A 41,403-nucleotide genomic window follows, 5' to 3' on the forward strand; every position below is an offset into this window, starting at 1 on the left:
CGCCGCGACCATCGCCAGGGCTGGAGAGGCCCTGGCGCGTCACTCTTTCGCTTTCGGCCACTTGGGTGAGCGCATCGTTTCGGCTATAACCCCAGCGCTGCGACCGGCAGTCGCTCCGGGGTTCCTGCACCGCCTGCTCGGCAGGCTGGGACGCTGATGCGCTGCCCGAGGTCCGGCTTTCGACTCAACTGGCAGAAAGGGTAGAACGTGCAGTTTTCCGCCGACAGCGACATCTCCGTGGTCGTCACCAGTTGCGGGCGCTTCGACCTGCTGCGGCAGACGCTGGCGACCTTCGACGAATTCAACACCGCGCCCATCCGCCGCGTCTTCATCACCGAAGATTCCGGTGACGAGGCGGTACGCGACTGCATCCCCGCCCATTGGCGCGAACACACCGAGTTCATCGTCAACAATCCCAAGCTTGGCCAGATGCGCAGTGTCGACGCCGCCTATGCCCGGGTCGAGACCAGCTGGATCTTCCACTGCGAAGACGACTGGGCCTTCTATCGCCCGGGCTTCATCGAGGACTCCCAGGCGCTGCTGGAGGCCGATCCCCAGGCGCTGCAGGTCTGGCTGCGCAGCCATGCCCATGACCTGGCGATCCACAGCCCCTACGTCTATCTCAAGTCGCGGCAGGTGCATGCCGGTATTGCCTTTTACGAAGTCGGCTCGCACAAGCCCGAATGGCAGGGCTTTTCCTTCAATCCCGGTCTGCGCCGGCGCGCCGACTACCTGCTGCACGCCCCCTATGGCGACCTGAGCGGCGAGAAGGAACTGTCCCGGCGCTATGCCGACGCCCAGCGCCACGCGCTGATCCTGGAAAACGATGCCGTGCTGCATACCGGCTTCGGCCAGCACGTGGTCAGCGACAAGGACCGCAACGACAAGCAGAAGCGCCGGCGGATGGAACGCATCAAACTGGCACTGGCCTTCCTGGTCGGCGCACTCCTGGGAGCCCTGTTGTGGTGACACCCTTGCTCGATCGCCTGCAGCAGAGTCGTTATTTCACCCTGGCGGTGCTGGTGTTCATGGCCGCCTACCTGTGCATCCCCACGGCCAAGTGGATCAACAGCTACTTCTATGCGGCGATCGCCCTGCCGGCGCTGATCCTCTTCGTGCTGCGGCCGCGGCTGATCGACTGGCGCTCGCCGCTGCTGCTGCTCTGGCTGGTGTTTCTCGCCTGGTTCATCGTGCCGGGGGCACGGGCCGAAGAGGGGCAGTTCTTCAAGCACATCCTCTATGTGCTGCTGTTCGTGCTGACCGTGGCCTGCCTGGTGGATGGCGACTTCTTTCGTCGCCCCGGCCTCGTACGCCTGGCCTTCTGGGTGGTCTGCGCCTATGCCGTGGGCTCCAGCCTGGTGTTCTGGCTGACCGGCCACTATGCCGTCGGCCAGCGGGTCATCCACCTGCCGGGACGCATCTCCAATCCCATCTATGTGAGCATCTGGATGGTCTGCCTGGGCGGCCTGGCCGCGCCCAGCTGGATCCGCGAGCGGCGCTGGATCGAGTTGCTGGCGGCGGTGGTGGTCAGCATCGTCGGCATCTCCTTCGCCCTGCAGACCCGTACCGGCCTGGTGGGCATCGGCTTCCTGGCCGCCCTCGGCGTGCTCTTCGCCTTTCCGCGCTTTCCGCTGCGCACCCTGGCGCTGGTCGTGCTGGTCAGTGCCCTGATCGCCGGAGTGGTCCAGGTGGTGCATACCGAAGCCTGGTTCGTCGCCTTCTGGGGCCGGGCGGATTCCGGACGCATCGAGCTGTTCCACTTCATGATCAAGGACTGGGAGTCCTGCGGCTGGTGGCTGGGCTGCGGCCTGGGTTACCAGAGTCACGACCTGCTGCATGGCACCGAGGCCATCCAGCACCCGCACAACATCTTCGTCTCCTTCGGCATCTACACCGGCCTGGTGTCGCTGCTGATCTTCGGCGTGCTGATGCTGGCCAGCCTGGGCGCGGCTCTGCGCCAGCGCGATCCCTGGGGACTTTATCTGGCCGTGGCCCTGCTGATGCTCAATTTCGACGGCGCCAAGCTGATCGGCAATCCGGACGAGTTGTGGCCGCTGGTGCTGTTGCCCGCGGCGATGATCGTCGGCGCCGAGGTGCAACGCCGGCGCAAGCTGGCGCTGGGACAGGCGGTGCCGGTCCAGTCCTGATCTAGTCCTGCAGCTGCCGGTCGAGTTCGCGCCAGTCCAGGGGCTGGCGGCAGGCTTCGGCATAGGCCCTGAGGAAGGGTTCGCGACCGGGTTCGAACAGCCAGTCGCGGTCTTCGCCGTAGCGCAGCAGGTGATGGAAGTTGCGCACCCGCAGGCGCAGCGGCAGACGCCGCGCATGACAGCGCAGATCGGCAATGTCGATCAGGCCCAGTTCGCCTTCTGGCGTCTGCACCACGTTGCCCAGGTGCAGCGAGCGGAAGTAGACGCCACTGTCGTGCAATTCGGCGATGAAGCGACCCAGGGCGGGGCGCAGCGCCGCGGCCTCGTCCGAGGTGCGCAGCTGGCGCAGGGTGGCGCCCGGCAGCGGGCTGTAGTGCACCAGATCGCGCTGCAGCGAGGCGGCGCGATAGACCTCCAGCACCTGCGGACAGGGAATGCCGCGCTCGGCCAGTTGGCGGGCGTTGTCGGCAAAGCGCTGGGCATAGGGAAACAGCGCCGCCGAGGTCAGCAGCCGCTTGCGGCGAAAGAGCTTGAGATAGCTGCCATCGGTGAGGCGCAGGACCTTGTCGCCATGGTGATCGGCTTCCACTACCTGGGCGGCGTCGCGCAGTTCGAGATAGCGCGAATGTTCGAGAGGCTTCATGCAGGACCCGTCAACGTCAGGGCGTGCATGTTACCCGAAGGTGGCAGGCTGTGAAGTGACCCCTGCGACCTATCCGGCCGCTTGTTGCTAGAATCAGATTTTTGCCGGCAGCTTTACATGCGCCCCACACGCCAACTCCTGTATTTCGTCTACGGCGGTGCCCAGGCCTATCGGCAGGAGCTGAAGTTCAGCCTGCTCAGCGCCCTGCACTGGCGGCAGGGCCAGGACATCGCCCTCCGTATCCTGACCGATCGGCCGCAGGACTATCGCGGCTGGCCGGCGGAAGTAGTGGCCATCGAGGCCGCGACGCTCAGGGAGTGGCAGGGGCAGCACGGCTATCTGCACCGCAGCAAGGCCTGCGCCATCGCCTGGGCCCTGCCGCGGGCCGACAGGACGCTGTTCCTGGACAGCGACACCGTGGTCCAGGCGCCGCTGGCGTCGTTGTTTGACGGCATCGACAGCGGACGCGGGCTGCTGGACATCGAGGAGTGGTCCTGGCGCAAGGCCCGTACCCGCCCGGAATTCGCCCGCTTCGCAGCAGCCCTGGCCGCGCGTGGCCAGGAGCCGGCGGAAGAGACCCGGCTCTACAACAGCGGCGTCTGTGGTCTGGCGCGGGTCCATCTGCCGCGGGTCGAGCAGGCCATCGCCCTGATCGACGACTGGCACGGCCACGACGAGGAGGTCCATACCCTGGAGCAGATCGCCCTGTCGTTCAGCCTGGCGGATCTGGCCATCGGCGAGGCGCGTGGCCCCGTGCGCCACTACTACGCGGAAAAGCGCTTTCTGCACTTCATGCTGGCGCACTTCTTCGAGCGCTATGGCGAGGACTTTTCGCCGGCGCTGCAGCAGCACTGGCAGGAGGTGCCCCTGACCAAGCCGCTGCCCGATGTCTGGACCCGGTTGCGGGTGAAATGGCAACTGGCCGGCCTGGACAAGCAGCGGGCGAGCCTGGGACGCAAGCTGCTCTATGGCTGCCTGGCGCCCCAGGACAGCTATGCCCGTGCCTGTCGGCATGTCTGGTGGGAGCGGGCGCTGAGCGAGCGTCTCGGCGGCGGCGATCGCCAGGCCTTCGCCGAAGGCATCTGGCCCAACGACCTGCCGCGTCCGCACCTGGCCGACGAAGCCGGCGCGGCCCTCGACTATCTGCGCAAGCGGGTGCGCGGCTAGGCCGCGATCCCCAGGGAAGTCCATGCGAACGCTCTTTCTCGTCGTCCTCTATGGCTTGCGTCCCGCGGAGTCGGCCACCCTCGACAGCCTGCTGGCCCAGCCCCCTGCCAGCCTGCCGGCCGACAGCGCCCTGCTGGTCTGGAACAACGGCCCCCGGACGCTGGAGGACGCAGAGCGCCAGGCGCTGCTGGCGGCCCCGGGTTGGACGACGGTCCTGATCGAGGAAGACCTCGGCAATCCGCCCCTGAGTCGGGTCTACAACCAGGCACTGCGGCTGGGCGCCGAGCGCCTGGTGATCTTCGACCAGGACACCGTGGTGGACGGGCGCTTTCTGCAGGCGCTTGGCCAGGACGCCGAGTTGCTGGTACCCCTGGTGCTGGGGGCGGGCACCATCCGCTATCCCCACCAGTACAAGGCGGTGGTGACCGCAGAGGGACTCCTGGATCCCCAGGCCACCGTGACCATCAGTTCGGGCCTGTGCCTGACGCAGGGCCTGGCCGCGCGTATTGCGGCCCGCCACGGCGATGTCTTCGACGAGCGCTTCGCCCTCTATGGCGTCGACGTGTCCTTTTTCCTGCGGGTGCAGGCGCTGGCGCGGGACGAGCCGGTGGCGCTGCGCTGCGCGGGCATCCTCGACCATTCGCTGTCCGAACTGGAAGCGGAAACCCCGGCCCAGCGGCGCTTTCGCGACATCGAGAAGTTCTATGTCGCCCTGCTGCTGCGCCTGCACTACAAGGGCGCCTCGCGCGGCAAGGTGCTGCGCTACCTGGGGCGGCAGCTGTTGGGCAATCGGCCGTATTTGTACAGCGTGCTGCCGCAGATGCTGCGGACCATCCTCAGCGGGCGCCATCCCCGGGCGTAGCGCCCGGCAGCGGACGGATCACCGCCTCGTGGCGACTGTAGTAGAGGCTGTCGGCGGGGATGTCGCGCATCACCAGGGCGCCGGCGCCAACCACCACGTTGTCGCCGATGGTCAGGTGGTCGCCGACGATGCAGACGTGGGCGCCAAGGCTGACATTGTCGCCAATGAAGATGCCGACCAGTTGCGCCGGATCGTCGCTCTTGATGCCGATGGTGGTGTGCTGGCGGATCATCACGTTGCGGCCGATCACCGCCAGATTCGACACGCAGATACCCATGCGATGGGGCAGGCGCAGCCCGGGGCCGATACGGGCGCCCAGCAGGATCTCGATATTGTGCCGACGGATCAGCCGGCGATTGATCCGCTCCGCCAGCTTGCGGTAGTTGAGCAGGCCGCGCGGGCGGCAGTAGAGGAATTGCGCCAGGCGATACCAGAACAGGAAGCTCGGACTCTCTCCCGCGGTGACGCGCCGGAGCAGACGCTTGAGTCGCAAGGGCTTGCCGGGTGCGTCCAGCACCTCCAGGCGCCAGTAATCCTTGAGTTCGGCGAAGGTGGCGATCAGCGGCGGCATGATAGGTGTTCCGGGGCGGGGGAGGGCAAGCCTGGGCTCTGTACGAAAAGAGTCTGCGCTCGGTGATGCTTCGTTGAAAAAGACATGCGGAATGCTCATTTACCGCTCATAGACTCCGCTTCCTCGGCCTTTTTCGCCTCGCCTGACCTTCGCTCGACGACTTTTCGTGCAGAGCCTAGCGGAAAATCCCGCCGCTGGGTCGGCGGCGGGTGCGTGTTAACATGGCGCTTTTGCGTCACGACGAGACCATGAGCCAAGACTCCCCTGCGCAGACCTCCAGTCTGAAGATCTATTTCCGCCTGCTCGGCTACGTGCGGCCCTACATCGGCATGTTCGCCCTGAGTATCGTCGGCTTTCTGATCTTCGCCTCCACCCAGCCGATGCTGGCGGGCATCCTCAAGTACTTCGTCGATGGCCTGAACAACCCCAACGCCTCCATGTTCCCGGGCTGGCCCATCGTCGGTGGCCTGCACCTGGTGCAGGCGGTGCCGCTGATGATCATCCTGATCGCCGCCTGGCAGGGGGTCGGTTCCTTTCTCGGCAACTACTTCCTGGCGCGGGTCTCCCTCGGCCTGGTGCACGACCTGCGGGTGGCGCTGTTCAACCACATGCTGCGCCTGCCCAATCGCTACTTCGATGCCAACAACTCGGGTCACCTGATCTCGCGCATCACCTTCAACGTCACCATGGTGACCGGCGCCGCCACCGAGGCGATCAAGGTGGTGATCCGCGAAGGCATGACCGTGGTCTTCCTGTTCGCCTCGCTGCTGTGGATGAACTGGAAGCTGACCCTGGTGATGGTGGCCATCCTGCCGCTGATCGCCCTGATGGTGACCAGCGCCAGTCGCAAGTTCCGCAAGCAGAGCAGCAAGATCCAGTCGGCCATGGGCGACGTCACCCACATCACCTCCGAGGCCATCCAGGGCTATCGGGTGGTGCGCAGCTTCGGCGGCGAGACCTACGAGCAACGGCGCTTCCTCGATTCCAGTCTGGCCAACACCGACAAGCAGCTGACCATGACCAAGACCGGCGCGGTCTATACGCCCATGCTGCAGCTGGTCATCTATTCCGCCATGGCGGTGCTGATGTTCCTGGTGCTCTGGCTGCGCGGCGAAGCCTCCGCCGGCGACCTGGTGGCCTACATCACCATGGCCGGCCTGCTGCCCAAGCCGATCCGCCAGCTCTCCGAGGTCAGCTCCACCATCCAGCGCGGCGTGGCCGGTGCGGAAAGCATCTTCGAGCAGCTCGACGAGCCCGCCGAACGCGATGAAGGCCGTGAAGAACGCGAGCGCGTCCAGGGTCGGCTGGAGGTGCGCAATCTGACCTTCCGCTACCCGGGCACCGACAAGCCGGTGCTGGAAGGCATCGACTTCGTCGCCGAGCCCGGCCAGATGGTGGCCCTGGTGGGCCGTTCCGGCAGCGGCAAGTCGACCCTGGCCAACCTCATCCCCCGTTTCTACCAGCACGAGCAGGGCGAGATCCTCCTCGACGGCCTGGAGATCCAGGACTATCGGCTGACCAACCTGCGCCGGCACATCGCCCTGGTGACCCAGCACGTCACCCTGTTCAACGACAGCGTCACCAACAACATCGCCTATGGCGATCTGGCCGGGGCGCCGATGGAGCAGGTCAGGGCGGCGGCCGAGGCGGCCTATGCCGACGAATTCATCCAGCGCCTGCCGCAACTGTACGACACCCAGGTCGGCGAGAACGGCGTGCTGCTCTCCGGCGGCCAGCGCCAGCGCCTGGCCATCGCCCGGGCATTGCTGAAGAACGCGCCGCTGCTGATCCTCGACGAAGCCACCTCGGCGCTGGACACCGAATCCGAGCGCCACATCCAGGCGGCGCTGGACCGGGTCATGCAGGGCCGGACCACCCTGGTGATCGCCCACCGCCTCTCCACCATCGAGAAGGCCGACCTGATTCTGGTGATGGACCATGGCCGCATCGTCGAGCGCGGCAGCCACAGTGAGCTGCTGGCGCTGAACGGCTACTATGCGCGCCTGCACGCCAAGCAATTCGAGGAGGTCGTGCCGCCGGCGCCGACGATCGAATGCTGAATAGATTCCGTTTCTGGCGTGAGCGCGGCTGGACGACCATTTCCGCCGCCGACTACGCCGCCGCCTGGCAACGCCATGGCGGCAGCGTCGCCAGCCACCCCGAGGTGGTCGACCGGCTGGCCGGACTGGCCGGCATCCCGGTGCGCTACCTGGGCTGGCCTGGTGCGGATGGCCTGCAGGCCGCGGTGCCCTGCTGGGGGCGCGAGCTGGCGCTGTCGCGTACGGTGCTGAAGAAGCGCCGCCAGCGTGCCCTGTTCGACCTGGGCAACGCCGAGATCATCCTGCCCGCCGCCTCGGGTAGCGCGGCGCCCCTGCGGCAGCGCGCCCGCTATCTGTCGCCCCTGTGCGACGAGCGTTTCGCCGGTCTGCGCCGGCAGAGCGAAGAACTGGCCATGCTCCGCGAGCCGGAAGCCTGGTCGAAGAAATTCCGCTACAACCAGCGTCGCGAGCAGCGCCTGTTCGAAGACGCCGGTGGGCGCGTGGTCCCCATGGCCGAGCTGGACAGCACCGAGCAGGCACGGATCTATGCCGAGCTGTTCGAGGCGCGCTGGGGCTTCGAGGTGCCGGGCAAGGCCCGGCTGGCCGAGGTGTTCGGCCTGCTGCGGGACTTCATGACCGGCTCGCTGCTCATGCTCGGCGAACGTCCGGTGGCGATCCAGGTGCTCTATCGGGTGGAGGCGCCCGAATGGATCAGCGTCGAATACGTCAACGGCGGTGTCGATCCGGCTGCCAGCGACCTGAGTCCCGGCAGCGTCCTCACCTATCTGAACACCCAGGCCGCCTGGCAGGATGCCCGCGCCCTCGGCAAGGCGTTGCGCTATTCCTTCGGCCGTGCCGATCGCGACTACAAGGACCGCTGGTGCCACCGCGTCACCGTCTTCGAGAGCTGAGATGACCGCCCGCAAACAAACCCTGCTCAAGCGTCACCGCCGTCACAAGCGGCTGGTCCTGGCGGTCATCGCCGTCGTGCTGCTCGGTTGCCTGGCGCTCGGGCCCTGGTGGAGCGCGCCGCTGCTGGCGCTGCTGGTCTGGCTCGGCCACGAGGCCTGGTTCGCCGATCACCTGTTCTATTCGCCGCGCGACAACTACAGCTACCAGTTCCCCGCCGACACCTTGGTGCTGGGCCTGCATCTGGAGCACGGTCGACTGGCCGCGGTGGAATTGCCGCCGGGCGAGCTGACGCTGTTCCTGGAAGGTCGGCTGCGGGCCGGCTGGCTTGGTCGCCTGCTGGATCCCCGGGTGCACCTGCGCGCCGGTGACGAAGGCGATCGCCAGGACTTCGAGCGCGGCGTGGCCGGGCGGCGCTATGTCAATCTCAGTGGCTACGCCGAAGCCCTGCGGCGTGGCGAGTTGCACCTCTGGACGCGCTTCTGCCGGTTGCAGGGCGAGTTGCGTCTGCACGTCTTCGCCCAGCCGGATTTCCGCAGCAAGAGCGTCATGGTCATCGCGCCCCACGCCGACGACGCCGAACTGGCGGCGTTCGGCCTCTACAGCCAGGCGCGGGAAGCCAGCATCGTCACCCTGACCCAGGGCGAGATCGAGGCCGGGCACTATCAGCGCCTGGGCCTCGATCGCCAGGCCGCGGCCCGGCTCAAGGGGCGGCTGCGCACCTGGGACAGCCTGGTCACGCCGCTGTGGGGTGGGGTACCGCCGGAGCGCTGCGTGCAGTTGGGTTACTACTGCCTGCAATTGCCGGCCATGCGCCAGGCGCCGGAAGACACCTTCGGCTCTCGCGAGTCCGGCGACAGCGATGTGCATAGCGCCCGGCGCCACAATCCCCTGCAACTGCCCGGCGATGTCGACGGCGCCCCCACCTGGCGCAATCTGGTGGCCGATCTGGTGGCCCTGCTGGAGCACTTCCGTCCCGAGGTGGTGGTGCTGCCGCATCCGCAGATCGATCCCCATGCCGATCACGTGGCCAGTACCCAGGCCCTGCGCGAAGCCCTGACGTTGAGCCAGTGGCAGCCCGAACTCGAACTGCTCTACGCCAACCACCTGCACGACAACGACCGCTGGCCCATGGGCCCGGCCGAAGGCGGCATCGCCCTGCCGCCGGCCATCGAGACGCCCGCGCCCCTGGTGCCCTGGAGTCCGCTGCTGACCCCCGAGCGACGGCTGGACAAGGCCATGGCCCTGGGTATGCAGCACGACCTGCTGGTGCCGCTGCCGGCGAAGAAACGCCTGCGTCGGGCCATCCAGTGGCTGCTGGCCGGACGCCGCTGGCCGCGCACCGGCGAAGACGAGTTCTTTCGCAAGGCCGTACGCCGTCACGAGCTGTTCTGGATAAGCCGCCGCGACGAGCTCTGAACCCGGCGTCTCCCGCCGGCAGGCGCTTTCGGGGCGCCTTGGCCCCTATGCTATGATCGCCGCCATTTTCGCGCTTTGGAGCCTGTCCCTATGAAGCTGACCATGCCTCGCTTCGATCTCGCGCCGGTCCTGGTGGTCGGCGACGTGATGCTCGACCGCTACTGGCACGGCACCACCTCGCGGATTTCCCCCGAGGCGCCGGTACCCGTGGTGCGCGTCGACCAGCACGAGGATCGTCCCGGTGGCGCGGCCAACGTCGCCCTCAACATCGCCGCCCTGGGCGCGCCGGCCTATCTGGTCGGCGTCACCGGCCAGGACGAAGCGGCCGATGCCCTCACCGACAGCCTGAGAGCGGCCCATGTGCAGGTGCGCTTCCAGCGCATCGCCCAGCAGCCGACCATCGTCAAGTTGCGCATCATGAGTCGCCATCAGCAACTGATCCGGGTCGACTTCGAAGAGCCCTTCGACACCGATGCCCAGGCGCTGGCCTCGGACACCGCCGCCATGCTGGCCGGGGTCAAGGTGCTGGTGCTGTCCGACTACGGCAAGGGCGCCCTGAAGAATCACCAGGCCCTCATCCAGCTGGCGCGGGCGCGCAACATCCCGGTGCTGGCCGATCCCAAGGGCAAGGACTTTTCCATCTATCGCGGCGCCAGCCTGATCACGCCGAATCTCTCTGAATTCGAAGCCATCGTCGGCGTCTGCGCCGACGACGCCGAGCTGGTCGCCAAGGGCAGCGAACTGATGGCGCGCCTGGATCTGGGGGCGCTGCTGGTGACCCGCGGCGAGCACGGCATGACCCTGCTGCGTCCCGCTCAGCCGGCCGTGCATCTGCCCGCGCGTGCGCGCGAAGTGTTCGATGTCACCGGCGCGGGCGACACCGTGATCTCCACCCTGGCCGCTGCCCTGGCCGCCGGTGAAGACCTGCCCCAGGCCGTGGGGCTGGCCAACCTGGCTGCCGGGATCGTCGTCGGCAAGCTGGGTACCGCCGCCATCAGCGCCCCCGAGCTGCGGCGCGCGGTGCAGCGTTCGGAAGGCTCCGAGCGCGGCGTCCTGACCCTGGAACAGCTGCAGCTGGCCATCGAGGACGCCCGCGCCCACGGCGAGAAGATCGTCTTCACCAACGGCTGCTTCGACATCCTCCACGCCGGTCACGTGACCTACCTGGAACAGGCGCGGGCCCAGGGCGATCGCCTGATCGTGGCGGTCAACGACGACGCCTCCGTGACCCGCCTCAAGGGCCCGGGCCGGCCGATCAACAGCGTCGACCGGCGCATGGCGGTACTCGCCGGCCTCGGCGCGGTGGACTGGGTCATCCCCTTCAGCGAGAACACCCCGGAGCGCCTGCTGGAGCAGGTGCGTCCGGATGTGCTGGTCAAGGGTGGTGACTACAAGAGCGTCGAAGAGGTGGTCGGCGCCCAGATCGTGCAGGCCTATGGTGGCGAGGTACGCATCCTCGGCCTGGTGGAAAACAGCTCCACCACCGCCATCGTCGAGCGGATCCGCAACCGTACCTGAGCGCGGACTCCCGGGTTAAGCTGGGCGCAGAATCGCTACGGAGCTGCGCCATGTCCTCGACGCCCCTGCTGATCCTTGGTACTGCCGTTTCTGCCGACCCGAACACCGCCCCGCACGCGGGCCAACCGCTCGGTCATCCGCTCAAGCTGGCCAATCGGCACGGTCTGATCGCCGGCGCCACCGGCACCGGCAAGACCGTGACCCTGCAGCGCCTCGCCGAAGCCTTCAGCGACGCTGGCGTCGCCGTTTTCGCCGCCGACATCAAGGGCGATCTCTGCGGCCTCGGCGCGGCCGGCGCGCCTCAGGGCAAGCTGGCCGAGCGCATCACCGCCCAGGGTCTGCCGCACCAGCCCCGGGCCTATCCGGTCACCCTCTGGGACGTCGACGGCAAACGCGGTCATCCGCTGCGTACCACCCTGAGCGAGATGGGCCCGCTGCTGCTGGGCAATCTGCTGGAGTTGACCGACAGCCAGCAGGCCGCCTTGCACGCCGCCTTCAAGGTGGCCGATCGCGAAGGCCTGCTGCTGCTCGATCTCAAGGACCTCAAGGCCGTCCTCAATCACCTGCGCGAACAGCCCGAGGCCCTGGGCGAAGACCGCGCGCTGTTCGCCGGCGCCTCGGCCCAGGCGCTGCTGCGCCGGCTGGCGACCCTGGAACAGCAGGGCGCCGAGGCCTTCTTCGGCGAGCCGGCGCTGCAGCTGGAAGACGTGCTGCGCCCGGAGGCCGACGGCCGCGGACGCATTCATCTGCTCGACGCCAGTCGCCTGGTGCACGAGGCGCCCAAGGTCTATGCCACCTTCCTGATCTGGCTGCTGGCCGAGTTGTTCGAGCAACTGCCCGAGCGTGGCGATGCCGATAAGGCGGTGCTGGCGCTGTTCTTCGACGAGGCCCATCTGCTGTTTGGCGACACCCCCAAGGCCCTGCGCGATCGCCTGGAGCAGGTGGTGCGACTGATCCGCTCCAAGGGCGTTGGCGTCTATTTCGTCACCCAGTCGCCCAGCGACCTGCCGGACGCCATCCTCGCCCAGCTGGGATTGCGCATCCAGCACGGCTTGCGCGCCTTCACCGCCCGGGAGCAGAAGGCCCTGCGCGCGGTGGCCGACGGCTTCCGGCCCAATCCGGCGTTCGACAGCCTGCAGGTGCTGACCGAGCTAGGCATCGGTGAGGCCCTGGTGGGTAGCCTGGAAGACAAGGGCACGCCGGCGATGGTCCAGCGCATGGCCATCGCCCCGCCGCAATCCCGGGTCGGGCCGCTGAGCGAAGCCGAGCGCCAGGCGCTGATCCGCCAGTCGCCCCAGGCAGGTCGCTATGACCGGGCCGTGGATCGCGAATCGGCCTGCGAGATCCTGCGCGAGCGTCAGGCCGAGCGGGTACCGGCGGAGGCGCCGGCAGCGGCACGGACCAAGGCCGGGCAGGGCGGTGCCCTCGGCGATCTGGTGGGCGAACTCGCGGGAAATGCGCTCAGGAGCGCGGCTCGCCAGGCGGCCAATCAGCTCGGACGGCAGCTGGTTCGGGGGTTGCTTGGCTCCCTGCTGGGTGGCAAGCGCCGCTAGCCGGACCGCAGGCAAAAAAAGACCCCGCCTGGGCGGGGTCCTTGAGCTTCACGCAGTCATTACATGCGCGGGGCGACGGGGTTGGCATCGTTGGAGATGGTCACTTCCACGCGACGGTTCAGGGCGCGGTCGGAGGCGTTGCTGTTGCTGGCCACCGGGAAGGCCTTGCCATAGCCACGGGTCTGGATGCGGCTCGGCTCGACACCGGCGCTGACCAGGGCGGTCTGGATGGCCTGGGCGCGACGCTCGGACAGCTGCTGGTTGTAGGAGTCACTGCCGACGCTGTCGGTATAACCCTCGACGATCACCTTGCGCTCGGGATTCTGCTTCAGGTACTCGGCCAGCTTCTGGGCATTGGCGTAGCCCTGGGGCTTGAGTTCGGCCTTGTTGAAGTCGAACAGCACATTGCCGAAGGTCACCACGGTGCCGCGCTCGGTCTGCTTGGCCTGCAGGGCGTCCTGCAGCTGCTTGAGCTGGGCGGTACGGGCGTCCAGGCGGGCCTGGGTGCGCTCGGCATCGACATTCTGCATCTGGGCTTCGGTCATGCGCAGCTTGATGGTCTGCATGGCCGTCTGGATGCGCTGGTTGGTCAGGTAGGCCAGCTGGTCGACGGTCTTCTCGTTTTCACCGTCCTTGTAGGCCTTCTCGGCCTTCTGCAGCCAGGCACCGGCGTCCTTGGTTTCCAGGGCGGCCAGCTGGGCGGCCTGAGGCTGGGATTCCAGCGCCGAGTAGTCGGACTTGGCCTGTTCCAGATTCGGGTTGGGCGGCGTGGAGCAGGCGGCCAGGGCCAGGCTGAGCAGCGACACGGCAGGGATCAGAATGTGTTTACGCATGATGGTCGTCCTTTGAATTCGTGAAGGGAGGAAAGGGGCGGTCGCTTACTGCTGGACCTTCTTCTGCAGGTTCTGCTGGAGCTGCAGGTTGATCTGACCTTCCTCACGGATCTGCTGGATGCTGTTCTGGGCATCCTTGAGTGCGGCGTCGGCCTTGGCGGCCTGGGTCTTGCGAGTGGCCAGGCGGGCATCCCACTCGGCCTGCTCGGCCAGTTGCTTGGCTTCGTCGTACTTCTCGTTGGAGAGGGCGGTCTGGGCCTGGGTCCACTTGTCCTGGGCCGACTTGGTCTCGATGGGGGCGAACTGGTTGCCACCGGAGCTCACCGCCTCGTTGACGGCGGACTGGGTCACGGCCATCTGGGCGGTCGGCGGATTGCCGGCGCAACCGGCCAGCAACAGCGAGCTGCCCAGGGCAAGGGCTGCAAGTTTCAGGGTGCAGGCTTTGGAAAGGGACTTTTGGGCAGTGGCACTCTTCATGGATTCAAGCTCCGTTGTTGATCCGAAAAGCGCGCCGCCGGCACGGGCAGGGCGGGCGCCTGGTCAGTTGAAAGCCGCACGTGGAAGCAAGTCCGATCCGTCCCCAAGGGGCCGTGACGGGTACTGGTAACCAGCCCTCGTCCAGCGCTGCGGTCTGACTCTGTGACCGCTCATCCGGCAAAAATGTTCACTGGCTATCGAATTTCGCCATGCGCGGAGGCCCTTGGCAGAGCGGTAGCGGCGTAGGTAAAGCTGCAGGTCGGCGGCTAGCCGGCCGTTTCGGACTGCAGGCGATGCAGGTGCTTGCGCGCCAGTTCCAGGAAGCGCGGCGTGGTGCCGGCATCGGCATAGAGGGGGTCGCCGAGTTCATCGGTGGCCACCACTTCCTCGCCCTGCACGTAGGGGAAACTGGCTTCCAGTTCTTCGAAGGCGGCCGCCAGCAACTCGCCGAGCAGGGCTTCGGGCGTGCGCTGGGGATAGAGTTCGCAGAGCGCCTCGAGACGGGCCGCGGTCTCGACTTCCAGGTCGAGGCGGTAGCTGCGGGTGGTGCCGGAGGTGGTGGCCTGCTGCTCCCATTGGTGAGCGAGTTCGCGAATCTTCATGAGCATCTCCCGTGGCTTAGGCAAAGGTCGGATATTCAGGTTGAGCGAGGCTGGGCACCCTGCAACAGCCGGGGCTTGCAACCGTGACAGCAGGGTGCTGTCCTCTGCGCTAGACCGCAGCGGTTGCCGTGAGGTCCGAACCGGTACTTTCGAGGAGCACGAGATGGTGGAAATCGACGTTCGCCTGCGCGAGCAGGTGCGGTTGCTGGGCGATCTGCTGGGGCAGACCATCGCCGACCAGCATGGCGCGGCCTTTCTCGACAAGATCGAGCGGATCCGCAAGGGCGCCAAGGCCGCCCGTGGCGGCTCCGCGGAGGGTGCCCGCCAACTGGGCGACACCCTGGATACCCTGGCCGAAGACGAGCTGCTGCCAGTGGCGCGGGCCTTCAGCCATTTTCTCAACCTGGCCAACATCGCCGAGGAATATCATCGGGTCAGACGGCGCACCGAGGACGAGCCGCCACCCTTCGAGCAGCAGGTGCTGCCGGAATTGCTGGAGCGTCTGGGCGCGGCCGGGCACTCCGGCCAGGCGCTGGCCGAGCGGGTCGCGGCGCTGGACATCGATCTGGTGCTGACCGCTCACCCCACCGAGGTCTCCCGGCGCACCCTGATCCAGAAATACGACGAGATCAGTGCGCAACTGGCGGCCCTCGATCATCGCGACCTCACCGCTGCCGAGGTGGCCGCCATCGAGGCACGGCTGCGCCGGCTGATCGCCGAGGCCTGGCACACCGAAGAGATCCGCCGCCAGCGCCCGACGCCGGTGGACGAAGCCAAGTGGGGCTTCGCGGTGATCGAGAATTCGCTCTGGCAGGCGATACCCAGTCTGCTGCGCAAGCTGGATGCCGGCCTGCAGGAACGCACCGGCCAGCGGCTGCCGCTGACGGCGGCGCCGGTGCGCTTCTCGTCCTGGATGGGGGGCGACCGCGACGGCAATCCCAATGTCACCGCCGCCATTACCCGCGAGGTGCTTCTGCTGGCGCGCTGGATGGCCGCCGATCTCTATCTGCGCGATGTCGACCGGCTCGCCGCCGAGCTGTCCATGCAGGCGGCGAGTCCGGCCCTGCGCGAGCAGGCCGGCGATCACCCGGAACCCTATCGCAAGGTGCTCAAGGTGCTGCGCGAACGGCTGCAGATCACCCGCAGCTGGGCAGCCCATGCCATCACCGATCCCCATGCCGGCGCCCGCCATGTCCTCAGCGACAACGCCGAGCTGATCGCGCCGCTGCAGCTGTGCTACGACTCCCTGCAGCGCTGTGGCCTGGGGGTCATCGCCGACGGCTCCCTGCTCGATACCCTGCGCCGGGCCCGCACCTTCGGTCTCTATCTGGTCCGCCTGGACATCCGCCAGGACGCCGCGCGCCATGCCGCGGCCCTGGCCGATATCTGCCGCTACCTAGACCTCGGCGACTATGCCGCCTGGAGCGAGGCGCAGCGTCTGGAATTCCTCCGCGGCGAACTCGGCAGCCGGCGTCCCCTGCTGCCGCTGGACGCCGAGCTGGAGGCCGATACCCGGGAGGTGCTCGCCACCTGCCGCGTCATCGCCGCCTCACCGCCCGATGCCCTGGGCTCCTACGTCATCTCCATGGCCGGTGCCGCATCCGACGTCCTCGCCGTGCAGCTGCTGCTGCGCGAGTGCGGGGTGCGCCAGCCGATGCGCGTGGTGCCGCTGTTCGAGACCCTCGACGATCTGGATCACGCCGGCACGGCCATCGCCAGCCTGCTCGATCTGCCCGACTATCGCGAGCGTCTGGCCGGTCCCCAGGAGGTCATGATCGGCTATTCCGACTCGGCCAAGGACGCCGGCACTCTTGCTGCGGCCTGGGCCCAGTACCGTGCCCAGGAAGCCCTGGTGGACATCTGCGCCAGCCGTGGCGTGGAGTTGCTGCTGTTCCATGGCCGCGGTGGTACCGTGGGGCGTGGCGGTGGCCCGGCTCACGCGGCCATTCTCTCGCAACCGCCGGGCTCGGTGGCCGGGCGCTTCCGCACCACCGAACAGGGCGAGATGATCCGCTTCAAGTTCGGTCAGCCAGCCATCGCCGAGCAGAATCTGGCGCTGTACCTGGGCGCCGTGCTGGAGGCCACCCTGTTGCCGCCACCGGCACCCGAGCCGGCCTGGCGCGAGCAGATGGATCGCCTGGCCCGCGACAGCCTGCAGGCCTATCGCGGGGTGGTGCGCGAGGATCCGCATTTCGTCAGCTATTTCCGGCAGGCCACGCCCGAGCAGGAGCTGGGCCGCTTGCCCCTGGGCAGTCGCCCGGCCAAGCGCCGCGAAGGCGGCGTGGAAAGCCTCAGGGCCATCCCCTGGATCTTTGCCTGGACCCAGACCCGGCTGATGCTGCCGGCCTGGCTCGGCTGGGAAAGGGCGCTGGAAGAAGCCGAGCGCCGTGGCGAATCGCCGCTTTTGCGCGAGATGCGCGAGCGCTGGCCGTTCTTCCAGACGCGCATCGACATGCTCGAAATGGTGCTGGCCAAGGCCGAGGCCGAACTGGCGCGGCTCTATGACCAACGCCTGGTGGAAGCCGATCTGCAGGTGCTCGGCAGCCAGTTGCGCGAGCGGCTGCGCCAGGCCGGGGTGGCGGTCCTGCGCCTGACCGGACAGGCCGAATTGCTCGAGCACCATCCGGAAACCCTGGTGTTCATCGCCGTGCGCAATACCTATCTCGATCCGCTGCATCTGCTGCAGATCGAGTTGCTGGCCCGCGCGCGAGCGGCGGGCGAAAGCCAGCCGGCCGCACTCGATCAGGCCCTGCTGGTGAGCGTGGCCGGGATCGCCGCCGGACTGCGCAATACCGGTTGAACAGACTGTCGCTTTTGCCGGGGTCCGCCGTCGTCTGGACGGCCCCGGCACCTGCGACGCTTGGTAACTTGTGCGGCCAGGGGGCGCTGTGTATGGTTGGTCCCTTTGGCCGTCTCGTGTCGTCGACAACAATCATCGCGACAGCGCCCCGCGCGGGCTGCCAGTCCGAGACCATTCTAAGGAGCAACAGATGCGCGTAATCCTGCTGGGAGCGCCCGGTGCCGGCAAAGGTACTCAGGCCCGGTTCATCACTGAGAAATTCGGCATTCCGCAGGTTTCCACCGGCGACATGCTGCGTGCCGCGGTCAAGGCCGGCACGCCCCTGGGCCTGCAGGTCAAGGACATCATGGACAACGGCGGCCTGGTCTCCGACGAGATCATCATCGCCCTGATCAGCGAACGCATCCTCGACGCCGATTGCGCCAAGGGATTCCTGTTCGACGGCTTCCCGCGCACCATTCCCCAGGCCGAGGCCCTCGAAGCCGCGGGCGTCAAGATCGACCACGTGCTGGAAATCGCCGTCGACGACGAGGAAATCGTCCAGCGCCTGTCCGGTCGCCGCGTGCACCCGGGTTCGGGCCGCGTCTATCACGTCGAGCACAATCCGCCGAAGGTCGCCGACACCGACGACCTGACCGGCGAGCCGCTGGTACAGCGCGAAGACGACCGCGAAGCCACCATTCGCAAGCGTCTGGACCTCTATCATTCCCAGACCAAGCCGCTGGTGGATTTCTACCAGAAGCTGGGCGCCGCCCAGGGCACGCCGAAGTGCAGCCGCATCGAGGGCGTGGGTTCGGTGGATGCCATCACCGCCAAGGTGCTGCAGGCCCTGAACTAAACGCCGGTAACGGCCGCCTGTGCCTGCAGGCGGTCCGGTCAAGGCGCCGTCCTGGCGTCATGACCGATGGGCGGGTCCCCTCGCGTCCCGTCTTCCTCTAGAATGCGCAGCCCTTTTCCTCGTCGCGGATTCGCCCCCATGTCCATCCTGCTCGCCCTCGACACCGCCACCGAAGCCTGTTCGGTCGCCTTGCATCTGGGCGACGAGATCATCCATCGCTACGAGATCGCGCCACGCCTGCATGCCCAGCGGGTCCTGCCCATGGTGCAGGAGCTGTTGGCCGAGACCGGTCTGAGTCTGGCGCAGGTGGACGCCATCGCCTTCGGTCGCGGTCCGGGCGCCTTCACCGGCGTGCGCATCGCCATCGGCGTGGTGCAGGGCCTGGCCTTCGGTCTGGAGCGACCGGTGCTGCCGGTGTCGAATCTGGCGATCATCGCCCAGCGCGCCTGGCGCGAGCGTGGCGTGACCCAGGTGGCCGCGGCCATTGATGCGCGCATGGACGAGGTCTACTGGGGTTGCTATCGCCTCGCCGGCGACGCCATGGTGCTGGCGGGGACGGAAGCCGTGCTGGCCCCCGAAGCCGTCGTCCTGCCGGCTGCCGCCACCGGCGACTGGTTCGGTGCCGGCACCGGGTGGGGTTACGGCGATCGCATGGCCGTGCCCCTGATCGAGCGGGATGCCAGCCTGTTGCCCCATGCGCAGGATCTGGCGGTGCTGGCGGCCTCGGCCTGGCAGCGCGGCGAAGCCGTGTCGGCCGAATCCGAAGCGGCGCAACCCGTCTATCTGCGTGATCGGGTCGCCACTCCCAAGCAGTCGGTCTGACGTCAGGAAACCCGACGTAATAGTCTGACGTCCAAGCTATGTATGCCGCTCGTCCGCCGGTCGCGACGGGCGTCCGGCCCTTGATTGTCATAGCTTTCGACCCTACTTAGAGTAGTGCCATCCGTTCGGGACCTGCCATGCGCATTGACAGCGGCTATTCCTCCTCTGCTTATCCCCTGAATCGTTCCTCGCGCGCGGTCACGCCCGTACGCGAGGTGGCGAAGGACGAGGACGCCCGTCAGAACGCCATCGCCCGCGAGGCCACGGGTAATTCCCGGTCCGACGTCGCGCCCGTCCGCCGCGTCGAGGCGACCGGGGCAACCGATACCGGCAACGGCGGTGGCAATGGCCTGGTGCTCAGCGAGCGGGAAGGGCGCTTCGCCAGTCAGCTCACCGCGCGTGCGCAACAGGCGCTGGCCAGCTACGGCAGCACCGCCGCCCTCGGCGCCGAGGCGGACGGCTCCTCCAGCGTCGTGGGCCTCGATCTCTACGCCTGATGCTGCCGTACTTTCTCGGCTGCCCTTCCTGGAGCGACAACGCCTGGCGTGAAAGCCTCTACCACGGCCTGCGCCCGGGTGATTTCCTGCCGCGCTACGCCCAGGTGTTCAATGCCGTGGAAGGCAATACCACCTTCTATGCCTGGCCAGCGGCGGACACCATCCGCCGCTGGGCCGAGCTGATGCCTGCCGACTTTCGCTTCTGCGCCAAGTTTCCCCGCGACATCAGCCATGCCGAGGATCTGCGCGTGCAACTCGCCAGCGCACGCACCTTTCTCGACTTGCTGGCGCCCCTGGGCGAGCGGGCCAGTCCGCTGTGGCTGCAGTTGCCCGCCGGCTTCGGGCCCGATCGGCTCAAGGAACTGCAGGTCTTTCTCTCGGCCATGGCGCCGCGTTGCGCCCTGGCCGTGGAGGTCCGGCACCTGGCCTTTTTCGACAAGGGCGAGTCCGAGCGGGCCTTGAACCGCCTGCTCATGGACTTGGGCGTGGAGCGCGTCGGCCTGGATTCGGCTGCCCTGTTCAGCGCCGATCCGAGCGAGCCGGCCGTGCGCCTGGCCCAGGCCAAGAAACCGCGGGTACCGGCGCGTGCCCTGGCATTCAGCGAGCATCCCCAGGTGCGCTTCATCGGCCGCCTGGAGCTCGCTGCCAACGACTATTACCTGGCCAAGTGGGTCACCCGGGTAGCCGACTGGATCGAGGCGGGCAAGGTGCCCTATGTCTTCCTGCACACCCCGGACAACCGCCAGGCGCCCGAGCTGGCCCTGAGATTCCACGCCCAGCTGCGCGAGCGCCTGTCCTGCTTGCCCGCATTGCCCGAGTTGAGCACCGCCGATACCGAACAACTCGGCCTGCTCTAGTCCGCGCCGTCCACCGCGATACGTTTGGCGACGTTTTCGCCGGCATTCCCGTGGTCCGCTCCGGTCAGATGAAGTCTCTCGCTTGACGATCCCCTTCGGCGCGCCGCATGAAAGCCAGACACCTGCTCGGTCTCGTCATCCTGCTCTATGGCGGTCTGCACACCGCCTTTGACCAGGGCTGGCTGCGCATTCCGCCTGCCTACAACCCCTGGGTGCCGCTGGACATCCAGGCACCCACCACTGCCGTCACCCGACTCAAGCTCTGGCGCCTGCAGGCCGATGCCGACTATTGCGCGGCGTCCCTGGCCACCTCGGCGCTCAACTATCGCGAATTACGTGGCAATGCCGGTTCGGCCGACTGCCCGCTGGAGCGGACGGTGCGCATCCAGCGCGGCGAAGGGGTAAGACTCAGCGGCAGCTTCCTCGCCAGCTGTCCCCTGGCCGTCAGCTTCGCGCTGTTCGAGCGGCAGGCCCTGCAGCCGGCGGCCGAAGCCGTCTATGGCCAGCGGGTGGCCGAGGTGGAGCACTATGGCAGCTTTGCCTGCCGCAACATCTATGGCCGCGCCAGCGGCCGGCGCAGTCAGCACGCCGCGGCCAACGCCCTGGACATCGCCGGACTGCGCCTGGCCGATGGCCGCCGCATCAGCGTGACGCGGGACTGGAAGGGCGATCCCCAGGCCCAACGCTTCCTGCGGCTGGTACGCGATGGGGCTTGCCGGTCCTTCAATACCACCCTGGGACCGGACTACAACGCGGCGCACCGCGATCATTTCCATGTCGACATGGGTGGCTTTCGCGTCTGCCGGTAGAATGGCCGGTCCTTTCGCCAGCGAGTCGCCCATGTCCACCGCCCGCCCCGCGCTTATCGTCGAAGCCCTGGAACCCGCCTTCACCGAGGCCGCCGCTGCCTGGGCCGCGCGCCTTGACCTGCCCCTGGGCACCGCCACGACCGAGGAATTCGCCCTGCAGGTCGGTATTCAGGGCCTGCAACTGGTGCAGCGCGGCCCGGAGGCACCGGGTCCGGTACGGGTGGACTTCGTCGAGGGCGCGGCGGCGCACAGGCGCAAGTTCGGCGGTGGCGCCGGCCAGATGATCGCCAAGGCGGTCGGAGTCGGACCCGGCGTGCGCCCGCGCGTGCTCGACGCCACCGCGGGTCTGGGCCGCGACGCCTTCGTGCTGGCGACCCTGGGCTGCACGGTGACGCTGGTCGAGCGCCAGCCGCTGATCGCCGCCCTGCTCGAAGACGGCCTTGCCCGCGCCGCGCGGGATCATGAAGCGGCCGGCATCGCCGCCCTGATGACCCTGGTGCAGGCCGACTCCACCGCCTACCTGCAAGGCGGGGAAGGCGAGGCGCCCGAGGTGATCTACCTGGATCCCATGTTCCCGCACCGCGACAAGAGCGCCCTGGTGAAGAAGGAGATGCGCCTGTTCCGGCCGCTGGTGGGCGACGACCTGGACGCCCCGGCACTGCTGGCCGCGGCCCTGGCCCTCGCCAGTCACCGGGTGGTGGTCAAGCGCCCGCGCAAGGCGCCGGCCATCGAGGGGGTGAAGCCGGGCTATGTGCTGGAAGGCAAATCCAGCCGCTACGACATCTATCCGAAGAAGAGCTTCAAGTCCTCCTAGAGCAGCTAACAACCCTACTGCGCGTCCGCCAGACGGGCGCGTGCAGTGCTCGGAATCCTCATGTACCGCTCGTACACTCGTGCGCGAGCCCGGTGCGGTTCCTGCGCGCCGCGCGCACCCGCCTGACAGCCGCTCGCTACGTTTTTTTAGCCGCCCTGAACGAAAACGCCCGCGGGCGGAAGGACTCCGGCCGCGGGCGCTGGTGTCACCGACTTCAGACGGTCGCGGGCTTGGGCGCGCGACGCTTGCGCCAGGCCCGGTAGAAGGGCAGGGCCACCATCAGGATGCAGACGATCCAGATGACCTGGCTGATGCCGCTCTGCCAGAGAATGCCCACGTCGCCGTTGGAGATCGACAGCGCGCGTCTCAGGCTGGTCTCCATCAGCTCGCCGAGGATGAAGCCCAGCAGCAGCGGCGAGAGGGGGAAGTCCAGCTTGCGCATGATGTAGCCGAAGATGCCCACGCAGACCATCAGCACCAGATCGAAGGTGGTGGCGTGCACCGCGTAGACGCCGATGCCGGTGATGATGGCGATGGCCGGGGCCAGCGACCAGTTCGGCACATCGAGGATCTTGGTGAACATCTTCACCATGGGCACGTTGAGGATGAGCAGCATCACGTTGGCGATGAACAGCGAAGCGATCAGGCCCCACACCAGATTCGGCTCGTTCTGGAACAGCAGCGGGCCGGGGGTGATGTTGTACAGGGTCAGGGCGCCGATCATCACCGCGGTGGTGCCCGAGCCGGGGATGCCCAGGGTCAGCATGGGAATCATGTTGCCGCACACCGCCGCGCCGATGGCGGTTTCCGGCGCGGCCAGGCCACGCAGGTCACCTTTGCCGAACTTGCCATCGGCACCCGCCAGACGCTTCTCGGTGGTGTAGGCCAGGGCGCTGGCCAGGGTCGCGCCAGCACCTGGCAGGACGCCGATGATGAAGCCGCTCACCGAACTGCGCATGTTGACCATGAATACGCTGCGGGCTTCGCGCACGTTGAACAGCATGCGCCCGGTGGCCTTAACCGCGACCTGGCCATGATGGGTCTGCTCCAGCAGCAGGAGCAGTTCGCTCACCGAGAACAGCCCCAGCACCAGGATCACGAAGTCGATGCCGTCGGCCAGGTGCACGTTGTCGAAGGTGAAGCGATAGACGCCGCTGTTGGCATCGATGCCCACGGAGGCGATGGCCAGGCCGAAGAGCGCGGCGACCAGGGTCTTGACCGGCTTCTCGGCGGCCATGCCGGAGAGGCTGAGGATGGCCAGGGCCATCAGCGCGAAGTATTCCGCCGGACCGAAGGCGATCGCCCACTTGGCCAGCAGCGGCGAGAACAGCACCATGCCGCAGGTGGCGATGAAGGCACCGATGAAGGAGCTCCAGGCCGACAGCGACAGGGCCACGCCCGCCATCCCTTGCCGTGCCAGCGGATAGCCGTCCAGACAGGTCATCATGGTCGCGGCTTCGCCGGGGATGTTCAGCAGGATCGAAGAGATCCGGCCGCCGTATTCGCAGCCCAGATAGACCGCCGCCAGCAGGATCAGCGACGTCTCCGGCGGCAGGCCCAGGGCGAAGGCCACCGGGATCAGCAGGGCGATGCCGTTGATCGGCCCGAGACCCGGCAGCAGACCCACCACGGTGCCGATCAGGGTGCCGATCAGCGCCACGATCAGGTTGGTCGGCGTCATGGCGACGCCAAAGCCCTGCATCAGAAAATTCAAGGTTTCCATGTCAGCCTTCCAGGAATTCCAGCACGCCAAGGGGTAGGGGGACTTCCATCACCCGGTCGAACAGCACATAGAGACTTATCGAGAGCAGCAGGCTGACCAGGGCACAGGGCATCAGGCGACCGCCATAGAGCAGGCCGCACAGGGTGGCGGTAAGGAAGGCGCTCAAGGGGAAGCCCAGCGGCTGGAAGGTCAGGGCGTAGCCCAGCAGGATGACGCAGCAGGCCACCACCTTGCGCAGCGACGAGGCGTCCAGCGGCTTCTGGTCTTCGCCATCGCCGATCGGCGTGGGGCGGATGATCAGATAGGCGAGGCCCAGGCTCATCAGCCCGAACATCAGCATCGGATAGGCCCGCGGACCGACCGGTTCGTAGGAGAAGGGCGCCTGGTAATCCCGGGCGATGAACAGCATGACGAGTCCGGCCACCAGCCAGACCGCCATGAAGGCGCGTTGGAAGATCATGTCGACATCCTCGAAGGCGCCCGGAGGGGCGCCAGGGGCGGGGGCTCTGTTACTGGATCAGGCCGAATTCCTTGGCCATGCCGCGATAGCGCGCGACTTCCTTCTGCACATAGGCGTCCAGTTCGGAACCGGTCATGGCGAAGGGGAAGAGCTCGCGCTGATCACGCAGCTTGGCGAAGTCGTCGGACGCCAGCAGCTTGTCGAAGCTGGCTTTCCACCAGTTGTACTGCTCGTCGGTGACCTTCGGGCCGACATAGAAGCCGCGGACCACCGGCCAGACGATGTCGTAGCCCTGCTCACGTGCGGTGGGGATGTCCTTCATCGCCGGTTCGTCGAAACGCTGCTCGGCGAAGACCGCCAGGAGGCGCATGTTGCCGGCCTCGACATGGGGCATGGAGTCGGAGATGTCGGTGCTGCCGACCTGGATGTGGCCGCCCAGCAGCGCGGTGGCGATCTCGCCGCCACCTTCCAGGGCCACGTAGCGCAGGTCCTTGGGATTGATGCCGGCGGCCTTGGCGATCAGCGCCGTCTGCATCCAGTCCTGGCTGCCGACGGTGCCGCCGGAACCTATAACCACCTTGCTCGGATCCTTCTTCAGCGCCTCGACCAGATCACCCAGGGTCTTGTAGGGCGAATCGGCCTTGACCGCGATGGCACCGTAGCTGGCACCCACCGCCGCCAGCCAGCGCACGGCCTTCTCGTCGAAGCGACCGAACTTGCCCTGGGCCAGGTTCAGCAGCGAACCGCTGGAGAAGGCGACGATGGTGTCGCCATCCGCCGGACGCTGAGCCACCACGGTGTTGTAGGCCACCGCGCCGACGCCGCCGGGCATGTAGGTCACGCGCATGGGCCTGTCCAGCAGCTTGGCTTCCACCAGGCCGCTCTGGGCCAGCTTGCAGGTCAGGTCGAAGCCACCACCCGGCGAGGCTGGGGCGATGCATTCGGGACGCTTGGGTTCGGCCATGGCCTGGGCGGACAGCAGCATGGAGACGGCCAGGGTCAGGGTGAGGGTGCGCAAGGTGGTGCTCATCGACGTCTTCCTTTTGTTGTTATTTCAGAAGCTGACAGGCGGACACGGCTCAGGCTCGCCATGGCGGCGATCGTTCGGAGAGGTAGCACGGGAGCACGTGGAGCTGCGCGAGGGCGAGCATGGATGTCGTTCCGCTTGTTATTGTTGTTGGCCAACCAGGGGTGGCGCTTGGGCAAGCATCATGCGGTTCTGGGACCGCTACCTTTCACTCTAGACCGCCAAGCTTTCAACAGCCTTTCAGTCGTGAAAGGCAACGAATGTGCGGGGCGGGCAACGGGTCAAGGGGCCACTATCCGGTAAACTCGGGCCTTTTAGGCAGGAGCTGTCAGCGTGCGCATCCTACTGGTCGAAGATCATCCGCCTCTGGCCGAAAGCGTCGCCCAGGCGCTCAAGAGTGCCGGGCTCAACGTCGATCTGCTCAACGATGGCGTGGCCGCCGACCTGGCCCTGCAGAGTGAAAGCTATGCCCTGGCCATTCTCGACGTCGGCCTGCCGCGCATGGATGGCTTCGAGGTGCTGGCGCGCCTGCGCGAGCGCGGCGATCGCCTGCCGGTGCTGATGCTCACCGCCCGTGGCGAGGTCAAGGACCGGGTGCAGGGCCTCAATCTTGGCGCCGACGACTACCTGGCCAAGCCCTTCGAACTCACCGAGCTGGAAGCCCGGGTCAAGGCCCTGCTGCGCCGCAGCGTGCTGGGCGGCGATCGCCAGCAGCGCTGCGGTCCGCTGATCTACGACCTCAATACCTCGCGCTTCACCCTGGGCGAGGAGGCGCTGTCGCTCACCTCCCGCGAGCACGCCGTGCTGGCTGCGCTGATCGCCCGTCCCGGACGGGTCATGAGCAAGGAGCAACTCGCCGCCCAGGTCTTCGGTCTGGACGAAGAGGCCAGTCCCGAGGCCATCGAGATCTATGTCCACCGCCTGCGCAAGAAGCTGGAAGCCGGCGCGGTACGCATCGTCACCTTTCGCGGCCTGGGCTATCTGCTGGAAGAACAGCATGGCTGAAGTGGCGAAGGCGGCGGGCAGCCTGCGTGGCCGCCTGCTGCTGCGAATGGTCATCCTGCTTGCGGTGATCCTGGCGATCAGCAGTCTGGCGGCCTATCTCAATGGCCGGCGCCTGGCCGACGTGGCCTATGACCGGACGCTGCTGGCTTCGGCCCGGACCATCGCCGCGGGCCTGTCGGCGTCCAACGGCACCCTGCGCGCCGATGTGCCCTACATCGCCCTGGACAATTTCGCCTACGACAACGTGGGGCGCATCTTCTACCAGGTGCTGGATACCCGTGGCCGGCTGATCTCCGGCTACGAAGAGATCCCGCCCCCGCCGCCGGGCGCCCCCCTGACCCGCGACTATCCGGCCCTGGCGCGCTTCTACAACAGCACCTATCGCGGCAAAGACGTGCGGGTGGTCAGCCTGGCCCAGCCGGTCAGCCAGCCGGATCTCACCGGCATGGCCGAGATCCGCGTCGCTGAGACCGCCGAAGCTCGCGAGGAGGTGGCCCGCAGTCTGCTCACCGACACCCTGATCCGCCTCGGGCTGATGGGGCTGGGTGCCATCCTGCTGGTGTGGATGGCGGTCGGCGCCGCCCTGCGGCCCCTGGAGCGCCTGCGCCAGGCCGTGGAAGAGCGTGGGGTGGACGACCTGCGCCCGCTGCCCGAGGTGCGGGCGCCCCAGGAACTGCTGCCCTTGGTGCATGCCCTGGAGGGCTTCACCCTGCGCCTGCGCCGGCTGTTCGAGCGCCAGGCCGACTTCATCGCCAACGCCGCCCACGAATTGCGCACCCCGCTGGCGGCGATCAAGGCGCGAGTCGAACTGGGCCTGCGTGAACGCGAGCCCCAGGCCTGGTACGCCACCCTGGAAGAGACCCGCGCGAGCACCGATCGCCTGGCGCGCCTGGCCAACCAGCTGCTGTCGCTGGCACGCATCGAGAGCGGCGCCCAGGCCATCGCCGAGGGTGGCGCCGAACGGCTGGAGCTCAGCGAACTGGCCAGGGAGCTGGCCATGGCGCTGGCGCCGCTGACCCATGCCAAGGGCGTCGCCCTGGCCTTCGAGCCCTTCGCCAAGGCGCCGGTGATCGGTGAGCCGACGCTGCTCAACGAGCTGCTCTGCAACCTGGTGGAAAACGCCCTGGCCCACAGCCAGCCAGGTGGCAACATCGTGGTGCGGGTGCTGGCGCCGGCGGTGCTGGAAGTCGAGGATGACGGTCCCGGCATTCCGGCCAATGCGCGGGTCAAGGTCTTCGAGCGCTTTCAGCGCCTGGATCCGCAGTCCGGGGGCGCCGGTCTGGGGTTGGCCATCGTCGGGGAGATCTGCGCCGCCCACCGCGCGCGTATCCAGTTGCTGGACGGCGCGCTTGGCGGGCTACGGGTGCGGGTCGAATTTCCCGCCGAGGAAGCCTAGGCCTTGTCTAAAAGTGCCGGACCTTCGCTAGGCGACGTTTCAGCCAAGCCCGATGCTCAGCCGAGCAGGGTGCGCGACTGTTCCACCGCGTCCCAGAAGGACTGATCCTGGGCGGGATCGGGCTGGTTGTTCAGCCCCAGGCGGACGCCGGCCGGCAGCGTCTGCACCGCGATCTCCTGCTGACCCTGGCGCTGCGCGTGCAGCTGGGTAGCGATCTGCACGATATCGGCATAGTCGGCCGCCGCGGGCTGGCGTTCCAGCACCAGATACTCCCGGGGCACGCAGGCGATGTCGGCCGGGAAGTCCCAGACCTTGAGAATGCGTTCACCGATCTGCGGATGGATGCGCGCCGTCACCTGGTCGAGGGTGATGGCGTTGGCCAGCAGCTCTTCCTGTTCTTCGGCATAGGTGAGGATCGGCAGCACGCCGATCTGGTGCACCAAGCCGGCGAGCAGGGCGCGGTCGGCCATCAGGCGCGTGTACTTCTTGCACAGCGCATGGCTGATGGCGGCGATCTCGGTGCCCTGGCTCCAGACCTCGCGCATCTTGCGATCCACGGCGTCGCTGGTGGCCTGGAACATCTGCTGCATGGCCAGGCCCGTGGCCAGGTTCGCCGTGTAGTTGATGCCCAGGCGCCCGACCGCCATCTGCAGGTCGGTGATCTCCTTGCTGGTGCGCAGCAGCGGGCTGTTGACCACCTTGATCAGGCGCGCGGTCAGGGCGGCGTCCATGGCGATCACCCGGCTCAGCTCGGCGACACCCACGTTGGGGTCTTCGGCCGCTTCTCTGACCTTCAGCGCCACCTCGGGAAGGGTGGGCAGCACCACGCGATCCGTGTCTATCGCGTGCAGAAGATCCTGGACAACTTTTTCGGCAAGAGGAGTCATGACGTACCTGTGTGAGGAGCGGAAAAGGCGATCCCAACCTTCAGCGCTTTATTTCACGATCGCTATCGAGTGAGTAGGGCAAATCGAGTAAACGGCAGTTTGGCCCGCCCGAGCTGCCCACCGAGACGCGTCCATCCTCGGCGGCATCGCCCTGCAGCACCGCCAGGAATTCGCAGCCCTCGGCGCTAGACGCGGCGAGCACCACCTCGCCCACGCTGCTGCCATGCACCGGCGAGAACAGCTCGGTACCCACGGCGGGGGTCTGGTCGCTGCCGGCGAGCCGATAGAGGCGCCGCTTGAGCTTGCCCAGGTACTGCATGCGGGCGACGATCTCCTGGCCGGTGTAGCAGCCCTTGCGAAAGCTCACGCCATCCAGCGCCTGCAGATTGATCATCTGCGGGACGAACAGCTCGCGGGTCGCGCCGAACACCTGGCCCACGCCGGCCCGCACCTGGGCCAGCAGCCACTCATCGAGCGCGACCTCCGGCAAGGCTGGCGCCGCTGCGTCCACGGCGCGCCAGGTCTCGACCCGGCCATCCTCCAGCCGCAGGGCGAAGCCGCCATCGAGCGGCGCCACGGCATTGGCCTGGTCACCCAGCACGACGTCGGGATAGGCGCTGGCGAAACCGGCGGCAGAGAGCCCCAGGCGTTGCCAGTGGCTGCTTTCATCGGTCAGCGTCGACTTGGAGAAGACCGCATACTTCTTCAGATCGGTCAGCAAGGGCTCGACCAGCTCCGCGGCCATCGCCAGCAGATAGCCGTCGGCCTGCTTGACGATGCGGAAGCTGGACACCAGGCGCCCCTTGGGCGTGCAGCGACCCCCCAGGCCGGCCTGGTCGTCAGCGAGATAGTTGAGGTTGCAGGTCACCTGCCCCTGGAGAAACTTGGTCGCATCGACTCCGCGGAGGGCCAGGACGCCTTCGTGGGTCAAGCGGCAGAAATACGGCGAGTCGGCCATTGCGGCAGCAGCTCCGTGTCGAGTGAAGCCGCTCATCATAGGCGTGCCCGGGGTGAATGTCAGGCGCACTGCGCGGCGGGGCGCTTCGGGCTTATACTGCGCCGATTGTCGCAGGAGTCCCCATGAGTACCGAAGCTACCGAACTCAACAGATTGTACTGGCACAGCCGTCGCGGCATGCTGGAACTGGATGTATTGCTGGTGCCCTTCGTCAAGGAGGTCTATTCCTCCCTGGGCGCGGAAGACCAGGCACGCTATCGCAAGCTGCTCGAGTGCGAGGATCAGGACATGTTCCACTGGTTCATGCAGCGTGGCGAACCGGAAGACGCCGATCTGCAGCTCATCGTGCGCATGATCCTGGACCGTGTCCAGCCGGCTTGAGCCCTTCGAATGCCGCTGGAGCGCCTCTGCCGGCCTCCTCCGGCTGCACGCCCTGGCCGCCTTCGGCGCGGGGATCTGCCCCTGGCTGGCGGCCATTCCCTGGACGCTCAAGCCCCTGCTGACGCTACTGGTGTTCTGGTCCTGGCAGCGCGTGCGCCAGCGCCAGCTCCAGCAGCGCTACCCGGGCGTGCCACGGCGGCTGCGGCATGGCGCCGAGGGGTGGCAGCTCTGGTCGCCAGCGACCGGCTGGCAGGCCATCCAGGTGCGCCCGGACAGCCTGGCGCTAGCGCGGCTGGTGGTGCTGCGTTATCGGGTGCCGGACGAAAGACGCACCCGCAGTCTCTGCGTCGCGCGCGACAGCCTCACCGCGGACGCCCATCGCCGCCTGAGAGTCAGGCTTCGCTTCGCGCCGCGCCGGTTCGCGGCACCAGAATAGTGTCCCGGGCCGTGCTGGCAAGTTGCGGATAGTCCAGGGTGAAGTGCAGGCCGCGACTCTCCTGGCGGGCGAGGGCGCTTTCGATGATCAGCTCCGCGACCTGTGCCAGGTTGCGCAATTCGATCAGATCGCGGCTGACCCGGTAATTGCTGTAGAACTCGTCGATCTCGTCCATCAGCAGCCGAATCCGATGGCGGGCGCGCACCAGTCGCTTGGTGGTGCGCACGATGCCGACATAGTCCCACATGAAGCGCCGCAATTCGTCCCAGTTGTGCGCGATCACCACGTCCTCGTCCGAGTCCGTCACCTGGCTGGCATCCCAGTCGGGCAGGTCGCGCGGCATGGCGATCTCGGCCTCTTGCGCCTGGATGTCCAGTGCCGCCGAGCGTGCGTAGACGAAGCACTCCAGCAATGAATTGCTGGCCATGCGATTGGCGCCATGCAGACCGGTACAGCTGGTTTCGCCGATGGCGTAGAGGCCGGCGAGATCCGAGCGCCCGTGCTCATCGACGCGCACCCCGCCACAGGTGTAGTGCGCGGCCGGTACCACGGGGATCGGATCGCGGGTGATGTCGATGCCCAGTTCCAGGCAGCGGCGATAGACCGTCGGGAAGTGCTCCTGCACGAAGTCCGCCGGCTTGTGGCTGATGTCGAGAAAGACGCAGTCGATGCCCAGGCGCTTCATCTCGTGATCGATGGCCCGCGCCACCACGTCGCGCGGTGCCAGGTCGGCGCGGGGGTCGAAGCGCGGCATGAAACGCTCGCCATCGGGCAGGCGCAATACGGCCCCCTCGCCACGCAGGGCTTCGGTGATCAGGAAGCTCCGCGCATGGGGGTGATAGAGGCAGGTAGGATGGAACTGGTTGAATTCCAGATTGGCTACCGAGCAGCCGGCGCGCCAGGCCATGGCGATGCCGTCACCGCTGGCGCTGTCCTGGTTGGTGCTATAGAGGTAGGCCTTGCTGGCGCCACCAGTGGCCAGCACCGTGAAACGCGCGTGCAAGGTATCCACCTGGTCGCTGGTGCGGTCGAGCACATAGGCGCCCAGGCAGCGCGTACCCTGCCGGCCGAGTTTTTCCGTGGTGATCAGATCCACCGCCACGCGCTGGCTGAGCAGCTGGATATTGGGACGGCCTTCCGCGGTCCGCAGCAGGGTGTCGAAGATCGCCATGCCGGTGGCATCGGCGGCGTGAATGATGCGTCTGTGGCTGTGGCCGCCTTCCCGGGTCAGGTGAAAGCCCAGGCCACCCTTGGCGCCGTCCTGCTCGCGGGTGAAGGGTACGCCCTGGTCGATCAGCCACTGCATGGCCTCGCGGCTGTGCTCGACGGTGAAGCGCACGGCGGCTTCGTCACACAGCCCGGCGCCCGCGACTAGGGTATCCTGCACGTGCGCCTCGACGGTATCGCCCTCGTCCAGCACGGCGGCGACACCCCCCTGCGCCCAGTAGGTCGAGCCATGCGCCAACTCGCCCTTGCTCAGCACCGCGATCGACAGCGTCGCGGGCAGATTGAGCGCAAGCGTCAGGCCTGCGGCGCCACTGCCGATTACCAGGACATCGAATTCCAGATGACGCGCCATGACGTTTCCTTCTCACCGAGACGGCGAGTATAGGAACACGGCGACTGACGGCATAGCCATCGATGGCAAGGGGGCAGGGAACTCGCGGGCGTCAAACGGGGTCTATGTACAGATAATCGCTCATCCGTGCGGCCGGAGTGCCTGGACGAGAATGGGCCATCTGCCAAAGCTAAATCAGTGATACCCAGGAGCGATTAGCAGCCATTTCAGTGCTCGCTCATCAACTGCTGTGGAGGGGAGAAACTTCGTGCAACAGCCCAGTCTAGCAGCGCGCGTCGATAGTGAAGGCAAGGACGATACCGAGCTGCAAGCCAAGGATAGCAAGCAAGTCCTGCCCACTCAGGAGCAGGATCAACAACTGGTCGAGCGCGTACAGCGCGGCGACAAGCGTGCCTTTGACCTGCTGGTGCTCAAGTATCAGCACAAGATTCTCGGTCTGATCGTGCGTTTCGTCCACGATACCCAGGAAGCCCAGGACGTCGCTCAGGAGGCTTTTATCAAAGCCTATCGTGCCCTCGGGAACTTCCGTGGCGATAGTGCTTTCTACACCTGGCTCTATCGCATCGCCATCAACACGGCAAAGAACCATCTGGTTGCCCGGGGTCGTCGTCCACCGGATAGCGACGTCAGTGCCGAAGATGCGGAATTTTATGAAGGCGACCATGCTCTAAAGGATATCGAGTCCCCGGAGCGGTCCCTTTTGCGGGATGAGATCGAGGCCACCGTGCATCGGACCATCCAGCAACTCCCGGAAGATCTGCGCACCGCGCTGACTCTTCGCGAGTTCGAAGGCCTCAGCTACGAGGACATTGCCAATGTTATGCAATGTCCGGTGGGAACGGTCCGGTCCCGGATTTTCCGGGCTCGGGAAGCGATAGACAAAGCATTGCAGCCCCTGCTGCGTGATGCATAGACAGCGGCGACAGCTTTTAGAGAGGTAATACGTATGAGTCGTGAAGCCCTGCTGGAATCCCTGTCCGCTGTTATGGATAACGAAGCGGACGAATTCGAAACCCGGCGCGTCATCGCCGAGGTCAGCAAGGACCCGGAATTGCGCGCCACCTGGTCGCGCTACGCCATGGTCAGCGCCGTGATTCGCGGTGAGCCCATGCTGCCGAATCTGGATATCGCCAAAGGCGTCACCACCACGCTGGAGCGTGATGAGGTCGCCACAGCGCCAGTAGCAGCACCTGTTGCCGCTCAGGCGAGCAAGGGTCGTTGGTCGAGCCTGGGTCGTGTCGCGGTCGCTGCGTCCGTGACCTTCGCCGTACTGGCAGGCGTGCGGATGTACAACCAGTCCGACGTCTCCACCCAGGGTCTGGCCCAGCAGGCGCCGAGCCAGCTGACCGTGCCACAACCCGCACGTAGCCCGGCTGTATTGGCCAGCTTCAGCGAAGAAAGCACCAAGGCCAACGCCCAGGTCAAGGCTGATCAGCCTGCAGCAGGTGAAAAGCAGGACGCTCCTGCCCAGCGCTGATCCGCTGGCTTCACCTCGAAACGGCGCCCGGAGCCCAGCTCCAGGCGCCGTTTTTTTTGCCCTGGAGATTTTCGACCAGGTCGCAAAAAAGCTTCGAAAGCTATCGTTCAGCAAGGGCGTGGTATTTCTGCTGCCAGTCGTCACTGACAGTGCCTCCGATCCCGGAAAGGCAGGTCGCCAGCGATGTGTTCAAGTCATTGGATAGAGTGGAGCTGCATGCGCATGCGCAATCTAAAGCATTACACGGCTGCCCTGATGGGGCTCTGGCTGATGGGAATGACGGCCATGGCCCGGGCCGATCTGCCGGATTTCACCGGGCTGGTCGAGGCGGCATCTCCCGCGGTCGTCAACATCAGCACCCGGCAGAAAATTCCCGAAGGTCGCGGCGCCGGCGCCATGACCATGCCCGACCTGGAAGGCCTGCCACCGGGTATCCGTGAATTCTTCGAGCGCAGCATTCCGCAGATGCCGCGCAGTCCCCGGGGCAAGCAGGAGCAGGCCCAGTCGCTGGGTTCCGGCTTCATCATCTCGCCCGATGGCTACATCCTGACCAACAATCATGTGGTCGCCGATGCCGACGAGATCCTGGTGCGCCTGTCCGACCGCAGCGACCATACCGCCAAACTGATCGGCGCGGATCCCCGCACCGATGTGGCCCTGCTGAAGATCGACGCGAAGGACCTGCCTACCCTCAAGCTGGGCAACTCCGACCAGCTCAAGGTGGGTGAATGGGTGCTGGCCATCGGCTCACCCTTCGGCTTCGATCATTCGGTCACCGCCGGCATTGTCAGCGCCAAGGGTCGCAGCCTGCCCAATGAAAGCTACGTCCCCTTCATCCAGACCGACGTAGCCATCAACCCGGGCAACTCCGGCGGCCCCCTGTTCAACCTCAAGGGGGAAGTGGTCGGGATCAACTCGCAGATCTTCACCCGCTCCGGGGGCTTCATGGGGCTGTCCTTCGCCATCCCGATCGACGTCGCCATGAACGTGGCCAATCAGCTCAAGACCGAAGGCAAGGTCAGTCGCGGCTGGCTCGGCGTGGTCATCCAGGAAGTGGACAAGGACCTTGCCGAATCCTTCGGCCTGGATCGTCCGGCGGGTGCCCTGGTCGCCCAGACCCTGGACGACGGTCCCGCCGCCAAGAGCGGCATCAAGGTGGGTGACGTCATCCTCTCGGTCAATGGTCAGAAGATCGAGGAGTCCGCCGACCTGCCGCACCTGATCGGCAACCTCAAGCCGGGTGCCAAGGCCGACATGGAGATCATCCGCGAAGGCAAGCGGCAGAACCTCAGCGTTACCGTGGGCGACATGCCGAAGGATGACCAGGCCGCTTCCGGTGGCGAGCGTGGCTCCGACCGCGCCAGCAATCGCCTGGGCATCGCCGTCGCCAATCTGACGCCCGAGCAGAAGAAGACCCTGGATATCCAGGGCGGTGTGGTCATCAACAAGTTGAGTGGCGACGGTCCCGCTGCGGCCATCGGCCTGCGTCCGGGCGATGTCATCACCCACCTGAACAACCAGCCGATCGAATCGGCCCCGGCCTTCGAGAAGATCACCTCGGCGCTGCCGGCGGGTCGTTCCATCTCGATGCGCGTGGTGCGCGACGGTCGCGCCAGCTTCATCACCTTCAAGCTGCCGGGCAAGTAACGGCAAGGCAGGCGCGTAGGGGCGGGCGACCGCCCCTTCTTTTTGTCCGCTCGAACGGCGCGAGTCCCCTTGTTTGCCGCATTCAGGTAAACTCCCCCGCTATTTTCCCGGCGGATGTTCCGCCGCTGGCTATTCGAGTGCTGATTCGTGAGTGATCTGAGCCATATCCGCAATTTCTCCATCATCGCCCACATCGATCACGGCAAGTCGACGCTTGCGGATCGGTTCATCCAGATGTGTGGTGGTTTGAGCGACCGAGAAATGGAGGCCCAGGTCCTGGATTCCATGGATCTCGAGCGTGAGCGCGGCATCACCATCAAGGCCCACAGCGTTACGCTGTACTACAAGGCCGAAGACGGTAAGACCTACCAGCTCAACTTCATCGATACCCCTGGCCACGTCGACTTCACCTATGAGGTCAGCCGCTCGCTGGCCGCCTGCGAAGGCGCGCTGCTGGTGGTGGACGCGGGGCAGGGCGTGGAAGCCCAGTCGGTCGCCAACTGCTACACCGCCATCGAGCAGGGCCTCGAGGTCATGCCGGTGTTGAACAAGATGGATCTGCCCCAGGCCGATCCGGACAAGGTCAAGGCCGAGATCGAGCACATCATCGGCATCGATGCCACCGACGCCGTGCCCTGCAGTGCCAAGAGCGGCATGGGCGTACCCGAGGTGCTCGAACAACTGGTCAAGGTCATTCCGCCGCCGGAAGGCGAGATCGACGCACCGCTGCAGGCCCTGATCATCGACTCCTGGTTCGACAACTACCTGGGCGTCGTCTCGCTGGTGCGCGTCAAGCACGGTCGGGTCAAGAAGGGCGACAAGATCCTGGTCAAGTCCACCGGCAAGGTGCACCAGGTCGACAGCGTCGGTGTCTTCTCGCCCAAGCACACCGAGATGCCTGACCTGAAGGCCGGTGAAGTAGGCTTCATCATCGCCGGCATCAAGGAAATCCTCGGTGCTCCGGTCGGTGACACCCTGACCCTCAGCGCCACCCCTGACGTGGCCATGCTGCCGGGCTTCCAGCGGGTCAAGCCGCAGGTCTACGCCGGTCTGTTCCCGGTCAGCTCCGACGACTTCGAGGACTTCCGCGAAGCGCTGCAGAAGCTCACCCTCAACGACGCGGCCCTGCAATACGAGCCGGAAAGCTCCGAGGCCCTCGGCTTCGGCTTCCGCATCGGCTTCCTCGGCATGCTGCACATGGAGATCATCCAGGAGCGCCTGGAGCGCGAATATGATCTCGACCTCATCACCACGGCGCCGACCGTGGTCTTCGAGGTGGTGCTCAAGGATGGCAGCACCATCTATGTCGACAACCCCTCGAAACTGCCGGACCTGGCCTCCGTCGCCGAGATGCGCGAGCCCATCGTCCGCGCCAACATCCTGGTACCCCAGGAGCACCTGGGCAACGTCATCACCCTCTGCATTGAAAAGCGTGGCGTCCAGCGCGACATGCAGTTCCTCAGCAGCCAGGTGCAGGTCAGCTACGACCTGCCGATGAACGAGGTGGTACTGGACTTCTTCGACCGCCTGAAGTCGGTGAGTCGCGGCTATGCGTCGCTCGATTACAGCTTCGATCGCTTCGAGGCGGCCAGCCTGGTCAAGCTCGACGTCCTCATCAACGGCGAGAAGGTCGACGCCCTGGCCCTGATCGTCCATCGCGACAAGGCGCACTACAAGGGTCGCGCCCTGACCGAGAAGATGAAGGAGCTGATCCCGCGGCAGATGTTCGACGTGGCGATCCAGGCAGCCATTGGCGGTCAGATCGTCGCCCGCACCACCGTCAAGGCGCTGCGCAAGAACGTCCTGGCCAAATGCTATGGCGGTGACGTCTCCCGTAAGCGCAAGCTGCTGGAAAAGCAGAAGGCGGGCAAGAAACGCATGAAGCAGGTTGGTAGCGTAGAGATTCCTCAAGAGGCCTTCCTGGCCGTGCTCAAGGTGGATAGCTGAAGCCCATGTCCTGGAACTTCCCTCTGTTGCTGGTTCTCGCGGTCGCCGTCTGCGGCGCCCTGGCGCTCATCGATCTGCTGGTGCTCGCACCGCGTCGTCGCAAGGCGATCCAGACCTACGGGCAGCAGGTCAGCGAGCCTGATCCCGTGGTCCTGGAGCAGTTGAACAAGGAACCGGCGCTGGTCGAGTACGGGAAGTCCTTCTTTCCCGTCCTGGCCATCGTGCTGATCCTGAGATCCTTCCTGGTGGAGCCGTTCCAGATTCCTTCGGGCTCCATGAAGCCGACCCTGGAAGTGGGCGACTTCATCCTGGTGAACAAATTCGCCTACGGCATCCGCCTGCCGGTGATCGATCTCAAGGTCATCCCGATCGGTGATCCGCAGCGTGGCGACGTCATGGTGTTCCGCTATCCCAGCGATCCCAGCGTCAACTACATCAAGCGCGTGATCGGCGTGCCGGGCGATACCATCCGCTATACCAGCGACAAGCAGCTGTACATCAACGGCCAGCGCGTCAGCGAGGAGCTGGTAGGCGACGAGCCGGGTTCGCTGGGCAGCGTCAAGCTGTTCAAGGAACAACTGGGCAAGGCCGAACACCTGATCCGCGAGGAGATGACCCGCTATCGCATGGAGCCCGACCACGAGTGGAAGGTGCCGGCCGGTCACTACTTCATGATGGGTGACAACCGCGACAACTCCAACGACAGTCGCTACTGGGACGATCCCAACATTCCCCGTGATCTGCTGGGCATGGTTCCCGACCGCAACATCGTCGGCAAGGCCTTCGCCGTCTGGCTGAGCTGGCCGGAGCCCAAGCTGCAGAGCATGCCCACCCTGTCTCGCGTAGGTATCATCAGATGAATGAACGCAGAGTGCCCGGTCTCCCGTCGCGTCAGCAGGGTCTGTCGTTTCTCGGTGGTCTGCTCGGACTCTGCGTCATCGCCTTCCTGGCCAGCACGGCCATGAAACTCGTTCCGCATTACCTGGACTACAATGCTCTGACCAAGGTCATCGAATCCATCGGCGACAACCCCGATAACCAGATTCGCAGCGTGTCCGACGTCTACAGCTACGTGGGGAAGGGTATGCAGGTGAACGACATCCGTGATCTCGATCTGCAAAAGGCCATGCGCGTCGAAGCCGACGGCAACCACCTGCAGATCCACCTCGACTATGAAAAACGTGAACACCTGATCCGCAACATCGATCTGGTCGTTCGTTTCAATCGTGATTTCCGTATAAATCTCCCGTGACTTTATCTCTAGATCGCCTCGAGCGTCGGCTGGGTTATACCTTCCAGGACCCGGACCTGATGCTGCTCGCCCTCACGCACCGCAGCTTTGCCGGTCGCAACAACGAACGCCTGGAATTTCTCGGCGACGCCATCCTCAACTTCATCATTGGCGAAGCCCTCTACGATCACTTCCCCCAGGCCCGCGAAGGCCAGCTGTCCCGCTTGCGGGCCAAGCTGGTGAAAGGCGAGACCCTGGCGCTGCTGGCCCGCAGCTTCGAACTCGGTGACTACCTGCGCCTGGGTTCCGGTGAGCTGAAGAGCGGCGGCTTTCGTCGCGAATCCATTCTCGCCGATGCCATGGAAGCCCTGATCGGCGGCATCTATCTGGATGCCGGCATGGACGCGGCGAAAGACCGGGTCATGGCCTGGCTGGGTCCGCAACTTCGCGAGCTGACGCCGGTGGATACCAACAAGGATCCCAAGACGCGGCTGCAGGAGTTTCTCCAGGCGCGCGCCTGCGACCTGCCGCGCTACGAGGTGGTCGCCATCGAAGGAGAGCCCCATTGCCGGGTCTTCTTCGTCGAATGCGAGATCGCCATGCTCAACGAAAAGACGACGGGGCAGGGCGCCAGTCGCCGCATCGCCGAACAGATAGCGGCCTCGGCGGCCTTGATCGCCCTGGGCGTGGAGAATGGTCATGAATGATGAGCTGAAGGCATCGCGCTGCGGCTACGTAGCCATCGTGGGTCGCCCCAACGTTGGCAAGTCCACGCTGCTCAACCATATCCTGGGGCAGAAGCTGGCCATCACCTCGCGCAAGCCGCAGACCACCCGGCACAACATGCTTGGCATCAAGACCGAGGGTGAGGTCCAGACCATCTATGTGGATACCCCCGGTCTGCACAAGGAAAACCAGAAGGCGCTCAACCGCTTCATGAACAAGACGGCCGTCACCGCCCTGCGCGATGTGGACGTCGTGGTGTTCGTGGTCGATCGCACCCGCTGGACCGACGAAGACCAGATGGTGCTGGAGCGAGTGCGCTTCGTGAAGTGCCCGGTGCTGCTTGCCGTCAACAAGATGGATCGCCTGGAAGACAAGGCCGACATGCTGCCGCACCTGCAATGGCTGCAGGAGCAGTTGCCGGAAGCCGCGCTCATTCCCATCTCCGCCCAGCATGGTCACAATCTCGACGCCCTCGAAGAGCTGGTCGCCGAACGTCTGCCGGAAGGTGACCACTTCTTCCCCGAGGACCAGATCACCGACAGATCCAGCCGCTTTCTCGCGGCCGAGCTGATCCGGGAAAAGATCATGCGCCAGCTGGGGGCGGAGTTGCCCTATCAGGTCGCGGTCGAGATCGAGGAATTCAAGTACGACAACGGCGTGCTGCACATCCACGGCCTGATTCTGGTCGAGCGTGATGGCCAGAAGAAGATCCTCATCGGCCAGGCCGGCGAGCGCATCAAGCGGATCGGCCAGGAAGCCCGCCACGACATGGAAACCCTGTTCGACGCCAAGGTCATGCTCAACCTCTGGGTCAAGGTCAAAGGCGGTTGGTCCGATGACGAGCGTGCCCTGCGCTCTCTGGGTTACTCCGACCTCTAGCGATGCAGGCGTCCGAGCCGCTGTTCGTCCTGCATTCGCGCCCCTACCGGGAAAGCAGTGCGCTGGTGGATGTGTTCGGCGCCTTTGGCCGGGTCCGTACCGTATTGCGCGCGGCCCGCTCCCGCTCCGGGAGTCTGGCCAGACCCTTCATTCCACTCGAGGCCCAGCTCAGCGGGCGAGGGGAGTTGAAGAATCTGCAGAAGGTGGCGGCCCTGGCGCCGCCCTTTCTGCTTCAGGGACAGGCCCTTTTCAGTGGCTTCTATCTCAACGAACTGCTGGTCCGGCTGCTACCCGCCGAAGATCCCTATCCCGCCCTCTTCGAACTCTATGGTCTGACCCTGGCCGCCCTGGTCCAGGGCCGTCCGGTCGAACCCCTGTTGCGTACCTTCGAATGGCGTCTGCTTGATCTGCTGGGCTACGGTTTTTCGCTGGCCCAGGCCCTGGATGGTCGGGCCATCGAAGCCCAGCGTCTCTATCGCTTCATTCCGGATCAGGGCTTCGAGCCCGTCGACGAGGTTCGCCCGGGCTGTCTGGCCGGCGCGGAAATCCTGGCACTGGATCGCGGCGAATGGGACGATCCCACGGTAGTCCGCGCTGCCAAGCGCCTGATGCGCCAGGCCCTGGCGCCGCACCTGGGCAGCAAACCCCTGATGAGTCGCGAATTGTTCGCCAAGCCAAGTGAATAAGCCATGAAAGAGTTCAGTCGTGTTCTGTTGGGCGTCAACATCGATCATGTCGCCACCCTGCGCCAGGCTCGGGGTACGAGATATCCCGACCCGGTCAAGGCGGCACTGGACGCCGAGGAAGCAGGAGCGGATGGCATCACCCTGCACCTGCGTGAGGACCGTCGCCATATCCAGGAGCGGGATGTCCGCCTGCTGCGCGACCTCCTGCAGACCCGCATGAATCTCGAAGTCGCCCTGACCCCCGAGATGCTGGCATTCGCTCGGGAGATCCGCCCGGAGCATGTCTGCCTGGTGCCCGAACGGCGGGAAGAGCTGACTACCGAAGGTGGCCTGGATGTGCTGGGGCAGGTCCAGCGCATCCGCGATGCCATTGCCGCGCTGCCCGCTTCGGAAGTGTCCCTCTTTATAGACCCGGATCTGCAGCAGATTCAGGCGGCCAAGGACTGCGGCGCCCCGGTGATCGAACTGCACACCGGTCGCTATGCCGAGGCTGATACCCAGCACGAGCAGACCCTGGAGCTGCAGCGCCTGGCCAAGGCCGTGGAATTCGCCACCGGCCTCGGGCTGGTGGTCAATGCAGGCCATGGCCTGCACTACCACAATGTTCAGCCGATCGCGGCCCTGCCAGGTATCAACGAGCTGAACATCGGTCACGCCATCGTCGCCCAGGCAGTCTTCGTCGGCTTCAAGCAGGCGGTCAGGGACATGGCCGAATTGATCCGCTGCAACTCGGCCGTAAAATAACTGTTGACCTGTTCCGAAACTCCCCTATAATGCGCCCC

General features: G+C 66.1%; 42 protein-coding genes and 1 other RNA gene (1 of these 43 cut by a window edge). 32 read left to right on the forward strand and 11 right to left on the reverse strand.

The window, feature by feature from the left end; genetic code table 11:
* The 3 genes in view from BGI51_RS12005 to BGI51_RS12015 are tightly spaced (at most 50 nt apart) and all read left to right on the forward strand, a layout consistent with a single transcriptional unit that may run on beyond the window.
* A protein-coding gene (locus tag BGI51_RS12005) for a glycosyltransferase (RefSeq protein ID WP_187978469.1) crosses the window boundary here: on the forward strand, positions 1–157 show its 3' end. 803 nt of this gene lie to the left of the window's left edge; the window shows 157 of its 960 coding nt (coding positions 804–960); the start codon falls outside the window, past its left edge; it ends in the stop codon at positions 155–157.
* A 50-nt stretch (positions 158–207) separates the two neighbouring features.
* Positions 208–969: a glycosyltransferase family 2 protein gene (locus BGI51_RS12010; protein ID WP_017640113.1), complete on the forward strand. Its 762-nt coding sequence runs from the start codon at positions 208–210 to the stop codon at positions 967–969.
* Positions 970–974: 5 nt separating this feature from the next.
* A complete protein-coding gene (locus tag BGI51_RS12015; protein WP_187978470.1) occupies positions 975–2,147 on the forward strand; it encodes an O-antigen ligase family protein in 1,173 nt (390 codons plus the stop codon).
* 1 nt (position 2,148) lies between these two features.
* Here the strand turns inward: BGI51_RS12015 and BGI51_RS12020 are convergent, their stop codons facing one another.
* Entirely contained in the window at positions 2,149–2,790 is a 642-nt protein-coding gene (locus BGI51_RS12020) for a lipopolysaccharide kinase InaA family protein (RefSeq protein ID WP_187978471.1), read from the reverse strand.
* A 117-nt stretch (positions 2,791–2,907) separates the two neighbouring features.
* On the opposite strand from BGI51_RS12020, the gene BGI51_RS12025 reads away from it, so the two are divergent.
* Together BGI51_RS12025 and BGI51_RS12030 are read left to right on the forward strand one after the other, a co-directional pair.
* Entirely contained in the window at positions 2,908–3,957 is a 1,050-nt protein-coding gene (locus BGI51_RS12025; RefSeq protein WP_093253871.1) for a hypothetical protein, read from the forward strand.
* 22 nt (positions 3,958–3,979) lie between these two features.
* Complete coding sequence (locus BGI51_RS12030) at positions 3,980–4,819, forward strand: hypothetical protein (RefSeq protein WP_187978472.1); 840 nt, start codon at positions 3,980–3,982, stop codon at positions 4,817–4,819.
* Here the strand turns inward: BGI51_RS12030 and BGI51_RS12035 are convergent.
* Positions 4,794–5,390: a serine acetyltransferase gene (locus tag BGI51_RS12035; protein ID WP_187978473.1), complete on the reverse strand. Its 597-nt coding sequence runs from the start codon at positions 5,388–5,390 to the stop codon at positions 4,794–4,796. The two genes, BGI51_RS12030 and BGI51_RS12035, sit on opposite strands and share 26 nt — an antisense overlap.
* A gap of 248 nt (positions 5,391–5,638) precedes the next feature.
* Between BGI51_RS12035 and msbA the strand changes: the two genes are divergently transcribed.
* From msbA to BGI51_RS12060, 5 genes are all read left to right on the forward strand, one after another.
* On the forward strand, positions 5,639–7,450 hold the full coding sequence (gene msbA / locus BGI51_RS12040) for a lipid A export permease/ATP-binding protein MsbA (protein WP_187978474.1): 1,812 nt from the start codon (positions 5,639–5,641) through the stop codon (positions 7,448–7,450).
* Complete coding sequence (locus BGI51_RS12045; RefSeq protein ID WP_187978475.1) at positions 7,444–8,340, forward strand: GNAT family N-acetyltransferase; 897 nt, start codon at positions 7,444–7,446, stop codon at positions 8,338–8,340. Before msbA ends, BGI51_RS12045 begins: the two co-directional genes overlap by 7 nt.
* A 1-nt stretch (position 8,341) precedes the next feature.
* Positions 8,342–9,757: a PIG-L deacetylase family protein gene (locus tag BGI51_RS12050; RefSeq protein ID WP_187978476.1), complete on the forward strand. Its 1,416-nt coding sequence runs from the start codon at positions 8,342–8,344 to the stop codon at positions 9,755–9,757.
* Positions 9,758–9,847: 90 nt separating this feature from the next.
* Positions 9,848–11,275 (forward strand): bifunctional D-glycero-beta-D-manno-heptose-7-phosphate kinase/D-glycero-beta-D-manno-heptose 1-phosphate adenylyltransferase HldE, encoded by a 1,428-nt coding sequence (gene hldE / locus BGI51_RS12055; protein WP_187978477.1) that lies wholly within the window; start codon positions 9,848–9,850, stop codon positions 11,273–11,275.
* 50 nt (positions 11,276–11,325) lie between these two features.
* Complete coding sequence (locus tag BGI51_RS12060) at positions 11,326–12,828, forward strand: helicase HerA-like domain-containing protein (protein WP_252977069.1); 1,503 nt, start codon at positions 11,326–11,328, stop codon at positions 12,826–12,828.
* A 59-nt stretch (positions 12,829–12,887) separates the two neighbouring features.
* On the opposite strand, the gene BGI51_RS12065 is transcribed toward BGI51_RS12060, so the two are convergent.
* From BGI51_RS12065 to BGI51_RS12075, 3 genes are all read right to left on the reverse strand, one after another.
* A complete protein-coding gene (locus BGI51_RS12065; RefSeq protein WP_133862971.1) occupies positions 12,888–13,661 on the reverse strand; it encodes an OmpA family protein in 774 nt (257 codons plus the stop codon).
* A 45-nt stretch (positions 13,662–13,706) separates the two neighbouring features.
* A complete protein-coding gene (locus BGI51_RS12070) occupies positions 13,707–14,138 on the reverse strand; it encodes a DUF4398 domain-containing protein (protein ID WP_007161972.1) in 432 nt (143 codons plus the stop codon).
* Between the two features lie 266 nt (positions 14,139–14,404).
* A complete protein-coding gene (locus BGI51_RS12075) occupies positions 14,405–14,740 on the reverse strand; it encodes a pilin assembly protein (RefSeq protein WP_133862969.1) in 336 nt (111 codons plus the stop codon).
* 163 nt (positions 14,741–14,903) lie between these two features.
* On the opposite strand from BGI51_RS12075, the gene ppc reads away from it, so the two are divergent.
* The 8 genes from ppc to BGI51_RS12115 all read left to right on the forward strand — a co-directional run bounded on the left by ppc (position 14,904) and on the right by BGI51_RS12115 (position 22,329).
* Positions 14,904–17,540, forward strand: a complete 2,637-nt coding sequence (gene ppc, locus BGI51_RS12080) for a phosphoenolpyruvate carboxylase (RefSeq protein WP_187978478.1) — start codon at positions 14,904–14,906, stop codon at positions 17,538–17,540.
* Between the two features lie 190 nt (positions 17,541–17,730).
* Positions 17,731–18,378, forward strand: coding sequence for an adenylate kinase (gene adk / locus BGI51_RS12085; RefSeq protein WP_133862967.1), 648 nt, complete (start codon positions 17,731–17,733; stop codon positions 18,376–18,378).
* Between the two features lie 138 nt (positions 18,379–18,516).
* Positions 18,517–19,200: a tRNA (adenosine(37)-N6)-threonylcarbamoyltransferase complex dimerization subunit type 1 TsaB gene (gene tsaB / locus BGI51_RS12090; RefSeq protein WP_187978479.1), complete on the forward strand. Its 684-nt coding sequence runs from the start codon at positions 18,517–18,519 to the stop codon at positions 19,198–19,200.
* 137 nt (positions 19,201–19,337) lie between these two features.
* Positions 19,338–19,697, forward strand: coding sequence for a hypothetical protein (locus BGI51_RS12095; protein ID WP_187978480.1), 360 nt, complete (start codon positions 19,338–19,340; stop codon positions 19,695–19,697).
* A complete protein-coding gene (locus BGI51_RS12100; RefSeq protein ID WP_187978481.1) occupies positions 19,697–20,554 on the forward strand; it encodes a DUF72 domain-containing protein in 858 nt (285 codons plus the stop codon). The genes BGI51_RS12095 and BGI51_RS12100 overlap by 1 nt, the downstream gene beginning before the upstream one ends.
* Before the next feature lie 107 nt (positions 20,555–20,661).
* A complete protein-coding gene (locus BGI51_RS12105) occupies positions 20,662–21,363 on the forward strand; it encodes an extensin-like domain-containing protein (protein ID WP_187978482.1) in 702 nt (233 codons plus the stop codon).
* A 31-nt stretch (positions 21,364–21,394) separates the two neighbouring features.
* On the forward strand, positions 21,395–22,177 hold the full coding sequence (locus BGI51_RS12110; protein ID WP_187978483.1) for a class I SAM-dependent methyltransferase: 783 nt from the start codon (positions 21,395–21,397) through the stop codon (positions 22,175–22,177).
* Positions 22,178–22,237: 60 nt separating this feature from the next.
* A non-coding RNA gene (locus BGI51_RS12115) (sX9 sRNA) lies at positions 22,238–22,329 on the forward strand.
* Between the two features lie 62 nt (positions 22,330–22,391).
* Here the strand turns inward: BGI51_RS12115 and BGI51_RS12120 are convergent.
* From BGI51_RS12120 to BGI51_RS12130, 3 genes are read right to left on the reverse strand one after another with little or no spacing between them, the layout of a single operon-like run.
* The gene (locus BGI51_RS12120; protein WP_187978484.1) at positions 22,392–23,900 is read right to left on the reverse strand and encodes a tripartite tricarboxylate transporter permease; all 1,509 of its coding nucleotides are present in this window, start codon (positions 23,898–23,900) and stop codon (positions 22,392–22,394) included.
* Between the two features lies 1 nt (position 23,901).
* Positions 23,902–24,360: a tripartite tricarboxylate transporter TctB family protein gene (locus tag BGI51_RS12125; RefSeq protein WP_187978485.1), complete on the reverse strand. Its 459-nt coding sequence runs from the start codon at positions 24,358–24,360 to the stop codon at positions 23,902–23,904.
* Positions 24,361–24,409: 49 nt separating this feature from the next.
* Positions 24,410–25,390 carry a Bug family tripartite tricarboxylate transporter substrate binding protein gene (locus BGI51_RS12130; RefSeq protein WP_187978486.1) on the reverse strand — a complete coding sequence of 327 codons (981 nt, stop codon included), beginning with the start codon at positions 25,388–25,390 and terminating at the stop codon, positions 24,410–24,412.
* Between the two features lie 330 nt (positions 25,391–25,720).
* On the opposite strand from BGI51_RS12130, the gene BGI51_RS12135 reads away from it, so the two are divergent.
* Together BGI51_RS12135 and BGI51_RS12140 are read left to right on the forward strand one after the other, a co-directional pair.
* Positions 25,721–26,392: a response regulator gene (locus tag BGI51_RS12135; RefSeq protein WP_059313739.1), complete on the forward strand. Its 672-nt coding sequence runs from the start codon at positions 25,721–25,723 to the stop codon at positions 26,390–26,392.
* Positions 26,385–27,788: a sensor histidine kinase gene (locus BGI51_RS12140; RefSeq protein ID WP_187978487.1), complete on the forward strand. Its 1,404-nt coding sequence runs from the start codon at positions 26,385–26,387 to the stop codon at positions 27,786–27,788. The genes BGI51_RS12135 and BGI51_RS12140 overlap by 8 nt, the downstream gene beginning before the upstream one ends.
* A 56-nt stretch (positions 27,789–27,844) precedes the next feature.
* Here BGI51_RS12140 and BGI51_RS12145 read toward each other — a convergent pair whose 3' ends face one another.
* Both BGI51_RS12145 and ygfZ read right to left on the reverse strand, forming a co-directional pair.
* The gene (locus tag BGI51_RS12145; RefSeq protein WP_187978488.1) at positions 27,845–28,675 is read right to left on the reverse strand and encodes an HDOD domain-containing protein; all 831 of its coding nucleotides are present in this window, start codon (positions 28,673–28,675) and stop codon (positions 27,845–27,847) included.
* Between the two features lie 40 nt (positions 28,676–28,715).
* Positions 28,716–29,633, reverse strand: a complete 918-nt coding sequence (gene ygfZ / locus BGI51_RS12150) for a CAF17-like 4Fe-4S cluster assembly/insertion protein YgfZ (RefSeq protein ID WP_187978489.1) — start codon at positions 29,631–29,633, stop codon at positions 28,716–28,718.
* A 122-nt stretch (positions 29,634–29,755) separates the two neighbouring features.
* Between ygfZ and BGI51_RS12155 the strand changes: the two genes are divergently transcribed.
* Both BGI51_RS12155 and BGI51_RS12160 read left to right on the forward strand, forming a co-directional pair.
* Complete coding sequence (locus BGI51_RS12155) at positions 29,756–30,013, forward strand: succinate dehydrogenase assembly factor 2 (RefSeq protein ID WP_133862956.1); 258 nt, start codon at positions 29,756–29,758, stop codon at positions 30,011–30,013.
* On the forward strand, positions 29,997–30,449 hold the full coding sequence (locus tag BGI51_RS12160) for a protein YgfX (protein WP_187978490.1): 453 nt from the start codon (positions 29,997–29,999) through the stop codon (positions 30,447–30,449). Before BGI51_RS12155 ends, BGI51_RS12160 begins: the two co-directional genes overlap by 17 nt.
* Here BGI51_RS12160 and nadB read toward each other — a convergent pair.
* Positions 30,406–32,028 carry an L-aspartate oxidase gene (nadB, locus tag BGI51_RS12165; RefSeq protein WP_187978491.1) on the reverse strand — a complete coding sequence of 541 codons (1,623 nt, stop codon included), beginning with the start codon at positions 32,026–32,028 and terminating at the stop codon, positions 30,406–30,408. The genes BGI51_RS12160 and nadB overlap by 44 nt on opposite strands.
* Before the next feature lie 331 nt (positions 32,029–32,359).
* Between nadB and rpoE the strand changes: the two genes are divergently transcribed.
* The 10 genes from rpoE to pdxJ all read left to right on the forward strand — a co-directional run bounded on the left by rpoE (position 32,360) and on the right by pdxJ (position 41,365).
* Positions 32,360–32,941: an RNA polymerase sigma factor RpoE gene (gene rpoE, locus BGI51_RS12170; protein ID WP_026083736.1), complete on the forward strand. Its 582-nt coding sequence runs from the start codon at positions 32,360–32,362 to the stop codon at positions 32,939–32,941.
* A gap of 33 nt (positions 32,942–32,974) precedes the next feature.
* Positions 32,975–33,505 carry a sigma-E factor negative regulatory protein gene (locus BGI51_RS12175; protein WP_187978492.1) on the forward strand — a complete coding sequence of 177 codons (531 nt, stop codon included), beginning with the start codon at positions 32,975–32,977 and terminating at the stop codon, positions 33,503–33,505.
* A 222-nt stretch (positions 33,506–33,727) separates the two neighbouring features.
* A complete protein-coding gene (locus tag BGI51_RS12180) occupies positions 33,728–35,152 on the forward strand; it encodes a DegQ family serine endoprotease (protein WP_187978493.1) in 1,425 nt (474 codons plus the stop codon).
* A 147-nt stretch (positions 35,153–35,299) separates the two neighbouring features.
* A complete protein-coding gene (lepA, locus tag BGI51_RS12185) occupies positions 35,300–37,099 on the forward strand; it encodes a translation elongation factor 4 (protein ID WP_187978494.1) in 1,800 nt (599 codons plus the stop codon).
* 5 nt (positions 37,100–37,104) lie between these two features.
* A complete protein-coding gene (lepB, locus tag BGI51_RS12190; RefSeq protein WP_133862950.1) occupies positions 37,105–37,959 on the forward strand; it encodes a signal peptidase I in 855 nt (284 codons plus the stop codon).
* Positions 37,956–38,351 (forward strand): DUF4845 domain-containing protein, encoded by a 396-nt coding sequence (locus BGI51_RS12195; RefSeq protein ID WP_133862949.1) that lies wholly within the window; start codon positions 37,956–37,958, stop codon positions 38,349–38,351. Before lepB ends, BGI51_RS12195 begins: the two co-directional genes overlap by 4 nt.
* Positions 38,348–39,037 carry a ribonuclease III gene (rnc, locus tag BGI51_RS12200; RefSeq protein ID WP_133862948.1) on the forward strand — a complete coding sequence of 230 codons (690 nt, stop codon included), beginning with the start codon at positions 38,348–38,350 and terminating at the stop codon, positions 39,035–39,037. The genes BGI51_RS12195 and rnc overlap by 4 nt, the downstream gene beginning before the upstream one ends.
* On the forward strand, positions 39,030–39,935 hold the full coding sequence (gene era / locus BGI51_RS12205) for a GTPase Era (RefSeq protein WP_133862947.1): 906 nt from the start codon (positions 39,030–39,032) through the stop codon (positions 39,933–39,935). The genes rnc and era overlap by 8 nt, the downstream gene beginning before the upstream one ends.
* Before the next feature lie 2 nt (positions 39,936–39,937).
* The gene (recO, locus tag BGI51_RS12210) at positions 39,938–40,621 is read left to right on the forward strand and encodes a DNA repair protein RecO (RefSeq protein WP_187978495.1); all 684 of its coding nucleotides are present in this window, start codon (positions 39,938–39,940) and stop codon (positions 40,619–40,621) included.
* 3 nt (positions 40,622–40,624) lie between these two features.
* Entirely contained in the window at positions 40,625–41,365 is a 741-nt protein-coding gene (gene pdxJ, locus BGI51_RS12215; protein WP_187978496.1) for a pyridoxine 5'-phosphate synthase, read from the forward strand.
* The last annotated feature ends 38 nt before the right edge of the window (positions 41,366–41,403 follow it).

Source organism: Pseudomonas oryzihabitans, assembly GCF_014522265.1.
GTDB lineage: Bacteria > Pseudomonadota > Gammaproteobacteria > Pseudomonadales > Pseudomonadaceae > Chryseomonas > Chryseomonas aestiva.

Coding starts and splice junctions, on each gene's coding strand:
- BGI51_RS12035 (WP_187978473.1), bottom strand. CDS start 5,390: ATGCCGCCGCTGATCGCCACCTTCGCCGAACTCAAGGATTACTGGCGC.
- BGI51_RS12045 (WP_187978475.1), top strand. CDS start 7,444: ATGCTGAATAGATTCCGTTTCTGGCGTGAGCGCGGCTGGACGACCATT.
- BGI51_RS12145 (WP_187978488.1), bottom strand. CDS start 28,675: ATGACTCCTCTTGCCGAAAAAGTTGTCCAGGATCTTCTGCACGCGATA.
- BGI51_RS12075 (WP_133862969.1), bottom strand. CDS start 14,740: ATGAAGATTCGCGAACTCGCTCACCAATGGGAGCAGCAGGCCACCACC.
- BGI51_RS12060 (WP_252977069.1), top strand. CDS start 11,326: ATGTCCTCGACGCCCCTGCTGATCCTTGGTACTGCCGTTTCTGCCGAC.
- BGI51_RS12100 (WP_187978481.1), top strand. CDS start 19,697: ATGCTGCCGTACTTTCTCGGCTGCCCTTCCTGGAGCGACAACGCCTGG.
- BGI51_RS12110 (WP_187978483.1), top strand. CDS start 21,395: ATGTCCACCGCCCGCCCCGCGCTTATCGTCGAAGCCCTGGAACCCGCC.
- BGI51_RS12025 (WP_093253871.1), top strand. CDS start 2,908: ATGCGCCCCACACGCCAACTCCTGTATTTCGTCTACGGCGGTGCCCAG.
- recO (WP_187978495.1), top strand. CDS start 39,938: ATGCAGGCGTCCGAGCCGCTGTTCGTCCTGCATTCGCGCCCCTACCGG.
- BGI51_RS12020 (WP_187978471.1), bottom strand. CDS start 2,790: ATGAAGCCTCTCGAACATTCGCGCTATCTCGAACTGCGCGACGCCGCC.
- BGI51_RS12050 (WP_187978476.1), top strand. CDS start 8,342: ATGACCGCCCGCAAACAAACCCTGCTCAAGCGTCACCGCCGTCACAAG.
- BGI51_RS12070 (WP_007161972.1), bottom strand. CDS start 14,138: ATGAAGAGTGCCACTGCCCAAAAGTCCCTTTCCAAAGCCTGCACCCTG.
- lepB (WP_133862950.1), top strand. CDS start 37,105: ATGTCCTGGAACTTCCCTCTGTTGCTGGTTCTCGCGGTCGCCGTCTGC.
- ppc (WP_187978478.1), top strand. CDS start 14,904: ATGGTGGAAATCGACGTTCGCCTGCGCGAGCAGGTGCGGTTGCTGGGC.
- BGI51_RS12180 (WP_187978493.1), top strand. CDS start 33,728: ATGCGCAATCTAAAGCATTACACGGCTGCCCTGATGGGGCTCTGGCTG.
- BGI51_RS12175 (WP_187978492.1), top strand. CDS start 32,975: ATGAGTCGTGAAGCCCTGCTGGAATCCCTGTCCGCTGTTATGGATAAC.
- tsaB (WP_187978479.1), top strand. CDS start 18,517: ATGTCCATCCTGCTCGCCCTCGACACCGCCACCGAAGCCTGTTCGGTC.
- BGI51_RS12120 (WP_187978484.1), bottom strand. CDS start 23,900: ATGGAAACCTTGAATTTTCTGATGCAGGGCTTTGGCGTCGCCATGACG.
- adk (WP_133862967.1), top strand. CDS start 17,731: ATGCGCGTAATCCTGCTGGGAGCGCCCGGTGCCGGCAAAGGTACTCAG.
- BGI51_RS12030 (WP_187978472.1), top strand. CDS start 3,980: ATGCGAACGCTCTTTCTCGTCGTCCTCTATGGCTTGCGTCCCGCGGAG.
- era (WP_133862947.1), top strand. CDS start 39,030: ATGAATGATGAGCTGAAGGCATCGCGCTGCGGCTACGTAGCCATCGTG.
- BGI51_RS12155 (WP_133862956.1), top strand. CDS start 29,756: ATGAGTACCGAAGCTACCGAACTCAACAGATTGTACTGGCACAGCCGT.
- BGI51_RS12130 (WP_187978486.1), bottom strand. CDS start 25,390: ATGAGCACCACCTTGCGCACCCTCACCCTGACCCTGGCCGTCTCCATG.
- BGI51_RS12140 (WP_187978487.1), top strand. CDS start 26,385: ATGGCTGAAGTGGCGAAGGCGGCGGGCAGCCTGCGTGGCCGCCTGCTG.
- BGI51_RS12095 (WP_187978480.1), top strand. CDS start 19,338: ATGCGCATTGACAGCGGCTATTCCTCCTCTGCTTATCCCCTGAATCGT.
- ygfZ (WP_187978489.1), bottom strand. CDS start 29,633: ATGGCCGACTCGCCGTATTTCTGCCGCTTGACCCACGAAGGCGTCCTG.
- hldE (WP_187978477.1), top strand. CDS start 9,848: ATGAAGCTGACCATGCCTCGCTTCGATCTCGCGCCGGTCCTGGTGGTC.
- BGI51_RS12125 (WP_187978485.1), bottom strand. CDS start 24,360: ATGATCTTCCAACGCGCCTTCATGGCGGTCTGGCTGGTGGCCGGACTC.
- BGI51_RS12065 (WP_133862971.1), bottom strand. CDS start 13,661: ATGCGTAAACACATTCTGATCCCTGCCGTGTCGCTGCTCAGCCTGGCC.
- msbA (WP_187978474.1), top strand. CDS start 5,639: ATGAGCCAAGACTCCCCTGCGCAGACCTCCAGTCTGAAGATCTATTTC.
- BGI51_RS12105 (WP_187978482.1), top strand. CDS start 20,662: ATGAAAGCCAGACACCTGCTCGGTCTCGTCATCCTGCTCTATGGCGGT.
- pdxJ (WP_187978496.1), top strand. CDS start 40,625: ATGAAAGAGTTCAGTCGTGTTCTGTTGGGCGTCAACATCGATCATGTC.
- nadB (WP_187978491.1), bottom strand. CDS start 32,028: ATGGCGCGTCATCTGGAATTCGATGTCCTGGTAATCGGCAGTGGCGCC.
- BGI51_RS12195 (WP_133862949.1), top strand. CDS start 37,956: ATGAATGAACGCAGAGTGCCCGGTCTCCCGTCGCGTCAGCAGGGTCTG.